63 protein-coding genes and 2 tRNA genes (1 of these 65 only partly in view) are annotated in these 57,671 nt (G+C 28.2%); 53 read left to right on the forward strand and 12 right to left on the reverse strand.

The genetic code is table 11. From position 1 onward, the window contains the following. From PHZ07_00500 to PHZ07_00575, 16 genes are all read left to right on the forward strand, one after another. On the forward strand, positions 1-533 hold a 533-nt coding region (locus PHZ07_00500), incomplete at its 5' end, for a hypothetical protein (GenBank protein MDD3284057.1). A 24-nt stretch (positions 534-557) separates the two neighbouring features. Continuing rightward, positions 558-821 (forward strand): hypothetical protein, encoded by a 264-nt coding sequence (locus tag PHZ07_00505; protein ID MDD3284058.1) that lies wholly within the window; start codon positions 558-560, stop codon positions 819-821. 33 nt (positions 822-854) lie between these two features. Further along, entirely contained in the window at positions 855-1,094 is a 240-nt protein-coding gene (locus PHZ07_00510) for a hypothetical protein (protein MDD3284059.1), read from the forward strand. A gap of 68 nt (positions 1,095-1,162) precedes the next feature. Then, positions 1,163-1,486 (forward strand): hypothetical protein, encoded by a 324-nt coding sequence (locus PHZ07_00515; protein ID MDD3284060.1) that lies wholly within the window; start codon positions 1,163-1,165, stop codon positions 1,484-1,486. Between the two features lie 9 nt (positions 1,487-1,495). Beyond that, the gene (locus PHZ07_00520) at positions 1,496-2,191 is read left to right on the forward strand and encodes a hypothetical protein (GenBank protein ID MDD3284061.1); all 696 of its coding nucleotides are present in this window, start codon (positions 1,496-1,498) and stop codon (positions 2,189-2,191) included. 76 nt (positions 2,192-2,267) lie between these two features. Further along, positions 2,268-5,186 carry a LamG domain-containing protein gene (locus PHZ07_00525; protein MDD3284062.1) on the forward strand — a complete coding sequence of 973 codons (2,919 nt, stop codon included), beginning with the start codon at positions 2,268-2,270 and terminating at the stop codon, positions 5,184-5,186. A gap of 69 nt (positions 5,187-5,255) precedes the next feature. Beyond that, positions 5,256-6,356, forward strand: coding sequence for a type IV pilus assembly protein PilM (gene pilM / locus PHZ07_00530; protein MDD3284063.1), 1,101 nt, complete (start codon positions 5,256-5,258; stop codon positions 6,354-6,356). 7 nt (positions 6,357-6,363) lie between these two features. Next, a complete protein-coding gene (locus tag PHZ07_00535) occupies positions 6,364-7,728 on the forward strand; it encodes a hypothetical protein (protein ID MDD3284064.1) in 1,365 nt (454 codons plus the stop codon). A gap of 1 nt (position 7,729) precedes the next feature. Beyond that, the gene (locus tag PHZ07_00540) at positions 7,730-8,443 is read left to right on the forward strand and encodes a hypothetical protein (protein MDD3284065.1); all 714 of its coding nucleotides are present in this window, start codon (positions 7,730-7,732) and stop codon (positions 8,441-8,443) included. Further along, positions 8,433-8,792, forward strand: coding sequence for a hypothetical protein (locus PHZ07_00545; GenBank protein MDD3284066.1), 360 nt, complete (start codon positions 8,433-8,435; stop codon positions 8,790-8,792). The genes PHZ07_00540 and PHZ07_00545 overlap by 11 nt, the downstream gene beginning before the upstream one ends. 2 nt (positions 8,793-8,794) lie before the next feature. Continuing rightward, positions 8,795-10,552, forward strand: coding sequence for a GspE/PulE family protein (locus PHZ07_00550; GenBank protein ID MDD3284067.1), 1,758 nt, complete (start codon positions 8,795-8,797; stop codon positions 10,550-10,552). A 15-nt stretch (positions 10,553-10,567) separates the two neighbouring features. Continuing rightward, positions 10,568-10,945: a response regulator gene (locus tag PHZ07_00555; protein ID MDD3284068.1), complete on the forward strand. Its 378-nt coding sequence runs from the start codon at positions 10,568-10,570 to the stop codon at positions 10,943-10,945. A gap of 5 nt (positions 10,946-10,950) precedes the next feature. Continuing rightward, positions 10,951-12,009, forward strand: a complete 1,059-nt coding sequence (locus tag PHZ07_00560) for an ATPase, T2SS/T4P/T4SS family (protein MDD3284069.1) — start codon at positions 10,951-10,953, stop codon at positions 12,007-12,009. A gap of 5 nt (positions 12,010-12,014) precedes the next feature. After that, complete coding sequence (locus tag PHZ07_00565) at positions 12,015-13,226, forward strand: type II secretion system F family protein (protein MDD3284070.1); 1,212 nt, start codon at positions 12,015-12,017, stop codon at positions 13,224-13,226. Between the two features lie 152 nt (positions 13,227-13,378). Continuing rightward, entirely contained in the window at positions 13,379-13,852 is a 474-nt protein-coding gene (locus tag PHZ07_00570; GenBank protein ID MDD3284071.1) for a type II secretion system protein, read from the forward strand. 144 nt (positions 13,853-13,996) lie between these two features. After that, complete coding sequence (locus PHZ07_00575) at positions 13,997-14,497, forward strand: prepilin-type N-terminal cleavage/methylation domain-containing protein (protein ID MDD3284072.1); 501 nt, start codon at positions 13,997-13,999, stop codon at positions 14,495-14,497. Between the two features lie 163 nt (positions 14,498-14,660). Here the strand turns inward: PHZ07_00575 and PHZ07_00580 are convergent. Beyond that, a tRNA-Arg gene (locus PHZ07_00580) sits at positions 14,661-14,735 on the reverse strand. A gap of 115 nt (positions 14,736-14,850) precedes the next feature. Then, positions 14,851-15,339: a hypothetical protein gene (locus PHZ07_00585; GenBank protein ID MDD3284073.1), complete on the reverse strand. Its 489-nt coding sequence runs from the start codon at positions 15,337-15,339 to the stop codon at positions 14,851-14,853. Between the two features lie 107 nt (positions 15,340-15,446). Between PHZ07_00585 and PHZ07_00590 the strand changes: the two genes are divergently transcribed. The 17 genes from PHZ07_00590 to PHZ07_00670 all read left to right on the forward strand — a co-directional run bounded on the left by PHZ07_00590 (position 15,447) and on the right by PHZ07_00670 (position 30,086). Next, positions 15,447-15,536: transfer RNA gene (locus PHZ07_00590), tRNA-Ser, on the forward strand. 1,810 nt (positions 15,537-17,346) lie between these two features. Then, complete coding sequence (locus tag PHZ07_00595; protein ID MDD3284074.1) at positions 17,347-17,553, forward strand: helix-turn-helix transcriptional regulator; 207 nt, start codon at positions 17,347-17,349, stop codon at positions 17,551-17,553. A 9-nt stretch (positions 17,554-17,562) separates the two neighbouring features. Beyond that, on the forward strand, positions 17,563-18,009 hold the full coding sequence (locus tag PHZ07_00600; protein ID MDD3284075.1) for a hypothetical protein: 447 nt from the start codon (positions 17,563-17,565) through the stop codon (positions 18,007-18,009). Between the two features lie 11 nt (positions 18,010-18,020). After that, positions 18,021-18,308 (forward strand): zinc ribbon domain-containing protein, encoded by a 288-nt coding sequence (locus tag PHZ07_00605; GenBank protein MDD3284076.1) that lies wholly within the window; start codon positions 18,021-18,023, stop codon positions 18,306-18,308. Between the two features lie 11 nt (positions 18,309-18,319). Continuing rightward, a complete protein-coding gene (locus PHZ07_00610; protein MDD3284077.1) occupies positions 18,320-19,108 on the forward strand; it encodes a DUF805 domain-containing protein in 789 nt (262 codons plus the stop codon). A gap of 13 nt (positions 19,109-19,121) precedes the next feature. Beyond that, entirely contained in the window at positions 19,122-19,700 is a 579-nt protein-coding gene (locus PHZ07_00615; protein ID MDD3284078.1) for a zinc-ribbon domain-containing protein, read from the forward strand. Positions 19,701-19,759: 59 nt separating this feature from the next. Continuing rightward, on the forward strand, positions 19,760-21,004 hold the full coding sequence (locus PHZ07_00620; GenBank protein MDD3284079.1) for a thioredoxin domain-containing protein: 1,245 nt from the start codon (positions 19,760-19,762) through the stop codon (positions 21,002-21,004). Between the two features lie 6 nt (positions 21,005-21,010). Further along, positions 21,011-22,357, forward strand: a complete 1,347-nt coding sequence (locus PHZ07_00625) for a hypothetical protein (protein ID MDD3284080.1) — start codon at positions 21,011-21,013, stop codon at positions 22,355-22,357. 7 nt (positions 22,358-22,364) lie between these two features. Beyond that, a complete protein-coding gene (locus PHZ07_00630; GenBank protein ID MDD3284081.1) occupies positions 22,365-24,767 on the forward strand; it encodes an AAA family ATPase in 2,403 nt (800 codons plus the stop codon). A gap of 540 nt (positions 24,768-25,307) precedes the next feature. Further along, complete coding sequence (locus PHZ07_00635; protein MDD3284082.1) at positions 25,308-25,610, forward strand: hypothetical protein; 303 nt, start codon at positions 25,308-25,310, stop codon at positions 25,608-25,610. 217 nt (positions 25,611-25,827) lie between these two features. Further along, the gene (gene rnk / locus PHZ07_00640; protein MDD3284083.1) at positions 25,828-26,223 is read left to right on the forward strand and encodes a nucleoside diphosphate kinase regulator; all 396 of its coding nucleotides are present in this window, start codon (positions 25,828-25,830) and stop codon (positions 26,221-26,223) included. Beyond that, on the forward strand, positions 26,216-26,872 hold the full coding sequence (locus PHZ07_00645) for an MFS transporter (protein ID MDD3284084.1): 657 nt from the start codon (positions 26,216-26,218) through the stop codon (positions 26,870-26,872). The genes rnk and PHZ07_00645 overlap by 8 nt, the downstream gene beginning before the upstream one ends. 4 nt (positions 26,873-26,876) lie before the next feature. After that, positions 26,877-27,806: a hypothetical protein gene (locus PHZ07_00650; GenBank protein MDD3284085.1), complete on the forward strand. Its 930-nt coding sequence runs from the start codon at positions 26,877-26,879 to the stop codon at positions 27,804-27,806. Positions 27,807-27,934: 128 nt separating this feature from the next. Beyond that, on the forward strand, positions 27,935-29,149 hold the full coding sequence (locus PHZ07_00655; GenBank protein ID MDD3284086.1) for a hypothetical protein: 1,215 nt from the start codon (positions 27,935-27,937) through the stop codon (positions 29,147-29,149). 37 nt (positions 29,150-29,186) lie between these two features. After that, positions 29,187-29,366, forward strand: a complete 180-nt coding sequence (locus PHZ07_00660; protein MDD3284087.1) for a hypothetical protein — start codon at positions 29,187-29,189, stop codon at positions 29,364-29,366. 1 nt (position 29,367) lies between these two features. Beyond that, positions 29,368-29,766, forward strand: a complete 399-nt coding sequence (locus PHZ07_00665) for a DUF3795 domain-containing protein (protein MDD3284088.1) — start codon at positions 29,368-29,370, stop codon at positions 29,764-29,766. 134 nt (positions 29,767-29,900) lie between these two features. Continuing rightward, positions 29,901-30,086 (forward strand): hypothetical protein, encoded by a 186-nt coding sequence (locus tag PHZ07_00670; protein MDD3284089.1) that lies wholly within the window; start codon positions 29,901-29,903, stop codon positions 30,084-30,086. Positions 30,087-30,312: 226 nt separating this feature from the next. On the opposite strand, the gene PHZ07_00675 is transcribed toward PHZ07_00670, so the two are convergent. The 4 genes from PHZ07_00675 to dprA all read right to left on the reverse strand — a co-directional run bounded on the left by PHZ07_00675 (position 30,313) and on the right by dprA (position 36,484). Continuing rightward, entirely contained in the window at positions 30,313-31,827 is a 1,515-nt protein-coding gene (locus tag PHZ07_00675) for a RelA/SpoT family protein (GenBank protein MDD3284090.1), read from the reverse strand. 73 nt (positions 31,828-31,900) lie between these two features. Beyond that, entirely contained in the window at positions 31,901-33,943 is a 2,043-nt protein-coding gene (gene topA / locus PHZ07_00680; protein ID MDD3284091.1) for a type I DNA topoisomerase, read from the reverse strand. A 112-nt stretch (positions 33,944-34,055) separates the two neighbouring features. Next, entirely contained in the window at positions 34,056-35,336 is a 1,281-nt protein-coding gene (locus tag PHZ07_00685) for a Mur ligase family protein (protein ID MDD3284092.1), read from the reverse strand. A gap of 44 nt (positions 35,337-35,380) precedes the next feature. Beyond that, complete coding sequence (gene dprA / locus PHZ07_00690) at positions 35,381-36,484, reverse strand: DNA-processing protein DprA (protein MDD3284093.1); 1,104 nt, start codon at positions 36,482-36,484, stop codon at positions 35,381-35,383. A 386-nt stretch (positions 36,485-36,870) separates the two neighbouring features. On the opposite strand from dprA, the gene PHZ07_00695 reads away from it, so the two are divergent. Continuing rightward, positions 36,871-37,299: a hypothetical protein gene (locus PHZ07_00695; protein ID MDD3284094.1), complete on the forward strand. Its 429-nt coding sequence runs from the start codon at positions 36,871-36,873 to the stop codon at positions 37,297-37,299. After that, positions 37,296-37,847: a hypothetical protein gene (locus tag PHZ07_00700; GenBank protein ID MDD3284095.1), complete on the forward strand. Its 552-nt coding sequence runs from the start codon at positions 37,296-37,298 to the stop codon at positions 37,845-37,847. The genes PHZ07_00695 and PHZ07_00700 overlap by 4 nt, the downstream gene beginning before the upstream one ends. A gap of 75 nt (positions 37,848-37,922) precedes the next feature. Here the strand turns inward: PHZ07_00700 and pth are convergent, their stop codons facing one another. Genes pth through PHZ07_00715 form a run of 3 tightly spaced genes read right to left on the reverse strand, consistent with a single transcriptional unit; the run spans position 37,923 to position 41,296 of the window. Then, positions 37,923-38,474, reverse strand: coding sequence for an aminoacyl-tRNA hydrolase (pth, locus tag PHZ07_00705; GenBank protein MDD3284096.1), 552 nt, complete (start codon positions 38,472-38,474; stop codon positions 37,923-37,925). 7 nt (positions 38,475-38,481) lie between these two features. Continuing rightward, positions 38,482-39,858 carry a ribosome biogenesis GTPase Der gene (der, locus tag PHZ07_00710; protein ID MDD3284097.1) on the reverse strand — a complete coding sequence of 459 codons (1,377 nt, stop codon included), beginning with the start codon at positions 39,856-39,858 and terminating at the stop codon, positions 38,482-38,484. Positions 39,859-39,877: 19 nt separating this feature from the next. After that, complete coding sequence (locus tag PHZ07_00715; protein MDD3284098.1) at positions 39,878-41,296, reverse strand: LCP family protein; 1,419 nt, start codon at positions 41,294-41,296, stop codon at positions 39,878-39,880. 125 nt (positions 41,297-41,421) lie between these two features. Between PHZ07_00715 and PHZ07_00720 the strand changes: the two genes are divergently transcribed. Together PHZ07_00720 and PHZ07_00725 are read left to right on the forward strand one after the other, a co-directional pair. After that, positions 41,422-41,580, forward strand: coding sequence for a hypothetical protein (locus PHZ07_00720; GenBank protein MDD3284099.1), 159 nt, complete (start codon positions 41,422-41,424; stop codon positions 41,578-41,580). Between the two features lie 6 nt (positions 41,581-41,586). After that, positions 41,587-42,147, forward strand: a complete 561-nt coding sequence (locus tag PHZ07_00725) for a hypothetical protein (protein ID MDD3284100.1) — start codon at positions 41,587-41,589, stop codon at positions 42,145-42,147. Positions 42,148-42,199: 52 nt separating this feature from the next. Here the strand turns inward: PHZ07_00725 and PHZ07_00730 are convergent, their stop codons facing one another. Next, the gene (locus PHZ07_00730) at positions 42,200-43,411 is read right to left on the reverse strand and encodes a peptidoglycan DD-metalloendopeptidase family protein (GenBank protein ID MDD3284101.1); all 1,212 of its coding nucleotides are present in this window, start codon (positions 43,409-43,411) and stop codon (positions 42,200-42,202) included. Between the two features lie 113 nt (positions 43,412-43,524). On the opposite strand from PHZ07_00730, the gene PHZ07_00735 reads away from it, so the two are divergent. Further along, a complete protein-coding gene (locus tag PHZ07_00735) occupies positions 43,525-43,791 on the forward strand; it encodes a hypothetical protein (GenBank protein ID MDD3284102.1) in 267 nt (88 codons plus the stop codon). A gap of 9 nt (positions 43,792-43,800) precedes the next feature. Further along, a complete protein-coding gene (locus PHZ07_00740; GenBank protein MDD3284103.1) occupies positions 43,801-44,196 on the forward strand; it encodes a hypothetical protein in 396 nt (131 codons plus the stop codon). A gap of 103 nt (positions 44,197-44,299) precedes the next feature. Here PHZ07_00740 and rpmB read toward each other — a convergent pair whose 3' ends face one another. Then, positions 44,300-44,470 carry a 50S ribosomal protein L28 gene (gene rpmB / locus PHZ07_00745; protein ID MDD3284104.1) on the reverse strand — a complete coding sequence of 57 codons (171 nt, stop codon included), beginning with the start codon at positions 44,468-44,470 and terminating at the stop codon, positions 44,300-44,302. 89 nt (positions 44,471-44,559) lie between these two features. Between rpmB and PHZ07_00750 the strand changes: the two genes are divergently transcribed. The 4 genes from PHZ07_00750 (at position 44,560) to PHZ07_00765 (ending at position 48,417) form a co-directional block, all read left to right on the forward strand. Then, positions 44,560-45,198, forward strand: a complete 639-nt coding sequence (locus tag PHZ07_00750; protein ID MDD3284105.1) for a site-2 protease family protein — start codon at positions 44,560-44,562, stop codon at positions 45,196-45,198. Between the two features lie 130 nt (positions 45,199-45,328). After that, the gene (locus PHZ07_00755; GenBank protein ID MDD3284106.1) at positions 45,329-46,765 is read left to right on the forward strand and encodes a hypothetical protein; all 1,437 of its coding nucleotides are present in this window, start codon (positions 45,329-45,331) and stop codon (positions 46,763-46,765) included. Between the two features lie 138 nt (positions 46,766-46,903). Further along, positions 46,904-47,968: a DUF1566 domain-containing protein gene (locus PHZ07_00760; protein MDD3284107.1), complete on the forward strand. Its 1,065-nt coding sequence runs from the start codon at positions 46,904-46,906 to the stop codon at positions 47,966-47,968. 86 nt (positions 47,969-48,054) lie between these two features. Further along, entirely contained in the window at positions 48,055-48,417 is a 363-nt protein-coding gene (locus PHZ07_00765; protein ID MDD3284108.1) for a four helix bundle protein, read from the forward strand. A gap of 309 nt (positions 48,418-48,726) precedes the next feature. On the opposite strand, the gene PHZ07_00770 is transcribed toward PHZ07_00765, so the two are convergent. After that, the gene (locus PHZ07_00770) at positions 48,727-49,977 is read right to left on the reverse strand and encodes a reverse transcriptase/maturase family protein (protein MDD3284109.1); all 1,251 of its coding nucleotides are present in this window, start codon (positions 49,975-49,977) and stop codon (positions 48,727-48,729) included. 128 nt (positions 49,978-50,105) lie between these two features. On the opposite strand from PHZ07_00770, the gene rpsL reads away from it, so the two are divergent. From rpsL to rplB, 10 genes are all read left to right on the forward strand, one after another. Then, entirely contained in the window at positions 50,106-50,525 is a 420-nt protein-coding gene (rpsL, locus tag PHZ07_00775) for a 30S ribosomal protein S12 (GenBank protein ID MDD3284110.1), read from the forward strand. Positions 50,526-50,556: 31 nt separating this feature from the next. Continuing rightward, the gene (gene rpsG, locus PHZ07_00780; GenBank protein MDD3284111.1) at positions 50,557-51,024 is read left to right on the forward strand and encodes a 30S ribosomal protein S7; all 468 of its coding nucleotides are present in this window, start codon (positions 50,557-50,559) and stop codon (positions 51,022-51,024) included. 78 nt (positions 51,025-51,102) lie between these two features. After that, entirely contained in the window at positions 51,103-53,175 is a 2,073-nt protein-coding gene (fusA, locus tag PHZ07_00785; protein MDD3284112.1) for an elongation factor G, read from the forward strand. Between the two features lie 60 nt (positions 53,176-53,235). Then, positions 53,236-53,448: a hypothetical protein gene (locus PHZ07_00790; protein MDD3284113.1), complete on the forward strand. Its 213-nt coding sequence runs from the start codon at positions 53,236-53,238 to the stop codon at positions 53,446-53,448. A 139-nt stretch (positions 53,449-53,587) separates the two neighbouring features. Further along, on the forward strand, positions 53,588-54,775 hold the full coding sequence (gene tuf / locus PHZ07_00795) for an elongation factor Tu (GenBank protein MDD3284114.1): 1,188 nt from the start codon (positions 53,588-53,590) through the stop codon (positions 54,773-54,775). A gap of 98 nt (positions 54,776-54,873) precedes the next feature. Continuing rightward, positions 54,874-55,224, forward strand: a complete 351-nt coding sequence (gene rpsJ / locus PHZ07_00800) for a 30S ribosomal protein S10 (protein ID MDD3284115.1) — start codon at positions 54,874-54,876, stop codon at positions 55,222-55,224. 225 nt (positions 55,225-55,449) lie between these two features. After that, positions 55,450-56,295 carry a 50S ribosomal protein L3 gene (rplC, locus tag PHZ07_00805; protein ID MDD3284116.1) on the forward strand — a complete coding sequence of 282 codons (846 nt, stop codon included), beginning with the start codon at positions 55,450-55,452 and terminating at the stop codon, positions 56,293-56,295. Positions 56,296-56,297: 2 nt separating this feature from the next. Beyond that, complete coding sequence (rplD, locus tag PHZ07_00810) at positions 56,298-56,939, forward strand: 50S ribosomal protein L4 (GenBank protein ID MDD3284117.1); 642 nt, start codon at positions 56,298-56,300, stop codon at positions 56,937-56,939. A 1-nt stretch (position 56,940) separates the two neighbouring features. Continuing rightward, positions 56,941-57,390 carry a 50S ribosomal protein L23 gene (rplW, locus tag PHZ07_00815; protein MDD3284118.1) on the forward strand — a complete coding sequence of 150 codons (450 nt, stop codon included), beginning with the start codon at positions 56,941-56,943 and terminating at the stop codon, positions 57,388-57,390. 21 nt (positions 57,391-57,411) lie between these two features. Then, a protein-coding gene (rplB, locus tag PHZ07_00820) for a 50S ribosomal protein L2 (protein MDD3284119.1) crosses the window boundary here: on the forward strand, positions 57,412-57,671 show its start. 586 nt of this gene lie beyond the right edge of the window; 260 of the gene's 846 nt are visible here — the first part of the coding sequence; its start codon is at positions 57,412-57,414; its stop codon lies off the right edge, out of view.

The following is a 57,671-nucleotide window of genomic DNA, read 5'->3' on the forward strand; positions in this document are numbered from 1 at the left end:
GTAAAATTTGTACGTGTCCAGGTGGATATACTTGGAGTGCAAGTAAATTGCAATGTATAACACTAGCACAATTTGGATGTGAGAGTACTGGTGGTACTTGGAAAGATAATGCTTGTGCATGTCCATCTGGATATACTTGGGATATTAATAGTTTAAAATGTATATTATCAGGTGGGTCAACTACACCAGAAGATGCTTGTAATAAAGAAGGTGGGGTATGGGATAAAGAAAAAAATACTTGCATATGTCCAGATAAACTTATTTGGGATGAAAAAGAATTAAAGTGTCTAGAACCTTCTTTTGGTATTACTGAAGAAATATGTATAAAAGGTGGTGGAGTATGGGATGGTAAAATTTGTACATGTAAAGAAGGATTTATTTGGGATGAAAAAGAATTAAAGTGTCTAGAACCTTCTTTTGGTATTACTGAAGAAATATGTATAAAGGGTGGTGGAGTATGGGATGGTAAAATTTGTACATGTAAAGAAGGATTTATTTGGGATGAAAAAGAATTAAAATGTATTGAGAAATAATAATTAAATTTTTTAAATAACAATATGGATATAAATGATTCAACCAACATAGTTATCAAAAAGAAAAAGAGTGATATACCTTATTTATTTTTAGCTTTATTCTTTATGATTACTTGTGTTATCTTTGTAGAGAGTTTGAGAAAAAATAGTTTGAATAATAGAAATAATGAATTGTTAAATAGAAATAAAGCAGGTCTTAATATAGATATGAATAAAACAATAGAAAATCCTACAACAGAAGATTTGCAAGAAATGATAAACAAAATTCAAAATAGTGACGCTTTTTGATTTTTGTGAGTTATAAATAATTTTATAATAAAGATGAAAAAGAAGACAATTTTATTTGCAGTCGTTATATTTTTGATATTAGTTATCTTTGTTTTTTTTATTTATTTTTTAAAACAAAAGGAAATCATATCAAATCAATCATCCAAAGAAAAATATCCAGAGCTTATGATAGATAAAAACAACGTTATAAATAATCCGACGAAAGAGGATATAAAAGATCTTGTAAATGATATAAAGAAACAAAATAAATCATTTGATAGTTTAGAAGATTAATATAATTTTAAAAAATCCAGTTATGTACATGATATGGTATCATGTCGTAGACTGGATAAGGCAAAAATATGTTTAAATTTTTTAAAAAAGAGAAATATGAAATGGGACTTTTTGAGCTTAGTTTAGCTTTATTATTTTTTGTAATATTTGCTATGTTTTTAAATCAAAAACCATTTCTAAATAATGACATGGTTTCTACAGAATTTGGTGGTTTACCCAAAGTTGGTATAGAAAAAAATGTATTTGTAGAAAGCCCCACTCATGAAGATATTGTTGATTTAATAAAGAATATAGAAGAATATAATAATTTTATAAAAGAAGATGAATTAGTTGATGATAATATGGATGTAGAGTTTAGGTATATTTTAGAGAATTTAAAATTTAAAATTTAATTTAAATATATGAAAAAAGTATTTATTATTTTATTTGTGTTATTTTCGTCTGTTTTTTTTACAAAATCTGTATTTTCTCAATCAGATAGTGCTCATATATCAGATAGTGCACATATATCAGATTTAGAAACAACTGTTCAAAATCAAAGATATAAAAATAGTTTGAATAATATAAATAGTATATTTTCAAAAGAGAGGCAAAATTTAGATTTAAATTGGAGTCGCATACCTGTAGGATATAGAACATATATTAAGTCTGAAATGTATAGATATAATCAAGAACTAAGTTCTATAATAGAGGATTTGAACAAAGGCATGGAAACTGAAAATATCAATAATGTTTTTGTAAGATATAAACAATTAAGGAGATCTTCTAATTTATTATCAAACTATAATAGTATTTCAAATGCTATAGAACTTAATTATATAGTTATAAATACTGTAAAGATATATATAAATAAAAATGGATTAAATCAGAATTTAATTAGTAGTTTGAATAATGTTGGGACTCAATTGGATAATATTGTATATAATATTGAACAATCTTTATCTAATATAAATTCAATAAATTTTGAAAATATAAATAATACTGAGGTAATTTTAAATTCTATGAAAACTGATTATTTAAGTTTAAAAAATAGTTACGAAAGTGTAAGTAATTCTCTTTTGAATACTGTAGAAGTTGTATTAGAACAAGCACAATAAAATATAAATGAAATTTAGAAAATGTTACAAGTTATTTTTATTTTGTTGCCTTATTTTAGGTAGTACTTTTTTATTTTTGAGTTTTGTAAAAAATAGTGTATTTGCAGAAGATGATATACAGAATAATTTTGGTGGTTGGTCTTGGAGTTCTAATTTTGGTTGGAATTCAGAAAATTGTAATAATAGATATTTTAGTGGCTATCAAGATTATTGTGGAATTAAAAATGATAATATTATTTTGGATATAGGTTTTGATGGTAATGATGTTGATTTTGATACATTGGAAGTAAAAGACAATTCCAAGGAGAATAATACGATCAAAATAATTGGTACAACTATTAATAATATAAAAAATAGAACAGGAAAATCAAATTTCAACAAGTCATTTGAGTTTATTTCTGGCACGAATATTATAACATTTGATAATCCTTCATCATCTTTAGTTTTGCCAAACACAGTGACTATAAGTTTTTGGTTGAAGTCAGGTCCAAAAACTCAAAGAGAAGGTCTATTTTTATTGGGAAATGATGGAATATTAACTTCTGGTTCGAATCAGAGATCACTTTCATGGATAATTAATTTATCAAATAAAATAGAAATTAGTAATGTTTTTGATTGGAATAATCAATGGAACTATTATACTATTGTAAGAAATGGACAAAATGTGAAAGCTTATAGAAATGGACAGTATATAGGTATGGCAAATTTTACTCAAGCTACGTCAGGTGAGAATCTATATAGAATAGGTCAGGCTGTTTGTAATGGATGTGGTGGGACACTTAACTTCAATGGTCAAATAGATGAAATTAGGATTTATAATTCTATTTTGAGTTTGGATGAAATTATTCATAATAAATTGCATAATTCAAATTATTATTTAGATATAGACAATATCACCGGAAGAATAATGGGTTGGGTTTGGTCTAGTAGTCTGGGATGGATTTGTTTTGGAGATACTTGTTCTGATTATGGATCACCACCATATGGAAATCTTTCAGATACGATACTGCATTGGTCACCAAATCAAGGAAATGGTATTTATCCACATATGATAACTGGTTGGGCGAAAGCAATAAGTTTTGACGATTCTTATCAGGAACAATTTAAAGATACAGGATGGATTGCTTTGCGAGGACCAGAAATATTTCCACTCGGTAAAAATTATAAAAATTGTGTGAGTTGTAGTGTAAGAGATGAAGATAATGGTCTTGTTGCTTATTTTAAATTTGATGAAGATATAGGTGATGTAGCATCAGATTCATCTGGAAATAATAATAATGGTTTATTACAACAATTTATAGATGAGAGATGGAATGAAGATGGTAAAATAAATAATTGCCTCTATTTTGATAAAGAAAAAAATGTTGTTAGAACTCCTGAAATTTCTTTATCTACTAGTATTACAATATCTTGGTGGTCTAAGCAAGATGTACCAAAAGATAGTGGAATTTTTTATCTTTCATCTTTTGGTAATCAGGGTGGAATATATAGTGCAGAAGATGGATTATTTCTTTGGAGAATAAAAAATTCTAATGAAATAAAAATGCCCGTAAAGTTTTTTCTCTTTGATAGTAATTGGCATAATTATGTTGCCGTTAGAACTAATGAATTGGTAAAAATTTATAGAGATGGCAAATTCATAGCTGAAGATAGATTTGAAAATAATGAAGAACAAACATTAACATCTATTGGATATACTAAGACAGAAGGAGGAGATTTGTTTTTTAATGGTTTTATGGACCATGTAAAAATTTATAACAGATCGTTAACAGAAGATGAGGTTTTATATTCTTATAATTATCCAGAAAATAGATTTTGTTCTGCATGTTTTAATGAATTAGATGAAAATTTAAATAATATTTGTTATGAGTGTTCATTGTGTAATACATCACAAGATGATGGTGATATATGTGCTGAGTGTTCTTCTTGTAGACAATATGGTTTAGCTTTTGATTCTGGTACTGCAAATATAAAAGGTTATACTTGGGGTGGTTTTAACGTTGATTCTGAACTGAGTGGAGTTGGATGGACAAAATTTTCTCCAAATTTTGCAGCAGGGTTATATAGATCTTATATTTCTACAAAATATGGAAATATATATAGTAGATCTAATATTGGATCTGATTATACGGTAATTCCCCCTCTTGGATATTTTAATTCTACTTACATGATTCAGGCCAATGGTCATATAATAAACTGGGTTAGTGAAGGAATATCAACAACTACTCAGGGTAGTTTATTTTATGATTACAATACAGAAGAACCATGGATGAGTTATTATGATAGTCCAAGTGGCTTTATATCACCTGTGTATGATTATCCAAATAAGATAAATGATTATGGTAATATTTTGGGTAATTTGGATTATGAGGGATTGAAAAAAGGTATTTATGGAAATGTTATAAATAATATGCCAAACGAAGGAGTAGAAGATTATAATGTTTGTTTGGGTGGTAAAATATATTATACAAAACCAGAAACCGGCGAATATAAATTAAATGTAAAAGTTTCTGGTAGTGAAATTTCTTACTTATTTAATAATTGTGATAATGGTTCAGGAGTGATTATAGTAGATGGAGACTTGGTAATAAATGGAGATTTGAAATACGATGAGAGCATCGTAGAATCAAATAATAAAGAATTAGCATCTATAGCATGGATTATAAAAGGTGATTTGTATATAAATGGAGAGGTTTCTGATCTTGCAGGTACGTTTATTGTGTTGGGTAATGAAGACGTCACAGAATGTGGTTCTGATTTAGGGAATCCTGTACCAAAGTGTGGTACTATATATACAGGATCTTCTGCTAATCAATTAGTAATTTCAGGACAGATATTAGCAAAGAATTTTCAACTTGAAAGAACATTTAGAAGTAGTTTAAGAGAACCATCTGAGATAATTATTTATGATGGAAGAAATATAATTAATCCCCCACCTGGATTAGGGGATATAATAAAATCTTTACCTAGATGGGATCAGATAGCACCTTATTAATGATGAATGATAAATTTTGAATGATGAGTGACGGATGAATTCAAAATTTGTAATTTTAAAATTAAATTTATGGGTTTGTTTAGTGCAAAAAAGGAAGATTTTTTAGGTGTTGACATAGGAACATCTAGTATTAAGATTGTTCAACTTGCAAATGATAATAATAAAGCTAGATTAGTAACCTATGGTATGGCAGAAGTAAATTTTGATATTTTAAGAAATAAAAATCAAGAAAATGTTAATTTAATGGTATCTAATTTAAAAAATCTGTTAGCAAAATCTAGAGTATCCTCAAAAAATTGTTCAGCAGCTCTTCCCACATTTTCAGTTTTTAGCTCTGTTATAAGTTTACCAGTAATGAATAAAATTGATTTAGATTCTGCTGTTAAATGGGAAGCTAAAAAATTTATACCATTTCCTATTGAAGATATGATATTGGATTGGAAAATTATAGACAATGGAGATATGAATATAAATAGTGTTGAAAAATCAAGTACAACTGTAGATGAAAATATTATAAAAACAAAATCAAAATTTAATAGAGTTTTACTTACAGCAGCTCCAAAAAATTTGGTAGCTATTTATGTAGATGTTTTTAAAAAAGTAGGTTTAAATTTGTGTAGTTTGGAAGTGGAATCTTTTGCTATGGCAAGAGCACTTATGGATACAAATAGTAATTCTACTATGATTGTTGATATTGGATCTATAACAACAGACGTTTGTGTTGTCGAAAATGATTTACCAGTATTGAATAGAAGTATAGAAGTTGGTGGACGTATAATAACTCAGAGCATTGCAAAGAGTTTAAATATTAATTTTGAAAGAGCAGAACAGTTTAAGCAAGATTTTGGTTTAGTTGCGAGCTCAGAAGAAAGCAGTAATATTCCAAAAACTATAGAAGAAACATTATCTCCAATGATTAATGAAATAAAATATGTTTTTGATTTATACAAAAGACAGGGTAAAGGTAATGTTGATAAGGTTATATTATCTGGAGGATCTGCCTATTTGCCAAATTTGGTTGACTATCTAAGCAAAGTATTAAATACGTCTGTTTATATAGGTGATTCTTGGCATAAGGTAATGTATCCAAAAGAATTAAAACCAATTTTAGATGAAATAGGTCCAAGATTTTCAGTAGCTATTGGCTTAGGATTGAGAAATATAATATAATTAAAATATGCCTGATATAAATTTATTACCAGAAGATTTAAAAAAGAAAAATAATAATTCTTTCAAAAAGAAGAATGATTTTAATTCTAGGGAAGTTGAGTTTACTTCTGGTGTATCACTCAAAAAGGATAGTGAAGATGATGAAATAGATGCTGTAGATAAATTGTTTAGTTGGATGAAACCGAAAATGGATGAAAAAAATAATACTAATTTAGGAAGTGTAAATATTCCACAAAAACAAAATTTAATAAATAATAAAGTGCCAGAAATTCAAGAAAGGCCTTACACAATAAAATCAGATAAATTAAAAAAGGACAAAATAGTAAAAGTAAAAGAGAATAAGAGAAATTTTTTTTCTAAATTATTTTCACAAAAACAAAAAAACAAAAATATTAAAAATATAAAAAAGGAAATTCCAATAAATGATAACAAAAAAAATTATTTAGGTTCAAATAATTTTATAAATGAGAAAACTTTTAATTCAGATGGAAATTTATCGATTAACAAACCTTTGGTGGGTGGAGTAAAATCAAGTAATATTTCAAATATTTCTACACAAAAAATATCTAATGATTCTAATATACAAAAAAATATAGTGTCTGATATACAATTAAAAAATATAGTAAATACTAAAGATATTAGCGAATCAAAAATCAACAACAAAGTTATTACAAACAATAAAAAAGAAAGTCCAAATTCACCTAAAAAATCTAAATTTAGTCTAAAAAGTATATTTTCAAGTAAGAAAAAAAATAAAAATTTTTCAATGCTAGATCAAAACAATGATTTGGGGGTTAATCTATTGCCAGAAGGTATCAATACTCCTAGTGCTAAAAATTTAATTTTTGTTTTATTGTCTACATTTATTGTGTCATGTATGATTGTTGTGGTTGCATATTTTGCTTTAAATATTTATGAGATTAAGTTGGTTGATAAATATAAAGATATAAATGTGGAAGCAGGTAGTTATAAATCAAGTTTAGATTCCTATGATACCCTTATATCTGAAATACAATCTTGGCAAACAAAGATTGATAAAATAAGAACACTATTTAGTCATCATGTATATTGGACTAAATTTTTTGAAACTGTAGAGGCAAATACTTTGTCAGATATAATATTTTCTAGTTTTACTGGTAGTGTGAATGGTAATTTGACTTTGAATGCTCAAGCTCCAAATTATGAAACTGTTGTTAAGCAGTGGAATTATTGGAATGGTGCAGATAAATTTGTTGATAAGGTAATTATAAGTGGAGCGTCTTTATCATCAAATGGTACATCTCAAATAGTTAATTTTTCCGTTACTTTTGATTTTGTAGATAATATTTTTTATAAGACGGATAAATTAGAAGAAAATAAACAAAATGAATAATATGTTAGATCAGAATAATAAAATTGATAATACTAATTTTAATTCAAATGTTAGTACTGACGTCTCTAAAGAACTTAGAGAAGTTCCTAAATATTTGTCAAATATTTTTAAACATTTAAAATTTTTAATTTTAATAGAAATAGTTTTGGTTTTGGTAATTGGTTATATTTTTTTAATCAGAAATAAAGTTAGCTCTATAAAAGAGATAAATAGTCTTATTATAGAGAAACAAAATGAAGTTAATAATTTATTAAATTATAAATCAAAATCTGAAGAATTATCAAAAAAATATGAGGAATTAAAAAAATCAAAAGATAATGATATAGAAAAAATAAAAGAAGTTTTGCCATCTGAATCAGATTTACCGGGTATTATGGCTCAAGTAGAGGCATTAGTAAAGGAAAATGGTTTAGAGCTTGGTAGTATATCCTTATCTGCTTTAGAAGAAAATGAATTACCTAAAGAAGATACTAAAAAAAATGTTGTTAAGGGTATTTCAAAGAAAAATGTAGATAGTGATATGTCTGGTATAAAAGAGGTGAATGTTGCTATATTTGTTTTTGGTAGTAATGGAGGATATGACAAAATAAAGAGTTTTCTTAGTGCACTTGAAAATCATATAAGACTTATAGATATTGTGTCATTTAATTTTGATGAAAAAATGAGTTCTTATTCAATTAATTTTAAAACTTATTATTTAAGCAATGAAAAATAATTATTTTGATAAAAAATTAGTAGTTTTGTTTATTATAATGTTGGTTATGGTGTCTTTTATGTTTTATTTTTTAAAAACAAACTCATTACAGACTGAAAACATACAAACAGAAAGTGCACATAATGTAAATAATATAGATATACTTGAAGCAAAGAAAAATGCTATCAACAAACTTCTTGATGATATAGATAAATCATTTGATGAAGATTTGGAAAATTTTTTGAATGATATGCGTTCTTATGTAAATTTGCCTTTGAAAGCTGATAAAGTTGGAAATGATTATCCTTTTGGTAATTATATAGATACAAATGAAAAAAATATTCAAGATGAAACAAATAAAAAAGATTGATTATGCAAGTAGATTACAATGATAAAATTTTTAATAAAATACAAGAATTATCTTCTATAACAAAAGATAAGCTTGAGTTTTTGAAAAAAAAGTTAGTTGAAGAAAATCAAAATATAGATAGTATTATAAAAAAATATTATTTGATAGATTTGGAAAATTATGCACAAATAAAAGCTACTGTTATAGGTATGCCTTATAAAAATTTATTAGATGAAAAGGTAAATGCTGAAGCTTTAAAACTATTACCAATAAATCTTTCTGCTAATTATAAAATGGTTATTTTTAACAAGAGAGACAAGGTATTGGATGTAGGATTAGTTGATCCTGAGGATTTTAGCGCAATAGAAGCAGTAGAATTTTTAGCACACAAAAATAATTATAAATTAAAATATTATCTTATTTCAGAAGAAAGTTTTAATTCTGTATTCAAAAAAACTGAAAATATTAAACAACAAGTAAACGAAGCTTTGGATTATGCAAAAGAAGAATTTGAAGAAATTGTAGATGAGTCTCAGTTTGATGAAGAAAATTTAGGTGACATTATCAAAACAGCTCCTGTTACAAAAATTATATCTGTGCTTTTAAAACATGCTGTAGAGGGAAGAGCTTCTGATATACATATTGAACCAGTATCTGAAAAATCAATTATAAGATTTAGAATAGATGGGAAATTACACAATTCAATAGTTTTACCAATTTACATACACAATGCACTTATAGCAAGAGTAAAGGTAATGGCTAATATGAAAATAGATGAAACTAGAATTCCTCAAGATGGAAGAATCAGAGTTGCAATGAAAAGAGGTAAAGATGTAAAAAAAATAGATTTTAGAGTATCTACATTGCCACTTATAGACTACGAGAAAGTAGTTATGAGAATTTTGAGTACTCCAGAAAAAGTTCCAGAATTTGAGGAATTGGGATTCTTTGGAAATTCAAAAAGAATGATAGAAGAAGCTATCAGCAAACCAAATGGTATGATTTTGGTAACAGGACCTACTGGTAGTGGTAAATCTTTTACATTATTTACTGCTCTAAATAAGATTAATTCTGAGTTAATAAATATTTGTACATTAGAAGATCCAGTTGAGTATAATATTAAAGGAATCAATCAATCACAAGTAAGGCCAGAGGTAAATTATACTTTTGCATCAGGTCTTAGGTCTCTACTTAGACAAGATCCAGATGTTATAATGGTGGGAGAAATTAGAGATAGTGAAACAGCAAAACTTGCTGTGCATGCTGCCCTTACTGGTCATTTGGTTTTTTCAACGCTTCATACAAATGATGCAATAGGTGCAATACCGAGACTTATTGATATGAAAATAGAACCATTTCTTTTGTCATCTACCTTGAATTTAGTTTTTGCACAGAGGCTAGTAAGAAGAATTTGTGATAATTGTAAAGAAGAAATGATCCTTTCTGATATATTAAAAGAACAAATATCATCCTCTATTAATGATTTACCTGAGTCTGCTTTTTATGGTAATGTTAAGAAAGGAGATGTTATAAAATTCTACCATGGTAAGGGTTGTAATCGTTGTGGTGGAACTGGGTATAAAGGCAGAATAGCTATAAATGAAGTTTTTGTACCAAATAGAGCCTTGAAAGATGTTATCAATGATGGTAATGACATGGGAAAATTTCAAGATGAATTAAAAAAACAAGGATATATAAATATGATGCAAGATGGTCTTATAAAAGTTTTAAGTGGTATGACGACGTTGGAAGAAGTTTTGCGAGCTACAAAAGAATTTTAAATTTAACTAAAAAATATGTCTGATGCAAATAAAAAAATATTAATAGCAGAAGATGATCCATTTTTATCTGGCATGTATTCAGAAAAACTTGAATTAGAGAATTTTAATGTTATATTAGCAGTTGATGGAGTTGAAGCGATAGATAAAATGAAAATATATAAACCAGATTTAGTTTTATTAGATCTTCTTATGCCAAAGAAGGATGGTTTTGAAGTTTTAAGTGAAAAATTATTAGATGATAGTATAAAAGATATACCAGTTATAGTCCTTACGAATTTGTCACAAAAGGAACAAATTAAAAAATGTTATGATTTAGGCGCAAAAGATTTTTTGATAAAAGCATATTTTGTACCATCTGAAGTTATTAAGAAAATAAGAACAATAATAGAATAGTTATTATGCCATCAATAGATAAGTTACATTTAAATGAGCTTATAAATCAAGCTCTAAAAGAGAATGCTATTTCTCTTTCTTTTAATATTAGTAGTTATCCTATTATGAAAATAAGAGATAATTTAAAGATATTAGAAGATGCTCCAATTTTAACAAAAGAATTTTTGGAGACAATAATGGATTCTATTTTAAATGATACTCAAAAAGAGATTTTAAAAAAAGAAAAAGAACTTACTATGGGTTATGATTGGTCAAATGATGTAAGATTAATAGTAAATTTTTTTTATCAGAGGGGTTCTTTGTCTATTACTATAAAAATAGTACCAGCAGTTTTTAGAGATATTACAGAATTAAATTTACCAAATGTAGTAAATGATATAGTAAAAATGAAATCAGGACTTATTATTATATGTGGACCAGTGTCATCCGGAAGAACAACTACAATTTCATCAATATTAGAATATCTTAATAAAAATACTGATAATAGAATAGTTACAATTGAATGTCCAATAGAGAGACAATTTATTAATAAAAAAAGTATTATTCAACAAAGAGAAATTGGTAGAGATGTAGACTCTATAGCAGACGGTCTAAATGATGTAATAGATGAAGATGTAAATATTGTTTATGTCGCAAAAATTAGTTCCAAAGAAGATGTAAAAGCTATGTTGCAAGTTGCAAATTCTGGGAAATTGGTTTTTGTGATTATGGATTTGGATTCTATAGTTTCTGTTTTAAATCAGATATATGGTAGTTTTGAATTATCGGAAAAAGATTGGGCCAGAAGTCTTTTGGTAGAATCACTGAGAGTTATAATCAATCAGAGATTAATACCAAGATCAGGTGGTGGAGAAATTCTTGCTTCTGAAGTTTTTACTATGACATCTACAAGTTATGCTATGGTAAAATCTGGAAATTTTGATCAAATAAAATCAATAATGCAAACATCAAGACAAGATAATATGCAAGATTTAGATACGGTTTTAAAGACAATGGTTCAAAATGGTATTATCGAATTAGAAAATGCAAAAAAATATTCAAATAATCCAGAAGTTTTTAAATAATATATATGCCAAAATTTAATTATAAAGCTTTAGATATAAACGGAAATGTAATCAATGGAATTGTAGATGCTCCTTCTCAGGAATTAGCAAGTACTGCCTTGATAGATAAAAGTTTCAAAATTATTGATTTGGAAGAATCAAAGGGTTTGGTAAATTTTAATTTTAAGGCATTGTCTATATTTAATGGAATTAGTAAAAAGGATTTGGTTATTTTTTCTAGACAATTAGCTGTTATGATATCAGCAACAGTTCCTATAATACAAGCACTTCGTGGTATTACAAAACAGACAACTAATCAAGCTCTTAGTAGAAATGTTGAACAAATAGCAGATGATGTAGATGGTGGTATGAAATTATCAGATGCTATGAGTAAACATGCTATTTTTGATAATTTTTTTGTTAGCATGATTGCAGCAGGAGAGAGTTCTGGTAGATTAGACGAGGTTTTGAACTATTTAGCAGATGAGGTAGAAAAAAGTTATGACCTCTCTGCAAAAATAAAAGGAGCTATGATATATCCTATATTTATTATAAGCGGTTTGCTACTAGTCGGTATTGCTGCAATGATTTTTATAATTCCAAATCTTACGGAAATGTTGCAAGCATCAGGCGCTGTGTTGCCTCTTCCTACTAGAGTTCTTATATTTATAAGCGATTCACTTAGAAAATATTATATATTAATAATATTATTTGTTGCTGTATTTGTTTTTGGATTAATTTATTCTATAAAGAAAACAGAACTCGGTAACAAAATATTCAATATAATAAAAATAAAATTTCCTGTTTTTGGAAAACTTTTTAAAAACATATATTTGGTAAGATTTTCTAGTACGCTATCAAGTCTTATTTCAGCAGGCGTACCACTCACAGAAGCACTTAGAATTACAGGAAATGTTGTAGGAAATTACAATTACAAAAAAGTAATAAATGAAGCTGTAAAAAAAGTAGAAGATGGATACTCCATTGCTTATGTTTTTTCAGAAAGTAATTTGTTTCCACCGATGCTTTCTCAGATGTTGAAAGTTGGAGAAAAAACAGGAAGATTGAATATAGTACTTGATAAATTATCGGGATTTTATGCTAGAGAAGTTTCAAATATGGTAGGAAATCTTACAGCACTTATTGAACCACTTATAATGGTGATAATAGGTCTTGGAGTTGGTGGAATGGTAGCAGCTATTATAATGCCTATGTATAATATGGCAAATACATTTTAGTAAAATATGTTTTGTTGATATTAATTTTGTGATATAATAATAACAGTTATAAATGGATTTAGTAAGATTTCCACAGTCTTACAATAAATCATATATATAATAAAATTTAAAAAATTATCGAGCTTAGCTCGAGAAAAGAAAGGGATAAAGTGATGAATAAAAAAGGTTTTACATTAATAGAACTTTTGGTCGTCATAGCTATTATTGGTCTTCTTTCCACATTAGCAGTATTTTCTTTGAATTCTGCTAGAACAAAGGCAAGAGACGCAAAAAGAATATCTGATATGAAAATGCTTGGAACAGCAATGGAAATGTATGCTACAGAAGGGGGTACTTATGTAGGTTCTTTAGGTACCACTACTACTGGTGGTGATCTTTTACATGAATTGGGAAGTATTCAGTATGGGGGAGAATCTTTATTGGATTTATCAGTTTTAAAAGATCCTTCTAGTCCAACTGATGCATGTACAAGTGGTTCAGATGCTGCATGTAATTATGCTGTAAGAATTGTTCCTACGGCAAGCACCTATCAAATTTGTTTTTATTTAGAGAAAGGTGCTGCAAGTTTTGGATATGGTCCACATAAATTGATTCAAGGTGGAGGAATGTCAACAGGTTGTGATTAAGGTTAAAGAATTTTTTTTAAAATCCCTATCAGTTTTTATTTGATAGGGATTTTTTTTATATATAATTATTTGTCTATTATTTTTTATTTTGATTAATTTTTTTATTTTTGATATAATAAATCTATTATTATTATAAATAAATATATGTTAAAGAGTTACAAAAAAGGTTTTACATTAATAGAACTTTTGGTCGTCATAGCTATTATTGGTCTTCTTTCCACATTAGCAGTATTTTCTTTGAATTCTGCTAGAACAAAGGCAAGAGACGCAAAAAGAATATCTGATATGAAAATGCTTTCAACAGCAATGGAAATGTATGCTACAGATGAAGGTTCTTATGATGATGCTATTACTTCATGTGAAAGTGGGTTATATACTTGCAGTGGTATATCTTACGGAGGAGCTCCTTTACTTGATTTAGTTACGTTGAAAGATCCATCTAATCCAACTATTCTTTGCAATGGTGAATTAGTACCATGTGAATATACATTTTTTTCTAATCCTGCAGTTTGGGATTGGTCTGTTTGTTTTGGTCTAGAAAAGCCGACTGGTAACCAAGGAAGTGGTTTGCATGCTATAGGTCCTGGTGGTAGTATTGTCAGTGTGGATGATAATAATATAGATGATTATTGTCGCGATGAATAATAAATTGAAATTCATATAAACAAAAAAGACTCATAAGAGTCTTTTTTGTTTATATAATAGTATGTTAATAAAAAATATATATTAGTGCTCTTATTAGCTATTTTTTATTAATCTATATAGATCAACTTCGAAGGACTTACTAGGAATTTCACCTCGCCACATATGGTGTCCCGACTAGGAATCGAACCTAGATTACAAGCTCCGCAAGCTGGCGTTCTATCCATTGAACTACCGGGACTATATTAGTAATTTTTATAAATATAACTATATCTTCAAAAACAATTTATTGCAAGTATTTATAATAATTAAAAAAGGTTAAAATAAAACCTTTTCTTTTATATAAATATATATTTTTAAAATTTTAACATTCTTGATAATAAATCAGATGTTGGCTCTTCTTCTCTTTCCAAATTTTCTTCTAAAAATGTTAATAGAATATCCCTTGTTTTTACAGGATTTTGATTTTTAAGTGGAATACTTAATCTGGTTTTGAATCCATTTTTTAATTCTAAATAGAGGTTTGATATTTCTGGTGGTTGATAAATTATAAAAAAATCTTTTATATTATTGTAGTGATAGAATTTTTCACCTATATCTATTCCAGCTTCTTTTATGCTTATTTCCATTTCTTGTGGATTTTTTCTGTTTTGCATTAATAATATTATTACTACCATTACCACAATAACCGCGAACAGAAAATTTATTGTAATTATAGAGTATATTACAAAAGTCGTAGCTATTACAAATAATAATATATACCACAATAAATTTCTATCATGTGGTTCAAACTCTGGAAAGTGCCACTGTGCTAATGTTTTACCTTTTTCTATTTTTTGTTCCATTTTTTTATCTTATATTATAAATTATACATTTTTATCATCTGATTGACAATGATATATTTCTTAGATATAATTTTAACACGTTTAATTTATTTTGTTATATTATATATGGAGAGGTGGCCGAGTGGCTGAAGGCACCACACTGCTAACGTGACGAGGTGTAAAAACCTCCGAGGGTTCGAATCCCTCCCTCTCCGCCAATCGGATTTTGGGGGCGAATTCAGAATTGCGGAATAGCCAATTTGGGCTTTAAACTGAATTTTCCTACCTTTTAAAATGAAGTTCGAGCCGATATCTTTCAGAAAAGATAAGATTTCAGAATAATTATTAGAATCTAGGAACTTTTTAGCTTGGCTACTACGGATTATGACTTTCTTCATCCGTTCGAGCCGATTATTTTCTAATGAACTAAAATCAGATATTTGTTCAGATATATCAATCTTCTTACTTACAAGAAAATTTTTCTTTTTTAAATATTCTTGATCATCAATTAATTCATTAATCTTCATATCTAGTAATTTATCCAATTTGTTTTCTAATTGGATTTTTTTAATATTTAAATCATTAATCAAAGCTTCATCTTCTGATTTTAGTTCATTTATTTGAGAATCTAATTCATTCAGCATATTATCTTTGTATTCTTTCGAAAGAGAAACTTTTTGTAATATCTCTTTTAATTGTTCAACAAGTAATTCTTCTCGGATATATTTTTCATCACAACTAGCTTTCTTTTTAGTACAACGATAATAAATATATCCTTTTTGCTTTTCAGCAGTAATAGAACAATCACAAGTTCCACATTTCATAAAACCAGTAAAAGAATAATTATGAATTTTCTTTCTTTTCTTTTTACCTCTGTTATTCATTACTGATTGAACTTGATCAAAAAGTTTCTGGGAAATAATCGGCTGATGAACGGCCGGATAGATTTCATTTTTAAATCTAATTACTCCATAGTAGATAGGATTATTTAACATTCGATGAATACAGGAAATAGACAAAACATTATTCCGATAGCTTCTTAGTCCTAGTTTTTGAAGTATTTTAGTAATTGATTTTAAAGTATGCTCACCACTAGCATAAAGTTCAAAAGCTTTTTTAACCAAAGGAGCTTTTTCTTTATCAATATCAATTCCTTTAGTTTGATGATTATTCAAATATCCAATAGGAGCAAAACTAGGCCATAGTCCTTTCCTTAACTTTTGTCTATTTCCACGTTTAATATTCTCACTTAAATTATCTACATAATATTTACTTTGTCCAAAAGCAATATTTAGCATAAATTTACCTTGGGGAGTATTATCAAACCAAAAACTAGGAAATTTAAGGTCTTTTAACTTTCCTGTATCTAGTAAATAGACTATTTTACCGCCATCAATACTATTTCTAGCTAATCTATCCGGATGCCAAGCTAAAATGCCGTCAGCAGTCCCTAATTCTATCATAGCTATCATTTCAGCGAACTTTGTTCGCCCTGGTTCTTTGGCAGTTTTAGCTTCCTGAAAGGAAGCTACGATTTCAAGTTTTTCTTTGGTGGCAAATTCTTTTAATTCAATAATCTGAGATTCAATACTTAATGCTTGTCTTTCTTCTCCTTCAGTTGATTTTCTAGTGTAAATTATGTATTTCATAAACTTGTTTTAAGATCGATGAGAAAAATTCCGCTTTTGGCAGTTCTTAAAAGGTAGGAAAATTCAGTTTAAAGCCCAAATTGGCTATTCCGCAATTCTGAATTCGCCCCCAAAATCCGATTGGCGGTGTGTTTTGGAAAATATCCGAACAGAAATGGCGGCGGCTGAGAATCTCCGCGGGGCAGCCGCCGCCAAATCCTCAAAAAACTAATCTGTCGCTTCCCAAAACTGCCAAAGAACCAGAATGGAAGATATCGGCTCGGACTTCATTTCGGTCAAAAGCGGAATTTTTCTCATCTTTAGATTTATCATACTACGTATTGTATTATAATACAATATTGCTTAATAAAGCAAGGAAGAGTAAAATTAAAACAAGTTTATGAACAAAATTTCTAAAAAATTAGGTCAAAACCTTAAAAAAATCCGTACTCAAAAAGGAATTTCTCAAGGAGACATTTCTCGTAAGTTAGATATGGACAGAGGTTATATTAGTCGTTTAGAAAATGGGATGAAGAATCCTACCCTTTCTACTATTCAAAAAATAGCTGATTTTTTAGATGTTAGTGTAAACGATTTAATGAAATAATATAAAAATATGAGCAATTGGTTAAAAAATATATATGAGACTTCTGTTGCTAAAAACATTATTGAAGCTAAAAATACTCGAGATTATCTAAGGAACAATACTAATTTAGAAGAAGTTGCTGGAAAAAAATCTATTGAATCCCTTGGTGATCCCAATAAAGTTTCTAAAAAATTAAAAAGAACTTGGTTTTGGCACGATTATGGTATTGCTTTTTATATTCCATTATTCTTTTCTGTATTATCCTTTGGTTTTCTAATTTTTTATATAAAAACCTATTTAGCTTTTATTGTTAGTATAGTTGTTTTTATTTTAGCAGTGATAATTACTGTCAAAATTATATATCAGAAGCAAAAAAAATATATAAAATGGTATAAATCTTTATCAAAAGAAGATATACAAAAAATGCTTGATATGTATCCCAAAAATGTAAAATATGAAGAGAAAATAATTAAATAACAAAAAAATATATGAACATTTACAAAATTAGTAAAAGTCAATTAATTACCTCCTGGATATTTGGAATATTATATGCATTAACAATCGCGATAATTTCAGATACAGAGTACATTTTAACTGCGACTTTAGCTATTCTAGTCCCTTATTTATTATTCTTTTACACTTTGGGGTGGAAACAAGTTAATAAAGATATTAAAAATACAAAAAAAGAAAATATAATTTACTGTAACGAATGTGGTCAAAAATTATTAGAGGATGCTAAATTTTGCAATAAATGTGGAAATACAATTAAGAAATAATTTTGAAAAATATGGTAGAAGAAAAAACCATAAAAGAAATATATAAGGAGGAAAATTATAAAATAGAAAATTTAGAAGAAAAAAATGAAGAAAATTTTTTCTCTTTCAAAGGAAGAATAACTAGGTTGACATACTTTATTAGATCTCTGGTACTATGGATACCTATGGTTATAATATACCTTTTAATAAAGGATGTGGATTTTATCTTTTCTGTATCAAGCTCACTTATCGGTTTTTTAAGTATGTGTATGTTGTTTTTATATATTTTGTTAATGATGCAAACTATCAAAAGATTACATGACACAAATAATAGTGGTTCTTATTGGTTAATATCTTTTATTCCTATAGCCTGTCATGTTCTAGGGATATATTTATTAGTCAAAGATGGTACAATTGGAGGAAACAAATATGGTCCAGACCCTAAAAACAGAAAAGAAGGTGAAATATATAATAAAGATGATAACTCAGAGATTAACAAAACTGAGCCTCAAGAAGATATAATAAAAGGAATTAAAAACAGATATATAATCTCTATTATATTTATACTAGTATTTCTGTTTTTCTTTATTATATTTTTAATTAAAACTATAAATGATTTTACTTGGGGATTGTTAATAATTGATCTCCTAATGTTTGGTTTTGTAATTTTTCTATTAGAACGTTTCGTTTCAATAAAAGAAGAATTAAATAATTGCAAAAAAGTAGATAAAAGCAACAAAACAAAATATTGTTCCAAATGTGGTAAAAAGATTTCTATTACTGATAAATTTTGCATTAAATGTGGAAATAAAATTAAATAATAATCTTAAATATATGCATTGTCCAAAATGCAATCACAAATTATCTAGTGGAAGTAAGTTCTGCACTCAATGCGGTAATGAAATAAAAATTATCGAAGAAACTTTAAAGGATAAAAAAGTAAGAGAAGAAAGAATAATATCCATAATATTTATATCAACACTCTTTATTCCTTTTATTATTTTTTTAGTCAAAATTATAAATAATTTTAATTGGGGAATCTTTATACTTGAACTTATTAACTTGTTATTTATAATTATTTGCTTGAAACACTTAATTTATACAGAAGATGAGACTGATGATTATAAAAATGAAAAAAAGTATTGGTATAATAAAAATATTTCTTATTATCCATTAACAACGATTATCATTTTTTATGGCTTTTTTATTCTTCTATCTGGTTTATTAAATTCAATGACCTTATTATTTCTTATCCCTTTACTCACAGCATACTTTTTATTTTGTTACCTTTTAAAACTTTGGAATCAATGGGATAATGAAATAAATAAAAATATTATTAAAAAATTATTTTCTTATTTAATTGCAATATCTTTTCTAATAATCTTAATTTTCATTGCTTTTCTAGGTAAATAGTTTTACTAAATAATCAAAAGTATATAAATAAAATAAAATTAAATAATAACTTTAAATATATGCATTGTCCAAAATGTGGTCATAAATTACCTAACAAAAGTCAATTTTGTACTCAATGTGGAAATAAAATTTTATCTGAAAAAAATTTAGAAAAAAAAGAAGAAAAAGAGCAAAACATTGAAGAAAAAACGAAAAATAATAAATTAAAAGGTATGGGTGGATGGCTATCTTTTTTTATTTTATCTCTGATTATTTCTAATGTCTTAACTATCATTGAAGGAGCTAAAGATATCTCTCTTATTTTAAGTTTTCCATATCTAGTAAGTTGGATGCCTTATTTTTTAATTCTTTTGGATGTCTTAATTTTTGGTAGTGTGATAGCATTTGGAGCTTATGCTATTTATTCATTTATAAAATTAAAACCCAACGCTGTTCATCTCGGAAAAATGTATTTAATTATAGTTTTTTTAAATAATGTAATGCCATTCATTTTTTCAGGCGAAACCATTTCTTATGATGAAGGTAGTGTCGTCTCTAGAGCTTTAGGTTATTGTATAACATGGTTTTTATATTTATCTTTATCAGAAAGAATCAAAAATACTTTTCCAAAGGAAAAAAGAAAAATAAAAAAAATTGATAAAATTTTATTTTTTATAGTCATAATAATAGCCCTGATTTTTAATATATTAACATCTTATATATTGTATAATAATGATGATACTTCAATGGAATATGACGAATTTGATTATAATATAGAAGAAATAGATAATTCTAAAGTAGAAATAGAAAAGATAAACACAGAAAAAGACCCAAGTATTGGAGCAAAAAATCCTATAATGGAAATAGAAGAATTTGCTTCTTTTGATTGTCCTTATTCTGCCGTTTTTTATCCAGTATTGAGAAATTTTGTTCTAGACAACCCAAATAAAGTTAAAATTATTTTTAAAGATGCACCATATGATATCGAAGAGGATCTAAATATGAATTCTCATTTAGCTGCTAACTGTGCTTATGAGCAAGGAAAATTTTGGGAAATGCATGATAAAATTTTCGACAACCAAGACAATATTACTAAATCAGTAATTAATCAACTAGCAAAAGATATTGATCTAGATTTAGAAAAATTTAATATCTGTCTATCATCCGAGAGATATTATGAGGATATTGAAGAAGATTTTGCAGAAGTTATCAGTCGTGAGGTCGAAGGTACGCCTACAATTTTTATAAACGGAGAAAAATTTTCTGGTGTAATGTCTAGAGATATATTGGATCAAATCTTAGAAGCAATAGAGAATAATAGTTAAGATTCAATGCATTTAAAATTTAAAAAAATAAAATCTATAAAATGGATAATAGTTATTTCTATTGTTTCAATCTTCTTGATTATTATTTTTTTAATATTCAATTTACAAAAAGAAAAATCCCAAAATTTTCAAGAGATTACTCAAAAATCTTTTAAATATTTAAATAATTCCGGTATTCGTCCAAAATGGCAAATGGATAACAAAAAAATTGAATACAAGGAATTTCTAAATGATGCATATGATTATCATGATGATATTCAGGATTGGTTTTTTAATAAAAAAGATTTAAAAGATATTAATAGCTGGCACTTTGATCAAAATATTCAAAAAATAATTTGGCTTAATAAAGAAGATACAGCAATATTAGAAGCCGATGCTCAAATAATTGGCACCCTGGGGTATTCTAGAAGAACTGGAATAGCTACTTGGAATTGGTCGTGGAATTCAAAAGATACAGAACCGGAATTAACGACTAAAATTGTTGAGGTAAAAGATTTTGGAGAAATCTATGATTATGATATTCGAGAAGCAAATGATGGAATTAACATTTTAACAGAAAATTATTGGGAAGCTAATGAAAACGATGCAATAACAATAGCAGCAATTTCTCAATATATTGTTGGTGGAATAGGAGTATATCCAATGCCAGTAGATGATTATTTAACGGTATATGCATTAATTACAGGACTGAGAACAACTAATGAAAAAATAGATTATTCTACGGATGATTATAATAAAAGAGATATCTATAAAAGTTATAAAATTGGAAATAATATTATAAATATATCAATTCCATATGACAGATATACTTATTATATAGAAAAAGAAACACACAGATTCAATAATGACTATTCAAATATTTTAGAATTTATAACATATAATGAACAAACAATTGTAGAAATAGCTAAACAATTACAAATTCATTTTGAACCAGAAGAAGCAATTGAATCAATTTTTTATATAGTTTATCAAAATCGTTATTTAGATGATTTTAATTATGGAACCCCAGAGTATCCAAAATATCCAATTGAAACACTAGTAGACGGGGCTGGGGATTGTGAAGATACTTCTTTTTTGCTGACAGCGCTATTTAAAGCCTATTTAAATGAATATTACAAAGATGAAAACATTCCCGAAAATGAACAAATTAAAGTAGCGATATTAGAATATCCAGATCACATTGCAGTAGGAATTGGTTATTCCAATGAACTTTATGAAAATGATACAGAAATTTGTTATCAAAATGAAAATCATTGTTATTATTATATAGAAACAACCTCAGAAGATTTTTTCTTTGGAGAAATACCAGGGGAATATCAAAATATAAATCCAGTTATTTATATTGTAAAATAATAGAAGTATGAAATTAGAAATAATTAATAAAATTAAAAATTATAAATCATTTCGGGACTTTTCTTGGGATTCTTTTTTTAATTCTCAAAAATTTCACAACACAGTCAATATCTTTTATGGTGAAAATGGATCAGGCAAAAGTTCTATTTGTAATGTTCTAAAAAGTGTTTGTAATAAAAAATCATTTATAAATAATCAAATTCCCGATGAAATTTGTTTAAAATTTAATGATGGAGATTATAAATTTTCAAATGAATTAAATACTTGGGATAAGTATAAAAATAGTGACGATTTTTTATTTTTTGATCGTGAATTTGTTCATAACAATATACATTTAGGAAATACAAGAAAAACAGACGCAGAGGGTCAAGAACAAAAATCAGGAAAAATGATTATTGAATTTGACGGTAAAGCGATAGAACTTCGCAAATTAAAAAACAGTTTAAAGAAACAAATTTCAAAAAGCGAAGAAAATGAACCAGAAACATTGTTTGACCAACTAAAAAGTTTCCGAGAAGAACACAAAGATACTTTGAATTTTTCACTTTTAGATAATGAAGAGTCCTTGTTTACTACTTATAAAGATAAAACAAAAAAGGAAATCACTAAAATAAAAAAAGAATTCGCAGAAGAAAGAAAGGAAATTGAAAAAAAACTTGAAACTGACAAGGCAACTCAAAAACAGGTCAATAATATCCAAAATTCAATTTCTGAAATAAATAACGAAGAAAATGAACTATCATTATCAGGACAATCTGATTATCAATTAATTTTCAATTTTGACTTAAAAGAACAGGTTCAAATACAAGCCGAACAAGATTTAATTACCAAAATAAGACAACACAAAGATTTTTTCCAAACTGGTATTGAAATCAGAGAAGAATATAAAAATAAATGTCCTTTTTGTCAGTCAAAGAATGAAGAAGAAAGTGTTGAAAAAATTATTAAATCCTACAATGATATTTTTGACGACACTTATCAAAAACAGCTCCAAATATTTAAAAATAACAAAAAAATACTGATTGAAGAACTAGAAAAAATCATTAATGTAATTAAAGATTATGACCTAAATTCTATTTTCGTTTCTTTAAGTGAACTTAATCAAAAATATAGAATCAGAGACATTTATTCAGTTGATGAACAAAAAAAATATAAAAAATCGACAACGAACAAAATTGCAAATTTAAAGAAAAAAATTGAAAATTTAAAAAAACCAAATAATGAAAATATAGAAGAAATTTACAATGAAGCAAAGATGGAATTTGAAACTTTAGAAACTTTTTTTGATGATATTTATGAATTTATTGAAGAAAAAAATACACTAATTCGTAAATTTAAGACTGAAAATACAGACGATAAAATACAGCAAAGAATCACAACAAACAATCAAAAAATAAAAGAAATTGATCTGAAAATTACTTTTTTAAATGAAAAGAAAATTGAAAAACAAAAGCAGAAAGAAGCTAAAGAAAAAGATCTTGCCATTATTCAAAAAAGATTTGAAATTTTAAAAGCAAAACATGATAAGGTTAAGGAAGATTATGAAAAATATTGTTCAGAAGAAGTTTTTAATAAAACTTTAAAAAAAATTGAAGAATATTTTGATAAATTCAAATTCAATTTTAAATTAAAACTGAAGACAGAAAAAACAAGAAATAAAACAGAACTTCCTTTTGCTTTTAAAGTTTTAGATAATGAAAAAAATGAAAGAGATTTTAAAGAAGGATTATCAGAAGGAGAATTGCAAGTTTTATCATTATGCTTTTTCTTTGCATTTCTCGATATACAAATAGACCCTCAAAATAAAATTTTAATATTTGATGATCCTATAACAAGTCTTGATAACAACAATTTAAGTCATTTAGTCGAACTAATTACAGAAAAACACACGAAGTTTTCTCAGACCTTTATTTTCACTCATCATAGAACATTTTTTAAGTTTTTGAGATCTAAATTCAATTTACAAAAAAAACCAAATAAAAAAGCAAGTGAATATTATATTTTTAGAAATAAAAAAGACTTTGGCGGTAGTTTTATTTGTCCAAATAAAGTTGATAATATAAAACAAAAATTAAAAAATCTTGATTCACATATTAGTCAAGAATCTCAAAACGGTGGTATATCCGAAGAAAGTCTTATTATTGAATATGGGCAATATCTAAGATATGAAATAGAAAATTATATCAAAAATGACTTACTTCATATAAATAAGCCAAATTTCGGCAATGTTATTGATTGTTTAGTAAAAAATAAAGAAAAACAAGAAGATATTCCTGTTGAAGATTTAAAAAAATTGAAAGAAATTTATTCATTCTGTAATTGGACAGCTTCACATGTTAATGTTGGAGATGATCCTGGACTTAGGCAATTAAAAGATAAAATCAACGATTTTATCAATATTATTAAATAAAAGAATTTGCCGCCAAGCGATTAGCGAAAGCTAATCGCACATTATGAATTTCAAACCTTATTTACCCCGCACCTTTTCTAAAAAAATGGTGCGGGGTGTATTTGAAATCCGTAGTGAAGAAAAACTTGAAATCGGGGAAGCGACAGATTAGTTTTTTGAGGATTTGGCGGCGGCTGCCCCGCGGAGATTCTCAGCCGCCGCCATTTCTGTTCGGATATTTTCCAAAACACACCGCCACCCCGTGATAGCACGATGACCCCCATTTTATAGGGTCTTAGAGCTAGCACGAGGAAGTTCGAATCCCTTTGTGTCCGCCAAGACAATTTATTATCGGAGTCAACCCATTTGTCTATGACGAATGTGCGACCCGACTGCCCAATAAATTGTAGATAAAAACAACGACTTCACAGTCGCTGTTTTTATTTTGCTCCATGCCGTATCTTCTTTAATAGAGCGGCTTTTTGTGGTACTATTTAATTAGTAGAGGAACAATATAACCAACTGATTAATATAAAAACTATTAAGTGGATTGGGAGAATATTGGCATTAGGTATTTTAATTTTTGCCTTACCCTTTTATTTTGGCTACGGCAATCCTTTACCGTTTGCTAAAGCAGATTATTCCCTTTGGGAAAATGTCGCGCTTGCCATGATGCCATTGGTTTTTATCGGTTTGGCTCTGGGCTGGAAATATCCCAAAGTCGGAGGGTGGCTTATAATTATTTCAATCGCAATCGGATTAATTGTTGGGCTTTTAACTGAAGCAAATATTAGTGTCAATTTAGCCGTTCCTCTTATTCCGGGAATCTTATATTTGATAGATGGATATAAAAAATATCAATAGATAAGTTTCGTTTGATGTTCTAATGAAATAAAAACATCATCGGGTGTTTTAAAATTGCCATTTTTAGCCTGATTTGATATAATATATTTAATATGTTTCTGCATAATATATACAAAAACGCCACACTTTCTTTTCCTACCGTCACTTAGTCGGTTGTTTTTAGCGCCTGAGCAAAAACAACCGACTTAAAACGGTTGTTTTTTTAAATTTAGAATCTATGACCAACATATACATTACAAAAAATGATCACAAAAAATTGATCAAGTTGATAAATGAAAAATTGCCGAATAACGACAGTACTCGTTCTTTGCTTTCGGAACTTAAAAGAGCGGAAATTGTCGAACCGAAAAAGATACCTGCCAATGTCATTACCATGAATTCCTTGGTGAATTTTACAGATGTAGATTCGGGAACGGAACTTGAGTATTGGTTAGTTTTCCCCGAGGATGCTGACATTGCTCAACGCAAGATATCAGTGATTTCTCCGGTGGGGTGTGCTTTATTGGGGTATCGCGTTGGTGATATCATTAATCTTAAAACACCGAGTGGAGAGAAAAAAATCAAAGTCGAAAAAATATTGCACCAACCCGAAGCCGAAGGCAACTATGAATAATATAAAAAACAAAAATAAAATAAGCACGACAATCCGCTTTTTAATATTGTCCGATTTTTTTCTTTTTTTTGCCGTCGGTTTATTGGCACCAATATTCGCCGTCTTTGTCCTTGACAATATAGATAACAAAATAGAAGTTATCGGTTTTGCCGTGTCTTGCTACTGGTTGACCAGAGTGATTATGGTTGTTCCATTTAGCCGGCTAATGGATAAAATCAGGGGTGAAATTGACGAATATTCGTTCATGATCATTGGCACTTTTTTAATATCGATCATTCCTTTGTTTTACATCATGTCATCCGCCTCTTGGCATATTTATGTATTGCAGATAGTGAACGGAATTGCTAACTCTATGGCGGTTCCGGCTTGGCGTATTCTCTTTACCAATCACATAGATAAAAAAATTGTAGGTCTTGAATGGTCGTTAGAAGATGTCGGGGTTGGCATCGCTACGGCCTCCAGCGCCACTATCGGCGCTTTTATTGCCAGCAAGCTGGGTTTTAACGCTTTGTTTGGAATTATTTCGTTTTTTGGTTTAATAGCGACAATAATTCTTATTGTTTTGAGCAAGAAAAAAGGAATGATTTTAAGTAAATTTATCATCAATAAAGCGGAAAAAGCACCGCTCAAGTTGGATACTTTTAAATAAATTTATGATTAACAGTTTATTCATTTTTATAGTCGCTCTGCTAATGGTTATAAAAGGTGCAACAATGGCCACAAAATACTCAGCCAAATTGGCGGAGAGTTTTAATATTTCAAAATATATTGTGGGATTTATTATCGTTGCGTTTATTTCAATCCTACCAGAGACATTAATTTCAATTAACTCTGCCATTGGCGGTATTCCTGAATTCGGACTTGGTACATTATTTGGCTCAAATATTGCTGATTTATCTTTGATATTTGCAATTCTAATCATATATGCTAGGAGAGGAATAAAAATAGAAAGTAAGGTTTTAAAAAATATTCGACTATATCCTTTTTTTCTGCTTTTACCACTATTATTCGGTTTAAATGGGCATTATTCAAGAATTGAAGGTATATTCTTAATTATCGCAGGTATAGTTTTTTATTATTTGGTATTTAAAAATGGGATTGGTGTATCTGCTAATTTACGAAATGGCAACGGAAAATATAAAAGTCTTCTGTTTTTAATTATCTCGATGGCTTTACTATTGATTGGCTCGCATTTTACCGTAACTTCAGCTACTGCTCTGGCTCATACTCTAAAAATAACACCTATTCTTATCGGTATGCTTGTTGTAAGTTTGGGTACGACTATGCCAGAATTATTCTTTTCTTTAAAGGCTGTAAAACGAAAAGATGATGGATTGGCAGTTGGCGATATTCTGGGATCGGTTTTGGCAGACGCTACTATAGTGGTTGGTATTTTGGCCACAATTAGTCCGTTTTTCTTTCCAGTTAAAATTGTTTATATTACAGGGGTGTTTATGGCGATATCCTCATTCATACTGCTTAAGTTTATGAAAACAGGAAAGTTGATCACAAAAAATGAAGGGTATTTACTTTTATCTTTTTGGGTTATTTATGTTATTGTTGAATTTATTGTAAACAGGTAAAATCAATGGATGCGTCCTAAAATTCCGCCAAAAAAATCGTCCCAACGAAAAATGTGTTAAATGAAATAAATACCTTCCAAGAATATTTACATGGAGGCGCTGAAAAAAATTGAGAAAAATAATCTATTATGATCTTTAAGTATTTAATAAAAAATAAAAAGATTTTATTACCTATCCTCGCTATAGTCTCTTTGATTGCAGGTATTTTTCTATCTTTATATTCTTCGGTCATTTTCCAAGAAGGTAATCCTTGGCCACAGATTAAAGGTATGGTTCAATTAAAATTTGACGATAGTGATATTGTGAAGTTGTCGGGTTCAGACAATAGATTTATGACTGAAAGTAAAAATGGGACCATGATACATGATTTTATGAAAACCAAAGGATACGAATTCACCGAGCAAATGGGTTCAGGTTATTTTTTTAAGTCTACAACAGGACAAACCGCCATTGCCACTCACAGATATTACAGTCGTTATTATTCGCTTTGGACTATTACTGAAGATAACAATGATTCCAATAATAATCTGTGGACTACAATTACTAATGATCGAGGTGTTACGTTTCAATATCCAAAAGAACTGTTGGCAAAATATGTGAGCGTTGTGGAATGGCCTCCGGTTATTGCTATTGAAACCAGTGCATATTCATGTAAAAACACACCACAGGAAGTAAGCAGTATGTCGGATATCACTTCGGAGAGGATGGTTGATAATAGAACTTATTGCTTAAATGTTAAGAATGAGGGTGCGGCAGGCAGTGTTTATTCTTCATACGTTTATACCACTGTTAGGGGTGGTAAACTCGTAAAAGTTAGCTTTACTCTGCGATATCCTAATTGTAATAATTATGATGAAGAACAAAGTAAAGCTTGTGCCAGCGAGCGAGAGGCTTTCGATGTTGATTCCACTGTTGACAGGATAGTTCAAACAATCGAATTGGATTTATTGCAAAACGAAAGTCTGTCGGATCAAATTAGAAAATGCATAGTCATGAGCGATACAGCCAGTCATGAAAAATGTAACCAATTGTTAAAGCAGATAACTGATTATAATTCCTGTGTTAGAGCTGGCTTTTCGATTATGAAATCTAGTCCCCCACAGTGTGCTACTCTTGATGGTAGAAACTTTACGGATGAAACTAATAGTGACTGGAATATAGTCTTAGCGGCCCTTAAAAACTGTGAGGTGGAAAGAGTATTTCAAACACACAGTAAACTAGTAATTCTAAAACTTAAAAACGGCGATAAAGTTTCTGCTTATGAACCTCAAATTGATGATGTTATGAAAGTGGTTGAAAGTTTAAATGGTAAGTGTGGCAATATTATAATGGCGACTGAATAATATAGAATAATTTTATTAATAATTTTATAATAAATATATGATGGAAATAATTGATTCAAACACAAGATTTTATATTGATATTGATATTAAGGCCAAAAAAATTTTAAACTGGAATTATGGTCAGAGAGAAAAGTTGGAACAAGAATTAGCAAATTCAAATCATCGTAGAATTTTTATAACCAAAGGTCAATATAATAAATTGGACAAAGAAAAATAATATGAAATCAAATTTAATTGCTCCTTGCGGTATGAACTGTACTTTATGTATAGCATATTTGCGAGAAAAAAATCACTGCCCAGGATGTAGAGGCAATGCTATTGGATCTTGCCAAAAATGTATTATAAAAAATTGTAGTATTCTAAAAGGAAATAAATGGTTATTTTGCTCTGACAAGTGCGAAAAATATCCGTGTAAAAGATTGAAAGATTTAGACAAAAGATATAAAACAAAATATGCCATGAGTATGATTGACAACTTAAAATTCATAAAGAATAACGGCATCATGATGTTTTTCAAAAAAGAAAAAGAAAAATGGACGTGTAAAAAATGTAACGGAACTATATGTGTTCATAGAGGATTTTGTTTAAATTGTGGTAATAAAAATTTAAACGTTTAGTTTCAATATGGATGAAAAATAAAAATTTTTTCAAAAAGAGATTACTTTTGCTATTTGAAAAATATTTTTTAAAATCCTAAAAATTTGGTTGAGGTGTAATTGTTTTAACTGATGGTAAATTTTATATTGTATCTATGAAAAGCAGAGTACATTTTGGTTTTTCTGTTATTGTCTTAGATAAGGAAGATATTAAATTTTTGGATGGAGGCAGTAAAATAATGAAACATATTAAAATATTGGATTTGAAAAGTATTGATGAGGTAAAATTGAAAAAAACAATAGGGATAGTTTATAAAAAAGTTAAATATGTTGGTTGTTAAAAAAGGTTTAATTTAAATGATGAATAATTTGTGGATGTTGATTTTTATTTTTAATTACTTACTATGTTGAAAAAGAAGATTGAGGTTAGAAATTGGTGTTTGCACAAGATAAATAAGTACGGAAATAATAATTTAGCATGTTTTAAATGACTAATATTAGAAAAATATTGCACATTAAAAAACAACTCATAAAGTTGTTTTTTGTTTTTTTATAAATAAATTGAAATTATTGTCTTTTGTTTTTTATATATTTTAGAGTCTTACTTATGATTTTATATTTTGAATATTTTTCTGATTCGGATAATTTGTTTCTTATTCTTTGTCTTGCCATATTTGTTTTTGTAAAATTTAGCCAATCTGGATTTGGAAGTTTTCTATTTTTATCAATTATAATTTCTACCATATCACCATTTTTTAATTCTGTGTCCAATTTTGACATTTTGTTGTTGATTTTCACTCCTACACATTTGTTTCCTATATCTGTATGTATATGATAGGCAAAATCTACTGGAGTTGATTGTTCTGGTAATTCTATAACATCATTTTTTGGTGTAAAAATAAATATTTTTGATTTAAATATGTCTGTATTTATTTTTATAGATCTCAAATAATCTTTGTTATTTTTTATTTTTTCTTGCCATTTTACTAATTCCTTTATCCATTTTATTTTTTTTTGATCTACTTTTATATTTAAGGCATTTTTATATCTCCAATGTGCAGCTATACCAAATTCTGCTTCTATTTCCATATCTTGCGTTCTTATTTGTATTTCAACAGGATTATTGTCTTCATTAAAAATAGTTGTATGAAGTGATTGATATTTGTTTGGTTTTGGTTGTGATATATAATCTTTTACTCTGCCATTTAGAGCATGCCAATTATTGTGAATTAATCCTAAAATAGTATAGCAATCATTTGAGTTTTTTGTTATCACTCTTATGGCTATTAAGTCATATATTTTTTGAATTTCTCTATCCTTTCTAAGGAGTTTTTGATATAGGGAGTATAATTTTTTCTTACGGCCATAAACATTCATAAATTCTATATTGTTTTTTTTGAGAAGATTTATTAGTACATTTTTTGTTTTTTCTAATGATTCTGCTCTTTCTTCTATATGCGATTTGAGTTGTTTTTTTGTCCAGTTATATTCTTTTGGGTATACATATTTAAAAGATAAATCTTCTATTTGTTCTTTTATTTTGTACATACCAAGTCTTGCAGCTATTGGAGCATATATTTCTAATGATTCTAATGCTATTCTATATCTTTTTTCTTTATTTGGATGATATTTTAATGTTTTTAAATTATGGATTCTATCAGCAAATTTTATTATTATAACTCTTACATCTTTTGATGTAGCTATAAACATTTTTCTTAAATTTTCAGCATATCTTTCTACTCCTCTATATTTAATTTGACCTATTTTTGTAACACCTGATACGAGATGTGCTATATTTGATCCAAATTCTTCTTTTATGTTATCTATAGAAAATTCTGTTTCTTCTGGTATATCATGTAATAATCCGGCAACTATTGTTTCTGTATCCATTCCCATTTTTGCCAGTGTGTGAGCAGTTTCTAGCGGATGATTTATATATTCTTCACCACTTAGTCTTTTTTGATTTTGGTGAGCAACGGCTGCAAATTCCCAAGCTTTAACAATAAGATCTATGTCTATTTCATTTTTTTCATTTTTATTTTTTTCTTTGATTGTTTTTAGTATATCGTCTATTGTTGTCATATATTTATTATAGACATGTATTTTCTAATTTGTAATTGCCTACAAAAATTCCGCTGAACGCGGATTTTTTGTTTTATATTTTACTTTTGCATTTTGAATTCGAGCATTGTATTTTACCCTTTGGGGTTTCTATCATTGCCTCGTTGCATTCTGGACATAATTCTCCTGTTGGTTTTTGCCATGTTGCAAACTTGCATTCTGGAAATTTGTTACAACCATAAAATATTTTTCCACGTTTTGTTTTTCTTATTATTATATTTCCATCTTTGCATTTTGGACATTTTATTCCAAGATCGGACGTAATTGCTTTTGTATTTCTGCATTCTGGAAACCCAGAACATGCCAAAAATTTTCCAAATCTTCCAAGTTTTATTATCATAGGTTTTCCGCATTTTTCACATACCTCGTCTGTCTTTTCATCTGTGTCTATTTTTTCTACAGTTTTATATTTCTCTTCTAAATTTTTTATAAAAGGATTGTAAAATTCTAGCAGAAATGGTCGCCATTCTTTTTTTCCTATAGCTATTTCATCTAATCCTTCTTCTAGATTTGCTGTAAATTGATAATCTATTATTTCAGAGAAATAGTCTATGAGTGTTTTATTTATAAGATTTCCTAATTGAGTAGGAGATAGTTTTCTACCTTCTTTTATTATATATTTTCTAAATATTATATTTGATATTGTTGGAGCATATGTAGATGGTCTTCCTATTCCAAGTTCTTCCATTTTTTTGATTAATGATGCTTCATTGTATTGAGCTGGAGCTTCTGTGAAATGTTGTTCTGGTTTTATTTCAATAAGTTTTAAATTTTCGTTTGTTTTCATTTCTGGAAGTATATTTTCTTCTATTTTTGATGTGTATACTTTCAGGAATCCATCAAATTTTATAACATTACCAGAACTTGTAAATGTATAATTTTTTTTATCATCTTCTATGATAATTTTTGTCTTTTCAATTATTGCACTTTGCATTTGGGATGCCAATGTTCTTTCCCATATAAGTCTGTATAGTTTGTATTGTTTTGGATTTAGAAATTTTTCTATATTTTCAGGTTTGTTGTTTATGTCTGTAGGTCTTATTGCTTCATGTGCTTCTTGAGCATTCTTTGATTTTGTTTTGAATCTTTTTAATCTTGAATATTTTTCTCCAAAGTTTTTTGTTATAAAATTTTTTGTAGAATTCAAGAATTGTTCTGATAAATTTAGCGAATCAGTTCTCATATAAGTTATAAGTCCTGTGCCTTCTGATTCTATATCAATACCTTCATATAGTTGTTGAGCTAGCATCATTGTTTGTTTGGATGAAAATCCAAGTTTTTGGTTTGCTACTTGTTGTAAGGTTGAAGTTGTAAAAGGTATTGGTGAACTTTTTTGTCCATCTTTTACTTCTATATTAGTTATTTTGTATGTATATTTTTTTGCATCTTTTGCAATATCATTTGCATTCTGTTCTTTTTGGATTCCTAATTTTTCTATCTTTTTGTTTTTTATTTTTTCAAGTTTAGAATTTATTATTATCTTTTTTTCATTTTCAAAATCAGCATCTATAGTCCAATATTCATCTGTTTTGAATTTATTTATTTCTTCTTCTTTTTCACATATAAGTCGTAGTGCAACGGACTGAACTCTACCTGCAGATAATCCTTTTGCTATTTTTTTCCATAAAAAAGGAGATAATTTATAACCCACTAATCTATCTAAGATTCTTCTTGTTTGTTGTGCATCTACCAAATTCACATCTATTTCTCTTGGACTTTCAAGTGATTTTAGAATGGCTTGTTTTGTAATTTCATGAAATGAAATTCTTTGGTAATTTTTTGGTTTTAAAATATAATTTAAATGCCACGATATTGCTTCTCCTTCACGATCCTCATCAGTAGCAAAATATACTATTTCAGATTTTTTTGCTAATTCTTTTAATCTATTTACATTTTTTTTTGCTTTTGTAGGAATTACATATTGTGGTTCGAAATTTTTTTCTATATCAACACCTAATTTTGTCTTTGGTAAATCTCTTACATGTCCAAAAGATGACTCTACCATATATGACTTGTCTAAAAATTTTTGGATTATTTTTGCTTTTGTAGGGGATTCTACTATTACTAATTTTTTCATATAATTTAGTTATAAAGTTATAAAGTACCAAGTTATAAGATTTTTAAAACTTTATAACTTATTACTCTCAACTATTTTTTCATATATCATTGTAAGTTTCTCCATTAATTCCCTAAAAGCTTTTTCTATTTCTTAATATATATTCTTCATCAATCCATTTTTCTCTTAATTTTCCAGATAAGTACATAGAACCAGTTATGAGAAGACAATCATGTACTCCTGTTTCAGATATTGCATAACTTAGTGCTTGCCATGGATCTAGAAAATAATTTGTCTTTGCTTTTACCTTTAATTTTTTTATAATATCTTGAAAATTACCAAGTGGAACGGTTCTTCTATTTCCCGGAATTTCAAGTGCTCTTGTAAATATTATATGATCTGCAAGATGAACTATTTCTTTTATTGATTCTTCTGTATTTTTTCCAGCAGTCATACTGAAAAGCAAAATCAACTTTTTGTATTTTGTACCCTTTATTTGTTCTGCAGTTTTTCTAAGTTTTATTCTGTTGTGAGCTCCGTCTATTATTATTTTTGGAACTTCTTGTATTGTTTCAAATCTACAAGGTAGTTTTATGTTTAATAAACTTTTTTCTATTATAGAATCTTTTATATTTAATATTTTACCAACCTCTTTTGCTATAATATTGTTTTTGTCACCCTCTTTATATTTTAGGCTTATATATTTTGCATTTTCTTTTTCACATTTTTTTTCGAAGAGCTTCAATAGACTAGGTCTTTGTTCTGTTGTTATGAAAGTAGATTTATTTTTTATAATTTCCATTTTATCACTTGCGATGTGTTTTAGTGTAGGACCAAGAACATCTTGATGATCATAATCTATATTTGTAATAACAGCCATTTTTGTATCTTTTATAACATTTGTTGCATCATATTTTCCACCCAACAGTGCTTCTAGAACAACCCAATCGCATTTAATGTTTGCAAAATGTATAAATGCTATTGTAAGAGAAACTTCGTAGTATGAGGGTGTACCATAAGGACTATATAACGCGCATTCTGTAATTGGTTTTTTTAGACTTTCTACTATATTTGCAAAAGTGTTTGGGGATATATATTTATTTCCAACTATTATACGCTCTATGTGCGTTGTTGTATGTGGAGAATAATAAGATCCAACTTTATATCCAGCTGCTTTTAATACGTTGTGTATTGCCCAAGTTGTACTACCTTTTCCTGCTGTTCCTGTTATATGTATATATTTTGATTTATCTTGAGGATTACCTATCAATTTTAGTAAATACTTCATTCTATCAATATAAAAAGATCTATCATATTTACTTTTTCCGACTTTGTAATTTAGGTAGTTTTTTCCAGGTATATTATTTAAAGATTCTAGAAATTTGATTGCCCTTTGATACTTTGTTAAAACCATACTTTTAAGTTATTGTGTTTATTTTTAAATAAAATAAAAAGCCGTTATTTTTTTATTTGATAGATTTGCCCCCCAGTGTTATTAATTAATTTAGAAATCTCCATCTGAGTCAAATTTGATATAACGACATTAGCCTTTAGTGTACTATATTCTATGATTTTGTCAATGTGGCATGGACCATTCAAAAGAATTTTGTAGATTATTTTTTGTTGTTCATTTTCAAAATTTATAAAATCAATATTCTCCTTTATCATTATAGTCTTTTTGCCGTATATCTCCAATATATCCTCTACTTTTTCTATTATTTTTGCACCTTGTTTTATAAGCCTTATGTTTCCTTTTACATAATTATCAAATATAGATCCAGTAACTGTGAGTATTTCTCTATTTTCATTTATAGCAAATTCAGAAGTTATTAGAGCTCCAGATTTTTCTCCTGCCTCTACTACAAAAGTAGCTTGAGATAATCCAGCAATTATCCTATTTCTTCTTGCAAAGTTTTCTTTTACAAAAGGAGTGTTTATAGGCATTTCAGATATTATAAGTCCATTTTTGAGTATTTTCTGCGCAAGATTGTAATTGCAATTTGGATATATTTTATCTATTGGTGTGCCTAAAACAGCAATCGTAGATCCAGATGTATCCAGTGATTCAATATGTGCAAGTGAATCAATACCAATTGCAAGTCCTGACACTATTGTAATGTTTTGTTCTGCAACTGGACGGACAAAATTTTGCACAACAGATTTTCCATATTGAGTATTTCTTCTTGTACCTACTACACTTAAGAAGTTTTTATGTTGGAGTAAATTTATATTTCCTCTTGCAAATATTACAAGTGGAGGAGAGTATGTTTGTTTTAATAAATATGGATATTCATTATCAAAAAATGTAATAATTTTTATATTTTGATTTTTGTATAAATTCCATGTTTTTTCTACATTTATTTTATCTCGTTCTTGTATGAAACAATTTGTTAAATTTTCTGGGAAATTTATTTTTTTGAAATCTGAATAATTCAAATTCCAAATTTTTTCCCAATCCCCAAATTCTTCATATAATTTTGTAATTCTACAAAATCCTAAATTGGGTATCAAAAAAAGGCCAAGAATTATTTTTCGATGCGCTTCTTCAAAATTGCTTTTCATACATTTTGATTATTTCTTTATTTGATATTATATTTTTTTTAAATTTTTGTAAATAGGCAAAACTTGGATATTAATTATTGTAGAGTTAATAGTGTTACCTATTAGTATTAATTATACAATTACTTGACAATACTTGTTTAATTTGCTATACTTCCATTTAGTTTTAACAATTTATATTTAGATTTCTGCTTGTTGGTAGTTCTTGATAACACCCCTCCTTGTTGTCTTGAGCGCAAGTTAGATAGTTTTCTTTGCTTCGGCTTATGAAGATTGTTTACACCAGCGAGCAGTAATGTGCATATAAATAGCAAGTCTTTCTAGGGCTTGTTTTTTTTGTATAAAATGTGTTATTGTTTAAAATTAAAAAAGAATACATTGGAGGAATGATGCAAGTAACATCAGAAAATATTTTAGTGATTATAAGGAGTACATTGGACAAAAGTGCAAGAAGTATGAATCAAGTGATAACTGCAAAAATATTAGAGTTGGGTTCAATGACTCAAAAGCAAGCAGAAGTATTTTGCAGTATTTTGAAAGGATCTTTCAAAGATTCTCTTGGGGATTTTGTAAAGGTGTATTCCCATTTTGTTGAATGTGGGAATTTTATCATGATTAAGGGCAGTAGAATTGTTGGTCACAACGAGTCAGTTGCTAAGGTCTATAGAAGAATTGCTAAACTTCTCTTAGCGACAGCATCTGATGAAGAAATTTTATCATATGCTAAGAATGTTAAACGTTTTAAAAAGGATCTAACTTCCGAAAGAGATAAGCTCCAACCAAAATTTAGAAAAAAACAAAAAGGAGATAAAAAATGAAGAGTTTTATGTTTTTGATAGTCGTGATGTTGGCTCTATTCATGTTTGGGTGTGAAGACATCACGAGAGTCTCAATTCATGATGACAATCAAGACGGAGTATATCACTGGGGCCCAGGAGATGTTGTGGGTAATGTTGCGATGGACTTTCATCCAGCAATAGAAAATACTCCGGCATACTCTGTGGTGCATAATCTCTCTCCTGTTGCTATAGGGTATGACGTTAGAAAAAGGGATGATGCTTCATTTATCTGTTTCGCAGATTCCTACATTGGTGGTAATGATTACTCTATTCAACAGGGAAATCTTCCGCTTGACGAATGGCTCAAAGTTCGCCTCGTGGTTTATAAGAGCGGACTTTTGGGTGGAGTTGTTGTTGTTATTCAGGCTTTGGGTTTAGACTTTTTTGATTCGCTGAAGTCTTATATGATAGATTCTGTCTATGAGGCAGAGTTTATTCTTATCTCAGACGATGGATTGAAATGGTCTGACATATGGTCTGGCCTTCATTGGAAGAAAATTTTAAAGGAGGAATTTTTTAAGAAATAAATAATAGTACAATCTATAAAAAACGCGTCGAGCTTAACTCGACGCGTTTTAATTTTGTATTGTTTTAAAATAAATTTAATTGTATTTGTTCATAGCTTCTGTCATTTTATTTTCTAAACATAGTTTCAATGCTTCTATAGAATTATCAATTGCGATATTTACTTTTTGTTTTTCATCATCAAAGAATTTTTGAAGGACAATATCTTCGCTAGGAATATTTTTTATTGTCTCATTTTTTATTCCAACCCTAATTCTTGCAAATTCTGTTGACTTCAAATTTCCCGTTATTGATTTTATTCCATTATGCCCAGCAGAGGATTCAAATATTCCAATTTTTATTTTCCCCATTTCTATATCCAAGTCATCATTAATTATTACAATATCTTTTGTGTCAATTTTGTAATATTCTTTTAACAAACTTACTGCATCTCCACTTTCATTCATCCAAGTAGTTGGTTTGGCAATAATTATATCTCCAATTTTTGCAATTTGAGATTTTAATTTTTTGTTTTCTGTAAAAATAGTCTCAAGTTCAGTTGCAAATTTTTCTACAACAAGAAATCCACAATTGTGTTTTGTGTTTTCATATTGCTTACCTGGATTTCCAAGTCCTATTATTAGCTTCATACTTATATTATGTAATATTTTTCAATTTTTTTACATAGACTACTACTTGAATACCTTTTAATCCATATTCTTCTCTTATCTTTTTCTCTATAAATCGTAAATATGATTCATGTAAACTAGATTTTGCTCCTATCATTATTTCAAATGTTAGAGGAGAAATTGCTACTTGTTTTATCTTGTATAATCTTGGTTTTATAGCTCCACGTCCTATTGTAGGTGGATGAATTTTTATTATTTTTTTTCTTAACCAGTCTAATTCGTCATCTGTAAATTTTCTTTTTGATTCATTATAAATTCTTATTGCTTCATCTAATATTTTTGTAGTTCTAATTTTTTCTTTTGCAGATACTGGCAATATTTGAGCCCATTGTAAGAATGGCATAGCTTGGTAATAATATTTTACATATTCATTGTATGTCTGTAGATTTTTTTCTTCTATTAAGTCCCATTTGTTTGCAATTATTATAAGTCCTTTTTTATTTTCTTTTACAAGTTCTGCAAATTTTAAATCTCCTACGCTTAAATTTTTTGATGAATCAGTCACTAGAAGTACTACATCTGTTTCTTTTATAGATCTTTCAGTTTGTTTTACTGATTTGAATTCTAATTCATTTTTTCTAATTTTACTTTTGTTTTTTCTAATACCAGCAGTATCTATAAGTAAAAATTTTGAATCTTTGTATGAAAAAGGAATAAATTGTGGATCTCGTGTTGTGTGTTCATCGCTTGATACTATAACTCTTTCTTCTTGTAATATGGAATTGATAATAGAGGATTTGCCAACATTTGTTTTTCCTATAAAAATAATTTTTATAATATCTTCTTCTTTTTCTTTTTTTGTTGGTCTTTTAGCTTTTACATTCTTTACAACTATATCAAGAAGGTCTCCTACGCCAGAACCATTTATAGCAGAAATTTTTATTGGTTCTCCAAGTCCTAATTCATAAAATTCATCAGCTTGTTGTCTTTCTTTGTTATTTCCACATTTATTTGCAACAAGTAAATATTTTAATTTATTCTTTTTTAAATAATTTGCAAATTGTTTGTCTTGAGGCATAATCCCAGTTTTTGAATCAACAAGAAACAAAACTAATTGAGATTTTGATATTGCATCTTTTACTTTTTGGATTATTTTTAAATCCATTTCATCTTGTATTTTATCTTCTTTTTCAAACATATTTTCTTCAATTCCACCAGTATCTATTGCTATGAATTTTTTTCCAAGCCATTCAGTCTCTTGATAATTTGCATCTCTTGTTGTACCAGGAACTCTGCTTGTAAGAGCTTTCTTTTTTACAAGTAAATTAAAAAGAGTGGACTTGCCTACATTTGCACGTCCTATTATAGAAATCATAGGTAATTCTTTGTTTTTTGTAGATTCCATCTTTGATTATTTTAAAAAATTATTTTGATATTTGATCTTCGCCTAATAATATCAAAAAGTCAAGGTTTTCATCGTCTTTATAATCTTTTAGATAATCTGGCAGAGCGGTAGATCTTGCTCCGAGTATTGTAGATTGAATAGTTTTTAAAGTTTCAGGTTTTTTGTTTTTACTCAAATCGTATATTACTGTTGTAGATATTTCTTGGTTTGGTGAATTATCTATTTTTGTTATTTCTAGTCCAGCTTTTTGTAATTTATTAGATATGGTTGATGCTAGTCCAATAGTTTTTGTACCATTTAATATATATATATTAGATTGTTCTTTTTCTAATTTTTTCCCATCTTCTTCATTAAATATATTTATAAAAAATGAAGTAATGAGATTGTAATCATTATTTTTTGGTATCAATATAAACGCACCGTCATAGGTAGAAGTGGCGTTTCTTAGAAGATTATCTGGTTCATCATTTAATACTTTTTTATAAATATTATCTTTATCCATAGATCTAAGTGTTTCTACAAATCTCATAGCTTCCCAGCTTTCTGCATCTGTTATTATATAATTTTGTAATATTTTAAAAAGTTTTATTACTTTTTGTGGATTAGATAATGTAGAAAAACTTAATACTTTATCCTTTAAAGCTTTTATTATTTTGAATTGTCTTTCTGATCTTGCAAAATCAGATCCTTCAAATCCACTACCACTAGTTACTGTTCCATGACGACTTCTTGCATATTGGAGTGCTCGTTCTCCATTTAGGTGTTGTTCTCCTTTTTCAAATTTTACAGTTTGATATTTATGATTTTTTGTTGGATACATATAATCCACAAAACTATTATCTACATATACATCAATACCACCTAGAGCATCTATAATTTCTTCAAATCCGAAAAAATCTATCGCTACAGCATAGTGTATTGGTATGCCTATGTTTTTACTTATCATTTCTTTTGCATAAGAGAGTCCCCCATGGTTTCCAGAATATTCCCCAATACTATATAGATTATTTATTTTTTTATATGTATTATTATTTGTTTTTACAACCAAATCTCTTGGGATAGAAACAAGTGCAGTTTCTTTTGTTTCATAATTATAACTAAGAAGAATAATTGTATCTGTAAGAAGTGGTCCATCGTGCCCTTCTCCACCCATACCAAGTATTAAGACATTTGTTCTTCCTTCTTTTTCACCATTTAACCTTTTTGTTTCAGATGATATGAGATGTGATATTTGGTTTATAAGAGGATTTTTTTTAATAGTAGTAGCAAATTCTGTTTTGGAATATGCCGCTATATTTGAAAGTAAAAAAATACATAACAAAAAAACTATTAGAAACAAAAAAAGCATATTTTTAAATATCAACCAGAATTTGCTTTTTTTATGTTTTTTGTCTAATTCTTGAAGAGTTATGTTTCCATCATTTTTTAATAAATCCATGATTATTTTACTCCTAATTAAAAATCTTTATTAAAATCATAATAATACAAAAAAACGTTTTTGTCCATCATATAGAGATTTTTTAATTTTTGAGTTATAATGCAAATATAGATAATTTTAAATATATGGGTACACAAGAAGATTATTTTGGAAAAAAGGTTGATGAAATTATTGATATTTTAGTTGGTTTTGTTTTTGAAAAACTTCCAGGGATAATTATTATAGCTGTAATAATATTTTTACTTTGGAAAATTTTCCAGCCATCCATTAATATAACTTATTAATTTTTTATGAATTATATATCAAATAAATTTGAAGGAGGAAGTATGGATTCTATAGATCTTATGCCAGATGATCAATTAGAAATAGATTTGTTAATTGATAAAGATGGCAAATCAAAAGAAGCTAGTGTCTTTATTGAAAATATAGAAATATTCGATAAAGACAAAACAAAAGCAAAAGAAGATCAACAGGAAATTTTTGAACTTATTGAAAAACATCAGGAATTTCCTACCGTAGATAGTATAAATGATGTAATTAATGATGATGTTTCTGAAATAAATCAGAAAAATGATAAAAAACCAAAAGAATATCTTTTTACATTTAGAAGAGATGACGGTCATGGTCATGTTGAAGAATGTACCGTTGTTGCTGTTAATAATAAGCAGGCAAAATGGAAGGCAAGAAATCTTCTCCAACCAAAGGACAATACTATAGGTATTTGGGATGATAGAGTCGTCGAATGTAAGCCTGTTCCAGTTAATTTAAGTCATTTAAAGCATGGTAAGAAAATAGATCAGAATTTTCAAGACTACAAAAATTCATCCTATTATAAGGCATATCAAGAATAAAAAAGAGCAGATTGTATAAAACATTTTGCTCTTTTTGTTTTTATGTAAATTTTTATAATTTATTTTTATATTCTTCTATAATTTTTTGAAAATTTTCTTTATCTGTTTCTTCTATGGATCCAGTATTTGGAAAATCTTCTGTTTGTGGATTTATAAGAGATCCATTTTTTAACATTTCATAATGAATATGTGGGCCAGTAGAAAATCCAGTTGAACCAACGTATCCTATGGTTTGTCCCTGAGTTACATGCTCTCCAGATTTGACGGCAAATTTTGATAAGTGTCCATAGTGTGTAGTGTAAGTGCTGTTATGCCTTATACTTACAAAATTTCCATAAGCACCGTTCCAAGATGCCATCATTATAGTGCCATCACCAACTGCTTTTATAGGTGTACCATATGGTGCAGCATAATCTATTGCACGATGTTTTGTAGAAACATTGAAAGCTTCTATATATCTTGATCCAGTTGTAAATGGAGATGAAATATATTTGTAAGATACAGGAGCCTTTAAAAATATTTTTTGTAAACTATTTCCATCTTTATCATAGTGCCCCTCAATTTCACTAGAATTTTTGAAATAATATCCACTGTATTCTCTACCACTATTTATAAATTTTGCAGCTAATATTTTTCCAGGCATTATATAATTGCCATTTAGATATCTTTCTTCATAAATAAATTTAAAATAATCTCCTTTTTGTATATTCATTGCAAAATCAATTGTCCATTGAAAGACATCGGCAAGTTCTATGATAGCAACTTCGTCCAAATTTAATTTTAGTCCTGTTTCATAAAGAGAAGATTCTATTGTGCCCTCAGATGTTTTTATTTTTACCTCATAATTTATTGGTTTTTTTTCTGCATTCCAAGAACCATCTTTTTGAAGATATACGCGTAATTCTTCCTCAGTATCTATTTGATATATTAATTCTTTTAGTTCGTTTGTATTTTTATCATGCATTAATTTTATTTCTCTTCCAACTCTTATTTTTGAAAGATCATATAAATTTTTTGCTGCTTCAAAAATTATGGTTGATGTAGCACTACAAATATTAGCTTGTGTCATGAGTTCTCCATAGGTACATTCTGGCTCTATTTTTATAGATGTTTCTATATATGGATTTTCTTTTACTTTTTGAGCTATTTCTTTATTAATTTTATTTGATGAATTATTTTTTTGAAAATAAATAAATATAGAAGAAATTAATAATATAATAATTATTAATAATACATATTTTTTATATTTTGATATTTTGTTCATTTTTTGAAATTTATTTGTAATAATATTCTATCATATAAATTTATATAATCTCAATTTTGACAAAATAAATATAATTTTGTTAGGATATAAATAATAAATTTGATGGAGGAAAAATGAAAACTATAAGTATATTCACTCCTGATCTTGGATCTATGGATATAAGCAAAATGGAGCCTTGGCAACTGGTAATTTTTTTGACTTGGTTTTTTGGTCTTGTTATTTATTGCATAGTAATATACTTAAAAAAAAAGACTCCTCCTAATAATAAAAATGGAAGAGTCCAAAACAATGGATCTCATGATTCATTGTTTGATGAAAATGAAACTAATAGTAAGTACAGTTTTCTTGAATTTCTCAAGAGAACAAAGCATATGTCCTAAGGAGTGACAATGTTTGATAAGAAGATTATTATAGTTGATCTTGATTTATTAAATCGGAAACTATTTGGGCTCATACTTAAGGAGCTTGGAATACCAATAGTTTTTGCCGATTCTTATAACTCAGCTATCTGTGAAATTCAAGAAGATACACAAAAAGAAATTTGTTTAATGATGGTAAATCTTTCTCTTCCTATATGTAGTGGCAAAGAATTATCTGTATTTGTCCATGAAGAAAGGCCAGATATAAGAATAATTCTCTATGCTGCCCAACATATTTTAAATCTTACTAAAGAGATAGAAGAAATGTATCCAGATATAATACATGATTTTTTTTCAATTCCAGAGGAAAATGAGAATGTGTTAATCAGGATTGGTGTATTGTTGCCAGAAATTATGGGGGATTAATTTTTTTAAAAAAGAAGCCAGGTTCTATAGTATCCTGGCTTTTCATTATACAAAAAACTTTTCAATAGAGTTGAAAAGTTTTTAAATAGTTTATAATAGGTTTTTATTTTTTTGCCAAAGTCTTTATGCATTTTGTACAAATTTTTATTTTTTCTCCATCAATTTTTTTTGATTGAAGATTTGCCCCTACTAATCTTCTTGTTCTAATGTTTGAATGACTTCTAAGAGATCCAGAAGTTGTTCCTTTTCCGCATTTTTCACAAACTCTTGACATATTATTTTGAATTTTATTGATTATAATTTATAATACAGAGGATAGACAATTTTTCACATTTTGTCAACAATTATATATAAATTAATATTATGATACTTGATTTATTATTTGAACAACCTATGGTTTTTGTAGCATGGCTTATAGCTATAGTTTTTAGTATTAGTATACATGAATTTGCTCATGCATATGCGGCAAATAGCCAAGGAGATCCAACAGCAAAATTACTCGGGAGACTTACTTTGAATCCTTTGTCTCATATAGATCCAATGGGTTTTTTTGCATTACTTTTGGTAGGATTTGGTTGGGGAAAACCAGTTCCAGTAAATCCCATAAATTTTAGGAATAAAAAATGGGGAGATGTAATAGTGTCTTTTGCTGGGCCACTTTCAAACTTTGTCATGATTTTGACATTTGGTATTATTTTAAAATTGACATATCTGTATACGAATTTAGGACAAGATAATTTGATGATACAATTTTTATTTTTTATTGTAATGATAAATATTGTTTTGGGAATTTTTAATCTTATTCCAATTCCACCGCTTGATGGTTCTCATATATTATTTAGTATTTTGCCATCTAACTTCAATGAATTTAAATATCAACTTGCAAAAAATGGACCGATGCTTCTTTTGGTATTAATTTTGGCAGATAATTTTTTAAATATAGGAATATTTTCTAGTCTATTTAATTATATATTTAATTTGGTTGGAAGATTGATATTTTAGATAGTTCAAAATAATTTGTATTTTATAAATCACTTTTTAACTTTACACCCTCAGAGGGGGGTAGTATAATTAATATAATTATATATTTACATATAAATATTAATAAAATTATTAATCTTTTTTAACGTCTATGATCAAAACAAAACAATTAATCAAAATAAGTGTTCCATTTTTTATTCTAATTTTTAGCTTTTTTCTATATAATCCATCACATGCATCTATTACATATGGATCAATAGATAATACAAATAAATATGCATACAATGAAAATACTGGCTGGATAAATTTCAAAGATGCAAATAGTGATATCTATATATCAGATACACAACTTATTGGTTATGCATATTTTGAGAATATGGGATGGATATCATTTAACTGTTCTAATACTAATACATGTGATGACAATAATTACAAAGTATCAAATACAGAAAATGGAGTACTAGTTGGTTATGCATATAGTGAAAATGCAGGATGGATAAATTTTACTGGTGTAACAATAAACACAAGTGGTGAATTTATTGGCTATGCATATGGAGAAAATATAGGATATATATCTATGAATTGTTCTAATACTAATACATGTGATGACAATAATTACAAGGTATCAACAGATTGGATTCCAAAATCAGCAAGACCATCATCTGGTTCAACAGGTGGAGGATGGACTGGTTCTACAATAGTTACACCACCAACTATACCAACATATTCTACAACTGTTACACCAGCAAATGGTGGAACACTTAATTATACATTTACTGATAATTCAAATATTAATATTGTAGTACCAGCTAATACTGTAACATCTAATACCACTATTACTGTAAGCGAAGGGTCATTAAGTACTGATAATACACCAAATAGTAGTACTGGTGCATTTATGATTGGTAATAGTATATTTAATATATCAGCAATAGATATTAATAATAATTCTATTACATCATTTACTAATAATCTAACCATTACAATTACAATACCAAGTCTTCCAGATAATACATCTAATCTAGGAGTATATTATTATGATACAACACTTGATAGCTGGATATTAGTAGAAAATGCCGTATTTGATATAACTTTAAACAAAGTAACATTCAATGTAAATCATCTAACCATATTTGCAATATTTAATATAGCAGGAGTACCATCTACTATTAATACAACAAATGATGAAAGTAGTATTCCACAATCATTCTGGACTACAGGTAAGTGGATAAAAACAGAGGATAGATCTACAGTATATTTTGTAGATAGTAATAATGATAGACATGCATATCCAAATGAAAAGATATGGTATTCATACTTTGATAATGATTTTTCATTTGTTTCTACAATAACAAAAGAAGAACTAGCTACTTATACACTAGGAAAGAATGTTCCATATAATACTGGTATACTATTTAAAATACCAACAGTAGCTAAAGTATATCTAGTAGGAGTAAATGGACTTATACAATGGATAAAGACAGAAGAAAAAGCAATAGAACTATATGGAGCTAATTGGAATAAGTTAGTTCATGATTTACCAGATGAATTCTTTGGGGATTATACGGAAACAACATCAATAGAATAAATGTATAATTGAGTAATAGGGTAATAGTATAATTGATAATTTTAAATAAATAACTTAATAACTAGAGAGTTAGTAAGTTAGAGGGTTAGGAATTTATCTGACTCACTAACACTCTAACCTTCTAACCAACTAAAAAATATGAAAACAAAAAACATCTTAAAAAACATTTCATTTGCAGTACTAGTAATACTTATTACATTTAGTATTACAAAGGCAGGAGATCTATTTCCGAGTGGTACAAGTATATTACCAACATTCTATACACTAGGAGATATATACGACAAATTAACAGACAATACAACATCCGCAGATGAAGGAGATCATGATCTTACATCATCAGCCACACCAGCATCTACATTTCATACACTAAAAGATATATATGAAGCAATACCAACTATTGATGCAGATAAAATGCTTACAACAGCTGACTATATGGGTGTACAAGGAACAATAGTAAGTATAGGTGCAGTAACAATAACACCAAGTACAACAGCTCAAACAATCATAGCTGGATATCATAATGGAAGTGGAACTGTTTCTGGTGACACAGATCTAATATCATCAAATATCCTATCAGGAGTAAATATATTTGGAGTAAGTGGTTCTGCTGTATCAGGTGCTGATTTATCAAATATGTTCAATGGTAGTCTTACTCCATATGAGGGTAGCGGAGATCATCCAGGTGGAGCAACATCAACAGGTGGAGTAGATGATTATAATAATAGTGATAATCCACCAGCAGATAGGTATGAGGTAGAGTGGATACAGTGTACACTAGGTAATAATTATTGTGGTACAGGAGATAACTTTGCACAAGCAAAGGACAATAATACCAACCTTATATGGGCACTTCCATGTGCAGGGGCAGGGTGTTCATCAAACAGCACTACAACACAAAATTATTATACTTGGGATGGTAGCGATGGTTGGGATGTAAGTAATAATGGAATGACAGCTCAACAATTATGTTCAAGTTTGGGATCAGGCTGGTATCTTCCTCATCAGAAACAGCTTATGCAAGCATACATAGATGGTTCTTATGGTAATCTTGAATTTCCCGGTACCTATGACTATTACTGGTCTGCTACTACGGTATCAGATGCTCCTGGTATTGCGTGGATCGTCCTTTTGTCTAACGGGTACACGACCAACTACGTTAAGTTTGTGACCTACAGAGTCCGTTGTGTTCGTTTGGCAAACTAGAATTTGATTATTTGATGATTTGGATTATTTGATTATTTATTTATTTCCCCCCACCATTTTATGGTGGGGGGAAAAATTTAAATTTTATGGCTCAATATGATCATTTACAGATTTTTAGATCTTCATACAAATTAACTCTTGAAATTTATAAAGCATCACACAATTTTCCAAGAGAATACAAGTATACATTAGGTCAAAAGTTAAAAGATTTTTCATCAGATTTTATAAATTTAATAATTCTAGCAAATTCTCAGAAAGAAAAATCCAAGACCCTAGAAGATGCAAGATTAAAATTAGAACAATTAAAAATTCACATTAGGCTATCATCTGATTTAAAAATTTTAGGAATAAATAGGTTTGAGTTGTTTGCTGTATCTATTGAAGAAATATCAAAACAACTTTCTGGTTGGTATGATTGGTCATCTCAGCACACAATGGAACAAAAATAAAAAATATAAAAAGAGCCAGAATTTTAAATACTCGCGGGTATTAAAATAGGGCTTTCATTGCGATCTCATTCGGTTGAATTTCAACCATTATTTACAAAAATTTGTACTTTCCTTTGGAAAGATAAAGTTTTGGTGTTTTTAAAGTGATGAGATATTAATTTTCCGGTACAAATGACAATTACTGGTCTGCTACTACGATATCAGATGATCCTGGTAATGCGTGGAACGTCAATTTGTCAAACGGGAACACGAACAACAACGATAAGAATGAAACCAACAGAGTCCGTTGTGTTCGTCTGGAAATGAATATTATCTTTTTTTCTTGGCTCTTTTTATATTTTTTAAAAAATCCTTTTTTATTTTAAAAGAATAAAAATTGGTATCCTTATTTTCTATATAATTTTTTATATACAAAAATCTGTTTTCGTATAGATTTTTTCTAAGATTATATGTATTTGCATGTCTAAAATGTCCATAATATGAATTTATTGTTGCAAGTATTTTATTTATTGTTTTTATATCTGGATATTTTTTGAAATTGTATAATTCCATTTGAGAATTTTGTTTATATCCAAATTCTTCTAAAATTTTATTGAAATTATTTAATTTTCTTTTTAAGTTATTTACAACTCTACGCCTTGATAAAATATAATCATTTTTTATTATATAACCAAGCCAATTTATTCCATTATTTGTACTTTGTAAAATTTGTTTTTTGGGATTAAGCTCTAAGGCCAATTTGTATTTTAAAAATTGTGATATTTCATTTCTACAATAAATAAGTTCATTTTTATCTTTAGATAAAATAACAAAATCATCAACATACCGCATATAATATTTTGCTTTTAATTTGTGTTTTACGAATTGGTCCAGTTCGTTTAGATAAACATTTGCAAAAAATTGAGATGTCAAATTGCCTATTGGAAGTCCTTGAGTATTTGGTAGATAAAAAAGTGATTTGTGTTTTGGAATTAGTTGAAATAAACCTTTATCTCCTTTTTTGTGAAAGTTTTGAAGTGGATCGCAGAATATTATTTGTTTTGTAAGCCATAAAATTTTTTCATTTTTTAAATTTTTTGAAATAATTTCAAATAGTATTTTTTTGTTTATGTTCATAAAAAATCCTTTTATATCTAAATGAATGAAAAAAGCTTCGTTCTTATAATTTCTTGTAATTTGCCTTATAAATTTGTTTAGGTATTTTATAGATTTGTGAGCACCTTTTTCTTTTCTATTTGAATATGAATGAAATATAAATTTTTTTTCAAAAATTGGTTCAAGAAAATTATATAACAAATGATGAATTACTCTATCTCTAAAATCAGAGGCAAAAATTTCTCTAAGCATTGGCTCTTTTATTACAAAACATATAAATCTACTTGGTGTATATTTTTGATTATTTAATTCATTTTTTAGTTTTAAAATCTCTGACTCTAAATTTATTTCAAATTTTATTGCATTTTTTGTATTTATTTTGTTTTTACGACAATCAAGATATGCTTTATAAATATTCCGAAAGGTGAATAATTGTTTCAATTCATTTTTATTATTGACTAGCATAATGATTTGTATTACATAATTTATATTATAAAATTACATTTGTTTATTGACTAATCGTACAACTTATGATATCCTTTTTTAATATTACGGGAAAATTTTATTTTATTAATTTTTAATTTGTAAAAATAATGCCAACAATAAATCAATTGGTCAAAAAACCAAGAAGAGATAAAACTAGAAAAGCAAAGTCTGCAGCTTTGAAAGTTACTCATAATACTTTGAAAAGAACAAAGCATATAGATAAAGTAGGTTCTTCTTTTAAAAGAGGTGTTTGCGTAAAAGTTACTACAACTACTCCAAAAAAACCAAATTCAGCTCTTAGAAAAATTGCAAGAGTTAGACTTTCTAATGGTCAAGAAGTAACTGCATATATTCCAGGTATGGGACATAATTTGCAAGAGCATTCAGTTGTTATGATAAGAGGCGGAAGAGTAAAGGATTTACCAGGAGTTGCTTACCATATAGTCAGAGGTGTTTTTGACACTCAGGGTGTAGAAAATAGAAAGCAAGGTCGTTCACTTTACGGAGTAAAAAAACCAAAAAAATAATATTAAAGTTATAAATAATTAAATATAGAATATGAGAGGTAAAAAAGCTCCAAAAAGAAAAATAAAAGCAGATACAAAGTTTAGTAGTATTGTCATTGCAAAATTTATAAATTATGTAATGAAAGATGGAAAAAAATCTTTGGCAAAATCTATAGTATATAAATCTTTAGATATAGTTTCAGAAAAAACTAAACAAGATGGTTTATCTGTTTTCAATCAAGCTATGAAAAACGTAGCTCCTTCTGTAGAAGTAAAAGGTAAAAGAATTGGTGGTGCAAATTATCAAGTTCCAGTGGTGGTATCAGGAGAGAGAAGACAGGTTTTAGCATTTCGTTGGTTACTTGAAGCTACAAGAGCAAAAAAAGGAAAATCAATGGCAGAGAGATTGGCAGATGAACTTATTGCTGCTTATAGTAATGAAGGTGATGCTATGAAGAAAAAAGCAAATGTTCACAAGATGGCTGAATCAAATAAAGCCTTTGCTCATTTTGCTAGATAAAAATAGCTGTCAGCTTTCAGCAATCAGCTGTCAGCTTTTTTAAAGTTAAAATTTTTTAATTTAAATTATAAAATATATATGTCTAGAGAATATTCATTAGAAGATACAAGAAATATTGGGATTATTGCCCATATAGATGCCGGTAAAACAACAATAACCGAGCGTATTTTGTATTACACTGGTAAAAAACATAAAATTGGAGAAACTCATAATGGAGCAGCAGAGATGGATTGGATGGAGCAAGAAAAAGAGCGTGGTATTACTATTACATCAGCTGCTACTACATGTTTTTGGAATAATAAAAGAATAAATATTATTGATACTCCTGGACACGTAGATTTTACTGCAGAAGTAGAGAGATCTTTGAGAGTTCTAGACGGTGCTGTAACTATTTTTGACGGAAAAATGGGAGTAGAACCACAATCAGAAACAGTATGGAGACAAGCTGATAAATACAAAGTTCCTAGAATGTGTTTTGTAAATAAAATAAATGCATTGGGTGGTGATTTTGATATGAGTTTAAAATCTATAAAAGAAAGATTATCTACAAATGCATTTGCAATACAACTACCTATCGGTACCCAAGATCAACATAAAGGTATAATTGATTTAGTAGAAATGAAGGCCTATGTTTATTCAAATGAAGAACATACAGAAACAAAAGAAGAAGAAATTCCAGCTGATCTGTTAGAAACAGCAAAAGATCTTAGATCTCAGATGCTTGAAAAAGTAGTAGAGGTAGATGAGAGATTAATGGAGAAATATTTAAATGGAGAAGAACTTACTATAGAAGAAATAAAAAAACTTATTAGAAAAGCTACTTTGGCTGTGTTATTTTTCCCTGTTTTAGTCGGGGATGGTAGGACAGCAATAATAAAAAAACTTTTAGATGCAGTTGTTGATTATTTACCATCACCTGTAGAAGTACTCGCTATCGCTGGTGTAAATAAACACACAGAAGAACATATTGAAAGAAGAGCTGCTGATGATGAAAAATTTTCTGCATTAGCTTTTAAAGTAGCTGTAGATCCTTTTGTGGGAAAATTAATTTTTGTAAGAGTGTATTCAGGAATGTTAAAAGCAGGTTCTTATGTATATAATAGCTCTACTGACACAAAAGAAAGAATTGGTAGAATTGTTTATTTACATGCAAATTCTAGAGAAGATGTAAGTGAAATATATGCAGGAGATATTGCTGGCGTAATTGGTCTAAAAAACACAAAAACTGGTAATACATTATGTGCCGAAGGAGATGATATAGTATTAGAATCTATCACTTTTCCAGAACCTGTTATTTCTATGGCTATTGAACCAAAAACAAAACAAGATCAAGAAAAAATGGGTATTGCACTTAGTAAATTATCTGAAGAAGATCCTACATTTACAATAAAGACAGATGAAGAAGTACAACAAGTAATTATTTCAGGAATGGGAGAGCTTCATTTAGAAGTTTTAGTAGAAAGAATGAAAAGAGAGTTTAGTGTAGAGGTAAATACTGGAAATCCTCAAGTTGCATACAAAGAGGCTATAAAACAAGAAGCAGAAGCAGAAGGTAAATTTATTAAACAATCAGGTGGTCGTGGTCAATATGGTCATTGTTGGATTAGTATAAAGCCAAGAGAAAGAGGAGAAGGACATAAATTTAATGATAAGATAAAAGGAGGGGTTATTCCAAAAGAATATGTTCCCGCTATTGAAAAAGGTGTAAAAGAAGCTCTTGGAGAAGGCGTTTTGGCTCATTATCCTATTATTGACATAGAAACAACCGTATTTGATGGTTCTTATCATGAAGTCGATTCATCTGAGGCAGCATTTAAAATAGCTGGAAAGATAGCTTTCAAAGAAGCATTTAAAAAAGCAAATCCTATTATATTAGAACCAATTATGAAAGTGAATGTAATGACACCAGAAAGTTATATGGGTGATGTTATTGGAGATTTGAATTCAAAGAGAGGACAAGTAGATCATATGGAAGATAAGGGTAATATAAAATCTATTGATTCAAAAGTTCCTTTGTCAGAATTATTTGGTTACTCTACATCTCTAAGAGGTATGACTCAAGGTAGAGCAAGCTATTCTATGGAGTTTAGTCATTATCAAGAAGCTCCACAAAAAATAGCTCAAGAAATTATAGAAGGAACAAGAAGATAAGGTATTGATTTAATTTTCTTTTCATTGTAATATTGTACATTACTAAACAGCAATAATGATATGAATATAGATAAAATTTTAGATACAATTAATGATATTGGAAATGATGTAATTATTGCAAAAGATGATAAACCGCTTGCTGTTTTGATGAGTCTTGATAGATATAGAGAATTACTAAATAAAAAAGAAGTTGAAAAAAATAAAATAAAAATAGAAAATAATTTTGATAATTATGTATCAGATATAAAGAGACACATTATATCAGATAATTAATATAGTTATTTGCATTTTGTGAAAACTTTTGATAGAATATTATCACTATTAATTAATTCAAAAAAATAATTAAAATATTTAAAAAATTTTAAGTTGAACCTTTATATGGTTTGCTTAAATAATAGGGAGAATTAAGTTTATGGCAGAAGCCTTTGATAGATCAAAACTACATGTAAACGTTGGTACAATAGGACACGTTGATCATGGAAAAACAACACTTACAGCAGCTATTTTACAAGTTTTAGCAGCTCATGGTGGTATCGCTCAAAATAAATCAGTTGATCAGATTGATAATGCACCAGAAGAAAAAGAGAGAGGTATTACTATTGCAACAGCCCACGTAGAATATCAAACAGAAAAAAGACATTATGCTCATGTTGACTGTCCAGGTCATGCTGATTATGTAAAAAATATGATTACAGGAGCAGCGCAAATGGACGGAGCAATATTAGTTGTTTCAGCTGCTGATGGTGCTATGCCTCAAACAAGAGAGCATATTCTTTTGGCAAGACAAGTAGGTGTTCCTTATATTATAGTTTTCTTAAATAAAGTAGATCAAGTAAGTGACCCAGAACTTATTGACTTAGTAGAAGAAGAGGTTAGAGACTTATTGAAAAAATATGAATTCCCTGGAGATGAAATTCCATTTGTAAGAGGTTCAGCCCTAAAGGCTTTGGAAGATCCAAAGGGAGATGCAGGTAAACCAATACTAGAATTACTAAATAAGTTGGATGAATATATTCCTACCCCTGAAAGAGATTTAGACAAACCATTTTTAATGCCTATCGAAGATATATTTTCAATTGAAGGCAGAGGAACTGTAGTAACAGGTAGAATAGAAAGAGGTATTATAAAAACCAGCGAAGAAGTAGAAATAATAGGTATTAGACCTACTTCAAAAACAGTTGTAACTGGAATAGAAATGTTTAACAAGTCTTTGAATCAAGGTGAAGCAGGAGACAATGCTGGAATTTTGTTAAGAGGTACAAAAAAGGATGAAGTAGAAAGAGGTCAAGTACTTGCAAAACCAGGAAGTGTTACTCCTCATGCTGAATTTGAAGCTCAGACATATATTTTATCCAAAGAAGAAGGTGGAAGACACACTCCATTTTTCAAAGGATATAAACCACAATTTTATATCAGAACTTGTGATGTTACTGGTGATATAGAATTATCAGAAGGTACTGAAATGGTTATGCCTGGAGACACAGTAAATTTCAAAGTAAAATTATTACATCCAGTTGCTCTTGAAGAAAAACAGAGATTTGCCGTTAGAGAAGGTGGCAAGACAGTAGCTTCTGGTGTTGTAGTAAAGATTATCAAATAAGCTATGTAGATTTTTTATGATTGCCCTGAACAACATCATTTAAGTTCAGGGCAATTTTATAAAAACGTATTAATTTGTTCTTTATAAATAATATAAATATGGTAAAAGCAACTAAAGAAAAAGACGAAAAAACAACAGGAGAAATTTCAAATAGAATAAGGATCAAAATAAAAGCATATGATCATATGCTTATAGATCAATCTACAAAAACTATTATTGATGTAGCAACGAGAAATGGCGCAAAGGTAGTAGGTCCAATTCCATTACCTACAGAATTAAAAAAATATACAGTTTTAAAGTCAACATTTGTTCACAAAGATTCTAGAGATCAATATGAAATGAGAACATACAAAAGACTGATAGATATTATAGATCCAAATAGAAAGATCATTGATTCTCTCATGAGTTTAGATCTTCCAAATGGTGTTGACATTGAAATAAAGATGTGATAATCTTGTTTAAGTTATATAATAATTTTTATTCTTTGTAAGAATTCAAGCAACCCATTATTAAAAATGGAAGTACTTGGAAAATTATAATTAGAATAAGGAGATTTTGAAATCAATAAATTAAATTCTGCAAAATATATTAAATAGCAGAATCGCAACTTTACCCCTTGATAATATTAATTTATTAAAGTGTGAGGTTACGATTTTTTATATACAAAAAATTATATGAATTTCATATTAGGAAAAAAGATAAAAATGACGCAAATCTTTACCCCAGAAGGTAAAGTTATTCCTGTTACAGAGATTTCTGTAGAACCAAATACAATCTTAAGAGTTAAGTCACTTGAAAAAGATGGATACTCTGCAATTGTTTTAGCAGCTGGAAATAAGAAAAAAGTAAAAAAATCAATACTAGGATTATTTAAAAATTTTGGTAAATTTAGATATGTAAAAGAATTTAGAATAGATGATCCAAAAGATTTGAAACCTGGAGATATAATAGGACTTACAAGTTTTGAGGAAGGTCAAAAGGTAAAAGCAATAGCAATTTCAAAAGGTAAAGGATTTCAGGGACCTGTAAAAAGACATGGTTTTCATGGAACAGATGAACAGCATGGTAACAAAGACCAATCAAGAATGCCTGGAAGTATTGGAGCAACAGGACCCGCTCATGTTTTCAAAGGTACGAGAATGGCTGGAAGAATGGGTGGAGATAGAGTTACAATAGCTGGTTTAGAAATTATGAAAATAGATTTAGAAAATAATATTTTATATTTAAAAGGTGCAATAGCTGGCGGAAGTAATGCTTTAGTGCATATAGTTGGAACTGGTGATATAAAATTATATGAAAAACCAATTATAAAAGAAGAAATTGTTGAAGAAACTATATTGACACAAGAAGAAGTTGTTTCAGAAAATACAGATATAATTTCAGATGAAAATATTGAAAAAGAAAAACAGCCAGAAATTTCTTCAGAAGAAGTGGCTACCGTTATTACAGAAGAAGAAAAAGTAATAGTTGAACCAGACCTTAAAGTAGAAGAACAAGATAATAGCAATGAAAATAAATAAATATGATTAAAGAGAAAATTTACAATTGGGAAGCTAAGGATATTGGTGAAATAGAATTAAATTCTAACATTTTTGATGTAAAGATAAATCCAGTATTGGTACAACAAGTTGTAGAAGCTCATATGGCTAATAGAAGAGTTGCAATAGCTCATACAAAAATAATGGCTGAAGTCAGAGGTGGGGGTAAAAAACCTTGGAAACAAAAAGGTACAGGGCGTGCAAGACATGGATCTTCAAGATCTCCATTATGGATAGGGGGAGGAGTTACATTTGGTCCTAGAAAAGATAGAAATTTTGAAAAGAAAATAAATAAAAAGATGAAACAAAAAGCTTTGTTCATGATTCTTACAGATAAATTACGAAACGAAAAATTTAAAATTGTAGAAGATATTGTAATGGATACCAAGAAGACAAAGGACTTAGTTTTAAAAGTTAAAAATTTTAATTTATCAGATAAAAAAGTATTAATAACACTTAAAGAAACTAACGAAAATATAAAAGATTCTGCAAAAAATTTAAAAAATATAAAAGTAATGCCAGCTGATAGTTTGAATGTATATACATTATTAAATTATGAATATTTATTTTTAACTAAATCAGCAGTAGAAAAAATAAATAAACATTTTGTAAAGATAAATAATTAATATGGGATTATTCAATAAGAAAAAAGAACAAGACAATGATATAAAAAATTCATTAGAAAAAGTTGAAACTGATTTAACTATTGATGAAATAAAACAAGGTAAAACTACAAAAAAAGATAAAGCAGTTGTGGCTTCATCAAAAAAGAATATTTCAAAACAAGATAGTAAAGAAGCTTACAAATATTTGATAAAACCGCTTATTACAGAAAAAGCTACGCATTTAAAGGTGCAAAATAAATATTTATTTTTGGTTGATGATAGATCTACAAAAAATGAAATAAAAAAAGCTGTTTTTCATGTTTATGGTTATAATCCGGAAAGTGTAAATATAATAAATCTAGGTGGTAAAAAAGTTAAATTTGGAAGAACATCAGGAGTTAGAAAATGCAAAAAAAAGGCTATAGTAACACTTAAAAAGGGAGATAGTATAGAAATATACGAAGGAGTTTAATAGGATAATAGAACAAAAAATATGGCAATAAAAGTTTATAAACCTACTACACCGGCAAAACGCAAAACATCAGTTGTGCTAAATCCTATTTTGTCCAAAAAATCAGAACCATTAAAAAAACTTACTTGTATAAAGAAAAAAAATAGTGGTAGAAATAATCAAGGTAGGGTAACAGTCAGACATCAGGGTGGTGGAGAAAAGAGATATCTTAGAGATGTAGATTTCAAAAGAGATAAATATGATATTCCAGCAAAAGTTGAAAAAATAGAGTATGATCCAAA

Source organism: Patescibacteria group bacterium, assembly GCA_028692545.1.
Classification (GTDB): Bacteria; Patescibacteriota; Patescibacteriia; order UBA1558; family S5-K13; genus STD2-204.

What these genes read in the sequence shown, in the direction of transcription:
- PHZ07_00615 (MDD3284078.1), top strand. Translation starts at nt 19,122, where the DNA reads ATGCATTGTCCAAAATGCAATCACAAATTATCTAGTGGAAGTAAGTTC.
- PHZ07_00730 (MDD3284101.1), bottom strand. Translation starts at nt 43,411, where the DNA reads ATGAACAAAATATCAAAATATAAAAAATATGTATTATTAATAATTATT.
- dprA (MDD3284093.1), bottom strand. Translation starts at nt 36,484, where the DNA reads ATGAAAAGCAATTTTGAAGAAGCGCATCGAAAAATAATTCTTGGCCTT.
- PHZ07_00740 (MDD3284103.1), top strand. Translation starts at nt 43,801, where the DNA reads ATGTTTGATAAGAAGATTATTATAGTTGATCTTGATTTATTAAATCGG.
- PHZ07_00760 (MDD3284107.1), top strand. Translation starts at nt 46,904, where the DNA reads ATGAAAACAAAAAACATCTTAAAAAACATTTCATTTGCAGTACTAGTA.
- PHZ07_00715 (MDD3284098.1), bottom strand. Translation starts at nt 41,296, where the DNA reads ATGGATTTATTAAAAAATGATGGAAACATAACTCTTCAAGAATTAGAC.
- PHZ07_00570 (MDD3284071.1), top strand. Translation starts at nt 13,379, where the DNA reads ATGAATAAAAAAGGTTTTACATTAATAGAACTTTTGGTCGTCATAGCT.
- PHZ07_00620 (MDD3284079.1), top strand. Translation starts at nt 19,760, where the DNA reads ATGCATTGTCCAAAATGTGGTCATAAATTACCTAACAAAAGTCAATTT.
- PHZ07_00655 (MDD3284086.1), top strand. Translation starts at nt 27,935, where the DNA reads ATGATCTTTAAGTATTTAATAAAAAATAAAAAGATTTTATTACCTATC.
- rnk (MDD3284083.1), top strand. Translation starts at nt 25,828, where the DNA reads ATGACCAACATATACATTACAAAAAATGATCACAAAAAATTGATCAAG.
- pth (MDD3284096.1), bottom strand. Translation starts at nt 38,474, where the DNA reads ATGAAGCTAATAATAGGACTTGGAAATCCAGGTAAGCAATATGAAAAC.
- PHZ07_00685 (MDD3284092.1), bottom strand. Translation starts at nt 35,336, where the DNA reads ATGGTTTTAACAAAGTATCAAAGGGCAATCAAATTTCTAGAATCTTTA.
- rpsG (MDD3284111.1), top strand. Translation starts at nt 50,557, where the DNA reads ATGAGAGGTAAAAAAGCTCCAAAAAGAAAAATAAAAGCAGATACAAAG.
- rplD (MDD3284117.1), top strand. Translation starts at nt 56,298, where the DNA reads ATGATTAAAGAGAAAATTTACAATTGGGAAGCTAAGGATATTGGTGAA.
- PHZ07_00720 (MDD3284099.1), top strand. Translation starts at nt 41,422, where the DNA reads ATGGGTACACAAGAAGATTATTTTGGAAAAAAGGTTGATGAAATTATT.
- PHZ07_00510 (MDD3284059.1), top strand. Translation starts at nt 855, where the DNA reads ATGAAAAAGAAGACAATTTTATTTGCAGTCGTTATATTTTTGATATTA.
- PHZ07_00765 (MDD3284108.1), top strand. Translation starts at nt 48,055, where the DNA reads ATGGCTCAATATGATCATTTACAGATTTTTAGATCTTCATACAAATTA.
- PHZ07_00520 (MDD3284061.1), top strand. Translation starts at nt 1,496, where the DNA reads ATGAAAAAAGTATTTATTATTTTATTTGTGTTATTTTCGTCTGTTTTT.
- PHZ07_00560 (MDD3284069.1), top strand. Translation starts at nt 10,951, where the DNA reads ATGCCATCAATAGATAAGTTACATTTAAATGAGCTTATAAATCAAGCT.
- der (MDD3284097.1), bottom strand. Translation starts at nt 39,858, where the DNA reads ATGGAATCTACAAAAAACAAAGAATTACCTATGATTTCTATAATAGGA.
- PHZ07_00595 (MDD3284074.1), top strand. Translation starts at nt 17,347, where the DNA reads ATGAACAAAATTTCTAAAAAATTAGGTCAAAACCTTAAAAAAATCCGT.
- rpsJ (MDD3284115.1), top strand. Translation starts at nt 54,874, where the DNA reads ATGGTAAAAGCAACTAAAGAAAAAGACGAAAAAACAACAGGAGAAATT.
- PHZ07_00630 (MDD3284081.1), top strand. Translation starts at nt 22,365, where the DNA reads ATGAAATTAGAAATAATTAATAAAATTAAAAATTATAAATCATTTCGG.
- PHZ07_00770 (MDD3284109.1), bottom strand. Translation starts at nt 49,977, where the DNA reads ATGCTAGTCAATAATAAAAATGAATTGAAACAATTATTCACCTTTCGG.
- PHZ07_00515 (MDD3284060.1), top strand. Translation starts at nt 1,163, where the DNA reads ATGTTTAAATTTTTTAAAAAAGAGAAATATGAAATGGGACTTTTTGAG.
- PHZ07_00650 (MDD3284085.1), top strand. Translation starts at nt 26,877, where the DNA reads ATGATTAACAGTTTATTCATTTTTATAGTCGCTCTGCTAATGGTTATA.
- PHZ07_00625 (MDD3284080.1), top strand. Translation starts at nt 21,011, where the DNA reads ATGCATTTAAAATTTAAAAAAATAAAATCTATAAAATGGATAATAGTT.
- PHZ07_00675 (MDD3284090.1), bottom strand. Translation starts at nt 31,827, where the DNA reads ATGACAACAATAGACGATATACTAAAAACAATCAAAGAAAAAAATAAA.
- PHZ07_00605 (MDD3284076.1), top strand. Translation starts at nt 18,021, where the DNA reads ATGAACATTTACAAAATTAGTAAAAGTCAATTAATTACCTCCTGGATA.
- PHZ07_00535 (MDD3284064.1), top strand. Translation starts at nt 6,364, where the DNA reads ATGCCTGATATAAATTTATTACCAGAAGATTTAAAAAAGAAAAATAAT.
- PHZ07_00725 (MDD3284100.1), top strand. Translation starts at nt 41,587, where the DNA reads ATGAATTATATATCAAATAAATTTGAAGGAGGAAGTATGGATTCTATA.
- PHZ07_00610 (MDD3284077.1), top strand. Translation starts at nt 18,320, where the DNA reads ATGGTAGAAGAAAAAACCATAAAAGAAATATATAAGGAGGAAAATTAT.
- PHZ07_00790 (MDD3284113.1), top strand. Translation starts at nt 53,236, where the DNA reads ATGAATATAGATAAAATTTTAGATACAATTAATGATATTGGAAATGAT.
- PHZ07_00555 (MDD3284068.1), top strand. Translation starts at nt 10,568, where the DNA reads ATGTCTGATGCAAATAAAAAAATATTAATAGCAGAAGATGATCCATTT.
- fusA (MDD3284112.1), top strand. Translation starts at nt 51,103, where the DNA reads ATGTCTAGAGAATATTCATTAGAAGATACAAGAAATATTGGGATTATT.
- PHZ07_00505 (MDD3284058.1), top strand. Translation starts at nt 558, where the DNA reads ATGGATATAAATGATTCAACCAACATAGTTATCAAAAAGAAAAAGAGT.
- PHZ07_00575 (MDD3284072.1), top strand. Translation starts at nt 13,997, where the DNA reads ATGTTAAAGAGTTACAAAAAAGGTTTTACATTAATAGAACTTTTGGTC.
- PHZ07_00645 (MDD3284084.1), top strand. Translation starts at nt 26,216, where the DNA reads ATGAATAATATAAAAAACAAAAATAAAATAAGCACGACAATCCGCTTT.
- PHZ07_00670 (MDD3284089.1), top strand. Translation starts at nt 29,901, where the DNA reads ATGAAAAGCAGAGTACATTTTGGTTTTTCTGTTATTGTCTTAGATAAG.
- PHZ07_00665 (MDD3284088.1), top strand. Translation starts at nt 29,368, where the DNA reads ATGAAATCAAATTTAATTGCTCCTTGCGGTATGAACTGTACTTTATGT.
- PHZ07_00600 (MDD3284075.1), top strand. Translation starts at nt 17,563, where the DNA reads ATGAGCAATTGGTTAAAAAATATATATGAGACTTCTGTTGCTAAAAAC.
- PHZ07_00540 (MDD3284065.1), top strand. Translation starts at nt 7,730, where the DNA reads ATGTTAGATCAGAATAATAAAATTGATAATACTAATTTTAATTCAAAT.
- PHZ07_00700 (MDD3284095.1), top strand. Translation starts at nt 37,296, where the DNA reads ATGAAGAGTTTTATGTTTTTGATAGTCGTGATGTTGGCTCTATTCATG.
- PHZ07_00735 (MDD3284102.1), top strand. Translation starts at nt 43,525, where the DNA reads ATGAAAACTATAAGTATATTCACTCCTGATCTTGGATCTATGGATATA.
- rpsL (MDD3284110.1), top strand. Translation starts at nt 50,106, where the DNA reads ATGCCAACAATAAATCAATTGGTCAAAAAACCAAGAAGAGATAAAACT.
- PHZ07_00565 (MDD3284070.1), top strand. Translation starts at nt 12,015, where the DNA reads ATGCCAAAATTTAATTATAAAGCTTTAGATATAAACGGAAATGTAATC.
- rpmB (MDD3284104.1), bottom strand. Translation starts at nt 44,470, where the DNA reads ATGTCAAGAGTTTGTGAAAAATGCGGAAAAGGAACAACTTCTGGATCT.
- rplW (MDD3284118.1), top strand. Translation starts at nt 56,941, where the DNA reads ATGGGATTATTCAATAAGAAAAAAGAACAAGACAATGATATAAAAAAT.
- PHZ07_00550 (MDD3284067.1), top strand. Translation starts at nt 8,795, where the DNA reads ATGCAAGTAGATTACAATGATAAAATTTTTAATAAAATACAAGAATTA.
- rplC (MDD3284116.1), top strand. Translation starts at nt 55,450, where the DNA reads ATGAATTTCATATTAGGAAAAAAGATAAAAATGACGCAAATCTTTACC.
- PHZ07_00545 (MDD3284066.1), top strand. Translation starts at nt 8,433, where the DNA reads ATGAAAAATAATTATTTTGATAAAAAATTAGTAGTTTTGTTTATTATA.
- PHZ07_00695 (MDD3284094.1), top strand. Translation starts at nt 36,871, where the DNA reads ATGCAAGTAACATCAGAAAATATTTTAGTGATTATAAGGAGTACATTG.
- topA (MDD3284091.1), bottom strand. Translation starts at nt 33,943, where the DNA reads ATGAAAAAATTAGTAATAGTAGAATCCCCTACAAAAGCAAAAATAATC.
- PHZ07_00750 (MDD3284105.1), top strand. Translation starts at nt 44,560, where the DNA reads ATGATACTTGATTTATTATTTGAACAACCTATGGTTTTTGTAGCATGG.
- tuf (MDD3284114.1), top strand. Translation starts at nt 53,588, where the DNA reads ATGGCAGAAGCCTTTGATAGATCAAAACTACATGTAAACGTTGGTACA.
- PHZ07_00585 (MDD3284073.1), bottom strand. Translation starts at nt 15,339, where the DNA reads ATGGAACAAAAAATAGAAAAAGGTAAAACATTAGCACAGTGGCACTTT.
- PHZ07_00660 (MDD3284087.1), top strand. Translation starts at nt 29,187, where the DNA reads ATGATGGAAATAATTGATTCAAACACAAGATTTTATATTGATATTGAT.
- PHZ07_00755 (MDD3284106.1), top strand. Translation starts at nt 45,329, where the DNA reads ATGATCAAAACAAAACAATTAATCAAAATAAGTGTTCCATTTTTTATT.
- pilM (MDD3284063.1), top strand. Translation starts at nt 5,256, where the DNA reads ATGGGTTTGTTTAGTGCAAAAAAGGAAGATTTTTTAGGTGTTGACATA.